The organism is Streptomyces sp. NPDC111802, from assembly GCF_055634335.1.
Genome location: NZ_JBVKCZ010000014.1, coordinates 1 through 54,801 on the forward strand (window position 1 = coordinate 1; position 54,801 = coordinate 54,801).

Here is a 54,801-nt window from a genome sequence, read left to right on the forward strand (position 1 = left end):
TCATCGATCTGAACGCAGGCCGCTGACCAGGCACTATCCCACCGCCTAGTGACACGCCATCTCGGCGTGCTCACAGGCATTTCCGCAGGTCAACCAGCATTTTCGTGCCCTAGTCGGCACTGCTAACTGTGGAACTCAGGGGAACGGGCCTGCATCTAGACGGAGAGCCGAACCCCGCGGCGGAAGTGGGCCTGGAATTCCGGTATGGCGAGTGGCAGCCTTTTACGCGACGTCGGCCCTCCTCTGTGTCACGGCGGGCACCAGCAACTGACTGCGTCGCAGCAAGGGGCGGGGGGTGGTGGCGCAGGCATCTCGTAGGGCGCGTAAGGGTTGGGAGGAGGAGAATCGGGAGCCGTGCATGTCGACACCAACGTCAACAGAAAGACGATCGCTGCTAGAAATTCGACGAAGAGGATGAAATTGCGCATCTGTTCGCGGTCCCTCCCCTGGACGGCGCGTTACTCGGATATGCCCGCTGGTCTTGGGCAATCGGACTGGAACGATTTCGGCGCGGCAGCCGAGGGGCACGTAGCGCTGTGCACGCTACGGAGCAACAGCACGGGCCACACCAGGGATCTCCCTAGGGCTGTCCCTGGCGCCAGCAGGGGTTCGCGTCAACTTCATTCGTTGGGTCTGACCAACGCCCCTGCGTGTTGCGCCCGTTGGGCTGGGCGGGCACCGGCCCTAGTGGTGTGACTCATGCAGAGAGGTGCGTGTCGACGGCCAGACGACTGGCGAGTTCGACTCGGGATCGAATGGAGAGTTTGGCGTATATGTGGTTGAGGTGATACTCGACTGTCTTGTCCGACAGGAACAGTGCCGCGGCCACTTCGCGGTTGGTGTAACCCTTGACGACCAGCACCGCAACCTGCGTCTCTCGCGCCGTCAGTGCGACGGGTTCATGGCTGCGGCGCGTGGGCGTCTCGAATCCGGCCGCTCGCAGTTCCCGCTCGGCGAGCGCGGTCCACGGATCGGCGCGGAGGCGCTCGAAGGTTTGTCGGGCAGCGGTGAGAGGACTACGGGCGGCACCGCGTTTCCTTCTCCTGCGCAGAAATTGGCCGTAAGCGAGCTCCGTGCGCGCCTTGGCGAAGGGATCCAGCAGTCGCTCGTGGTGCCGCAGAGCCTCCGCGAAAGCAGCCTCGTCGGTGTCGACGAGCCCTCTGCACCGTGCACCTACCGCTTGTCCCCACGCGGAAGGCGCCTGCTGAACCTGACCCATGAGTTCGCCCAATGCCGCCTGGGCGCCGGCGGGATCGTTCGCGGCCAGGCACGCTTCGATCAGGTCGGGCTGATGCTGCAACACGGTTGGATCCTTCAGCCCCGCAGCGGCCACCTGCTGCTGAAGGTCATTCAGGCGGGCTGCGGCTTCGGAGTTCTTGCCGGTGCCCAGATCGAGGAGACCGAGTGCGGCTTCGATATAGGGGCTGACCAGCTCCGCGCCGCGGCCCTCGATGAGTTCGCGAAACCGTCGGGCGTGCTCGATGCACTCCACGGCGCGTCCTTGGGCCGCCTCTATCCGGGCCAACGTTGAGAGCGCGTAGGCCCCCAGGACCGGTTGTCCGATCTCAGCAGCCAACGCGGCTGCTTCACTGGCCAGGGCATAGGCCTCGTCCCAACAGCCGGTGCGCAGTTGTGTGTCTGCCAGGACGGTCAGATACGGAACGAGCCGCTCCGAGGCGCCGATCCTGCGTGCACACCGGATAGCCCGTTCCAGCAGCGTCCGCGCTGTGGTGAACCGCTCGAGCCACATGAGATCCATTGCGGAGAAGCTCGTCACCTCGACACCGATGGAGAGCGGGTCGGTCGCGGTGAGGAACTTCTGGCAGGATTGGAACACAGCGGCAGCCTCGAGGCGTTCGCCGGCGAGCATCATCGTGTGTGCCCGCATCAGAGCCGCAGGATGATCAATGAATGCAGCCTCCCCGTTGCAGGCCAGCGCGGAGGCCCGATCCGCTGTCGTCCGCGCCTGGGCGATCGCGCCCCCCATACATGCCGCGCCCGCAGCGGCAACCAGCAAGGGGAAGGCTTGCTCTGCCTCAAGCCGGACCGCCATGTCGACCAACTGGTCGTGGACACGGCGTGGGGGCTGGCGCACAAGCAACATCTGACTGCGTAACCCAGTTGCCCCGGCGCGTATCGACGCATCGTCGGTGGCGTTCGTCGCAGCGTCGGCCAAAGTCAGCGCCTGGTCTTCTTGACCGGCAAGCTGTGCCGCCTCGGCCGCCGCCAGTAGATAGCGGCCCCGGTCGACCGGGAAAGGCGAAAGATCAGCGGCACGCTCGTAGGCGCGGACGGCGGCGGGCAGGGCGCCCCGGTCGCGGGCACGCGCGGCGGTATCAGCCAGTGCTGATGCCGTTGTCAGATCCGGCTCGGCCGCCGCGGCGGCAAGATGCCAACTGCGTTGGTCACGGTCCACCGGGCCGTTTCGCTCAGCGAGTGCCTTCGCCAGGGCTCGGTGGGCTTCTCGTCGCTGCTCGGCTCCCGCCATGTGGTAGGCGGCGGCGCGCAGCAGCGGGTGCACGAACCTCACCTTGCCGCCGGACCGGTCGATGACGTTCGCAGTCTCGAGTGCCAGGAGGACCTCGCCGTCCAAAGACAGATGACGAAGCGCTGCAACCAGGACTGCGGCCTCCTCGGTATATCCGGCCGCCGCAACCGTCAGCGCGCGGCAACTGGCCGCCGGCAGGGCTGCCAACCGGGCGGAATAGGCGGTGGTCAACCGCGGCCCCACCGGCAGGGGCCCATTGAGTGGCTGTACGGCCCATTCGGAATTGCGCAGAGCAGGCGCTGCTTCCAGCAGGGCAAGCGGGTTTCCCCCGGTCTCCCGGTAGAGCCGTTTGAACGGCTCGCTGTCGGCGGGTACGTCAGCAACCCTTTGCACCAGGGTGGCGGCTGCCGCCGGCTCGAGACCGGTGAGAGCCAGCGTCGGCAGGCCGGCCTCGGTGAACCGGCAGCCCTCGCCGTCGCGTGTCGTGACCAGCACCGCCACTGCCTCGGCTTGCAAGCGCCGGAAAGCGAAGAGCAACGCATGGGTGCTGGCCTCGTCCATCCACTGCGCGTCATCCACGGCGACCAGCACAGGTGTCGTGGCTGCGGCATCCGTCAGGAGGGTCAGCGTGGCTGCCCCTAAGGTCAACCTGTCCGGAGGGCGCCCTTCCGCCAAGGACAGGGCGGTACGCAAAGCGCGTGCCTGCGCCGACGGCAGTCGGCTGATCAGTTGCTCCACGGGACGCAACAGTTCACCGAGCCCGGCGAAGGCGAGTTCGGCTTCCATTTCTATGGCCGTAGCCCGCAGCACCTTCATCCCTGCGGCTTCCGCCACCGCCTCTTCCAGGAGGGCGCTCTTCCCGATACCTGGCTCGCCGTGCAGCAGGAGAACTCCGCTTCGCCCCTGTCGAGCATCCGCAAGAAGTTGCCGTAGCCGAGCCTGCTCCTGCGCACGCGACAGCAGCCCACCCTGTCCCCCTCCAAGCGTCACCACAGCATCCCCCGAGACATGGCACCAGTCAGTGGCGATGTATCCACACCGTGTGACGAGTGTGGCTGACACCTGGTCGCCTCCGCAGGAACTAGGGAACATCCCGATTTGTGCTGCGCTCAGACCCGGCACGGTGGTATCACGCCCGCTCGTTGGTGCGGGATGTGAAGAAGGAAGGGTCTCAGGATGAGCAACCAGTACACCGGCCAAATGCCCCCTCCGCCCCCGCCGACGGTCACCGGCCAGATGGTCAACGACGTTCGTCCCTGCGGGGAAGCCAGCGGCACGACTGCGGCAGCCATCGTGCAGGGCCTGTTGATCCTGGGGGCAAGCGCCTGGCAGCGGTACGGCAGGTGAGGATGACCGCGTAACTGCCGAGCGGATCAGTCACCAGGTAGGGGGAGACCGGCCGAGGCTTGTCACAGCCTCGGCCGATCAGGCCGCGTGACCCCCTGTGTGAAGCGCGCCGCGCTACGGGCGGAGCGTGCGCTGGCACACCGCGCGCTCCGGCGGCTCCCGGTGACGGTTCCCCTCAGGGCCTGGCGGTCATACGGTGGTCGCCCAGATCAGCCAGAAGTACCGAACATCCCGGCGTACCAGAGGACTTGGCAGGCACATGTGACGTCCGGGCAGTCTGCGGCAAGCGGAAATCGGAGACACCAGGGGAGCACGGGGGCATGTGGTGGAACTCCACAACCTGACCACGCACTTCTTCGAGCTGCGGGCGCAGTATTGGCAGGCGGCTGACGCAGGCCAGCCCACGGGACGGACTTTCGGGCAGCTGACTATCCTCGGACGACGGATCCTGGCGGCGTTGGACCGGGCCGTCGGCACCGCACCGGGTTCGGTGAAGGCATCCGACATCGCGGGCATCCTGCTGGACACCTACGGCCGCGAGCTGACCGCCCACCAGAGCGGCGTCCGTACATACCGGCAGGTCAAGGAGCACTGGTCGGAGGCCGAGGAGTTCACGCCTCACGCGACCCCGGACCAACTCCGCAATTTCCTGGCGGTCAAGGCCCAGTACGAGCTTCAAGAGGGTCGGCCCAGCGAGGCCCTGGCTCTAGTGGATCAGGCCACGCGCCTGCCGCACGGTCCCTCCCGGCCGGCGCACGGCACACCGCCCGCCCTGTACGGCGACCTGCGGGTGCTGCGGGCCGAGGCCCTGTACCGGCTGTACGACGCCGAAACCGCCCTGGAGGTGCTGGCACCGCTGGAGAGGGAACTCGCGGCCGTCCTTCCGGACGGGCCGATCGACGAGAGCAACCCCGATGCTATGCGCCATGTCGCGGCCCACCTCGCGCGCGGCGCTGCCGGACGGGCGACGGCCGCCCGGCTGCTTCAGGCATCCACCGTCTATTTCCGGCTGCTGGATGTGCAAGCAGGCGCGCTGCGGGACACAGGTCGGCCGGAGGCGGCCGAGCGGGCGTATCAGATGGGCATGCCGCTGTACGCGGCGTCCGGCCTGCCAGAGGCAGGTCTGCTGCAGCTGGCCCGCTGCGCTCTCGACCGTGGCGCGGTGGCCGAGGCATGCCGACAACTGGATCTGGCCGCTCCGCTGTTCGAGGACGCCTACGCCGAAGACCGGAGCTCGATGCGGGCACATCTGCGGTTGGTGCGCGGCGCAGCGTACTGCCGCATGCGTGCCGAGGCGGCCCGGCTGTCGAAGGCGGACGGGTGGTGGGAGCAGGCGCTGCACTGGTGCGACCACGGGGCGCGCTGCACGGCCGGCCATCCCGACGACTCCCTCGCGGCCGACCTGCACGCCGAGCGCGCCCGGACCCACCACGCCCGCAGGGACCGAGCAGGTGCGGCGCGCGCCTATCACGAGATGGCCGTCGCCCTCGACCGCATGCTGCGCGTGCCCCTCGGCCACCGCTTCGACACCCTGCATCTGCGCTTTCGCCGGCCGCTGATCGAGGAGGCACTGGCCTTTGCCGAGGAGACCGGCCACGCACGGCTGTGCGCCGTCGTGACCGATCTGCTCAAGGCCCGCGCCTTCTCGGCACGACTGTCCCTGGCCCGCTCGGACGCGGGGAGGACAGCGGGCGCCTTGACCGACACCACCGCACAGGACGCACGGACCGGATCGGACCACTGTGCGTTCGCCGAACTGACCGAGCGGATCGCGGACGCCGAGCGTCACGGCCTTCCGGAGGAAGCCGACCGGATGCGCGTCGAGCGAGACGAACTGCTCACCAGAATCCGTGCGACCGATCCTCGCTGGCACCTCCTCAGGGATGACCCGCCCTTCGACCCGGATCGGCTCACCAGCTTCCTGGCCGCCTACGTCACCGCCGTCCCAGGCAGCAATCCCGGCCGCTGCGTGGCCCTGAGCCTGTACGAACGCCCCGGCGGCATCCTGGCCCTGCTGGCCAGACCGGACGGAAGCCTTGGCACGGACACCCGCCGGCTGGACAAGAACGCACTGGGCGCGCTGGAGGCACATCAGCGTGAACTCCGGGAAGACGGCGGACGTCTGGATTTCTGGGGTCATCATGGCATCGGTCTCGCCGACCTGATCCCGCCGGCCTTCGCCGACGAGATCGCGGACAGCGGCACATGCCTGCTGTCCCCGCACGGGCGCCTGCACACCCTGCCCTGGACGGTCGTCCGCCACCATGACCGCCATGTGATCCGCGAAACGGCCATCGGCATCGTCCCCAACTTGGCCTGTGTGCCGCTCCTGGACCACCGACCCGACGGACCGGTCCGTGCCACCCTGCTGGGCGTCACCCAACAGCCCGACGGCGAACTCCTGCCAGAGGTACAGCGGGCGGTGCGCCAACTGTCCGAGTTCCTGGGAGCACACCGGCTGCGCGGAGAACCGATCACCGGCCGCCATGCCACAGTCGCGACGCTGCGAGGCCTGCTGAACTCAGGGCCGCCCGTCCGCGGCCGTACGGACGTGTTCCAGATCATCACCCACGGCCTGCGCGCCCCCGAGGCACCCTTCGGCGCCGGCGTACAGATGACCGACGACTTGCTCGAAACCGGCGAAGTGCTCATGAGCCGGATGTGCTTCCAGGAGGTGCTGCTCACCGCGTGCAGCGCCGGCCTGCGCGCCACGGCCGACCGCAGCGGAGGGCACGGGGCACTCGCCGGGGCGACGCCCTGCACGCCGCGCCCCCTCGAACTGGCCGGTGACGTCGCCAACGCCCTGGTCCACGCCTTCCACGAGGCGGGAGCGGGCTTCGTCCTGGCCAGCCCCTTCCCGATGTGGTCGAGGCTGGCGATCCACCACAGCGTCGAGTGGATCGTCCACCGTTGTCGCGGCAGCGCCCCGCTGGAAGCCGCCCGACGGGCCGCGGTAGCACTACTGGACGAGGACGAGTCACCTGAGCAGACCGACAAGTGGGCCGGCATCACTGCCTATGGAGCAAGGTGACCACAGCCTATGGAGGACTACGATGACGCTCGGCAATGAGCGGGAAGGACGACGATGACGGACGAGACGGGGCCACAGCCGACACCATCGGCGCTTTCCGCCGAAGAGGAGGCCAAGGCGCTGCGTGACTTGTTGGACGAGGAGGCGGAACCGGAGGAGGACCGCCGACTGGGGATCCTCATGAGCCGGTACAAGCCCACCGACCGCCGGCGCCCCAACCCACCTCCGCCACCAACCCCGCCCACCCCTCCACCCGCCGAGTGACTGTCCATGCCCTCCAACCTCGCCGGACTCGCGGCCTTGCTGTACGCAGCTGTCCCGGGCTATCTCTACCTCGTCCGCTACGAACGCCACGGCCTGCGCGAACGCCCAGGCGCTGCACGGGAGATCGCCGAACTGTTCGCCGTCGGCGCCTTCGCCACGCTGGCGGTCGCAGCGGGCGCCTTGGCGCTCGCCGAGCACGTGCAGGGCCTCGCCACGCTCGACGGCACCCTGTCCGGGGCGGCCTACGCCCGCTCGCACGCCTGGCACCTCGTGCGGTCCGGCGCCCTCATCCTCACGCTCAGCACGCTCGCCTGCATCGTGCTGGGGGAACTGCGCGGCCGTCGCAGCGGCGCAAGCAGCTGGTCCACCGCGCCCGGTACCGTGTGGGCCGAACTCCTCAAGCCCGGGCGCGGCGAGGCCGATCCCGATGTGCAGGTGCTGATGGACGACGGCACGCTGGTACGCGGCAGCGGACACATCGTCTCCGACGAGCGGGACACCTACTACCGCGACGTCGCCCTGCACCACCCCATATCGATCCGCAGCCCCGGCGACGACCACCCGCAGCCCTCGGACGCGGACTACGTCATCATCCCCGGTGGGCACATCCGGCTCATCGAGATCACAGCGGTCCCCCTGAATCGCCTCCCAGGAGACTGAGTGGCATGCATGCGCGGCGTCTTGCCTGCGGGGCCCCCAGGGCACCCACGAGAAAGTCGGTGTCGAATGGTCGAGTGCGACGACGGGCCACCGACGCTGCGAACGGCGCATCAAGGCCCGGCACGGCCTTCGTGCGCGTCGGGACTACAGGAGGTGCGGGTCAGAGAGCCGTCGCCGCGCTGTGCAGGCTCTTCGCGCCCAAGGGCGAGGCCCTCCGTTTGGGAGTACGCGGCGTCCTCGTGCTCAATGTTCACCGCCATGTCCGGGCCGATCTCGGCGAGGGCGCGCAGGCAGTCGGTCCAGAAGGGGACCTTGTGGCCGAGGCCCACGGCGACGAAGTTCCACGCCGGGTTCTCGGGCCAGGCGTGGCACCAGAAGCCGTAGCCCGCGGGCACCTTGCCGGGCGCGTCGGCCGGGAGGCGGGTAGACGACGTGTCCAGTACGCCACGGATGTCGGCGCCGGGGCACAGCCTCGCGTTCTTCGCGGCGGCGTGGAACACCAGCGGAAGACGACGTTGTGCGGGGCGAAAGAGCTGGCTTGGCGCCGGAATCGGGGGACTTGGGAGAGGACGCGGTTCGGGGAGGTGAAGGGGTATGACGGTGCCCCGCTGCCCGCTCCGGAACTGCCGCCCGTGCCGTTGAAGGCGCGGGGCAGAGTGCGCTGAACTGTGGGAATGCGCCGCCAGGAGGCCCTTTTATGTGGGGTCCAGGTCGGTGTGCAGCAGGTGGTGGTCCGAGTGCGGGGTCGGATGCACGCCGTGTTCGAGCGGGGCGATGCCTCGTAGGAAGATGTAGTCGAACCTGGTGTGCCAGTCGGTGGTGGGCTCGCACATGCTGGTGGGCGAGGGGCGGCACCGGGGGTTCGTGTCCGCGGCCAGTGCCCATATCCCGGTGAGTTCGGGGGCGTCCGGCACGGCGTTGAAGTCGCCGAGGACGATCGCGCGGTCGTGCCGGGCGACTTCTTCGGCGAGTACGCCGATCTGGTGTGCCCGGACCGCTTCTTGCCGTCGGTGGGCGAGGTGTGTGTTGAAGACCCGGACGGGCCGGCCGGCCACAGTGGTGGTGACTGCCATGTACCCACGGTCCTCGGATCCGCCGTCGGGATACTCCACGTTGACGAGGTCAGTCATCGGTGCCGCCGAGAGGACCGCCTGACCGTATCCTCCGGGGCTCCACGGCGCTCCTCCGCAGCGGCCCCAACTCCGAAGTACCGAGCCGTACTCGACGTGGTAGCGGAGCCCGTAAAGGTTCTCCAGATGTTCCCGGATCCTCTCGACGTCACGTACGCACGCCTCTTGCAGGCCGATGACCTGGGGCGCGTACGTGGCGATCTCCGCTGCCCGGTCGACGTCGCTTTCCGCGCAGGGGTTGCAGATGTTCCACGTCATGACCCGGTTCGGTACGACGTCCCTGACGGCTTCGACGGGCAGCGACCCGGCGACACCGTTCGGTGCACTGGGGCCGACGAGCATGATGCAGGCCACGGTCATGGCGACCGCGAGCAACCGCGTGCCCCTTCCGAGCACATCGCCTCCTCAGCGTGGATACACCTGGCATCTGACGTCTCCACGCACGAGGTTATGAGACGTGGCTGTGAGCGACGCACGCGTGTGCCGGATCTCGGGCGGCAGGGCAGCGAGCACACCTGCCGTCATTGACGGCGCGCCGCCACGTCAGGTGGTGAGGCCGTAGACACCCTTTCCGGTCAGCCACAGGCCGATCGCGATGCTGCCGTACACGATCGCCTGTTGCGCGTGGTCACGCATCCAGGTGCGCATTCCCAGCAGCCGGCGCTGGGCCGATGTCGGATCCAGTGCCACGTACAGCTCGGCGGCGAGCAGGGCGGCGGTCGCGAGGACGCAGAACGCGACCAGGACCAGCCAGGTCGTGAGCTCGGAGGTGTTGGCGTCCACTACGGTCACGGTGCCCGCGGCGACGAGGCCCCACGGCTGGAGCAGGACGGCAAGTACCGCCGCCGGCCAGATCGAGCCACGGTCCAGCCGGGTGGCGAGGAAGGAGGACGACTTGGCGGTGGTGTCCGGGCTCGTCGTACGGTCGTGCCGGGACCGTCGGTGCCGGTGGACGCCGTACACGATCAGCGACATTCCGATGAGCGTCTTGACCGCGAGCTTCGCCGTGGACGGAGGGGACCTCGGCTCCGGGGGCTGCCCGCCGGTCAGTGTCAGGACCAGGGTGATCACCACGAGGAAGCACGCCACCCATCCCGCGATGAAGGCGAGCCCGACCCGTACGCCTCTGGCGGATGCCACCAGTACGACGAACGCCATGAGCGGAAGGGGGTCGAGCGTGATGGCGAGGGCGACGAGCATCAGGTCCAAGACCATGGGCGATCCCCTCAGGCACCGTACGGAGCGAGCCTACGCACCGTCCTGACCTGCCGCATCTCGTGACGGATGCCCCCGGCGCCCACTCGGACGGCCCGGTGCGGCGGGGTGCCGTGGTCCGCTTCGTCGCGCACCCTGGAGGTGGGAAGGAGCGGCCCGATGGAGACTTCCGCAGGGGCGCCGACGGCAGCAGGGATCCGGCCCATGCGCTCGGCCGCCATCCGCGTCGGCGGCTGATGCGGCGCCGGGATTCCGGCAAGGGCCCCGGCAAGCCCGAGCCGCCGAGTCGGCCCGACGAAACGGGAGGTGAAGCCGCCTCCCGTCGACGGACCCGTTCCCCGCTGCGTGTGTCATGGTGGCGTGGCCGTACCCGAGCGGTGATGGCCTGGCTGAGAGTCGTCCACGCGCGCCTGGAGACCCGCTTTCCGGTGATCACAGGACTCGTGGACCGCATGGTGTCCGTGAACATCTTCGACTCCGCCACCCGCATCGCCGCGCAGTGCTTTCTGACCGCTGTTCCGCTGCTTTTCGTCCTGAGTGCGTACGCGCCGACGGCGGTGCAGGAGCAGGTCACCGAATCGGTCAGTGCCGTGTTCGGTCTGACCGGACAGGCAAAGGCAGAGGTGAAGCAGGCGTTCCAGCCCCCGACCGGCGATCTGCGCCAGGCGACCGGGCTGGTGGGCGGGTTCATGGTGCTGCTGTCGGCCACCGCGGTGAGTCGCGCGGTGCAGCGGCTGTGCAGACGGGCCTGGCTGCTGCCACGGGCAGGGACGAAAGTCGCTCCGTGGCGGTGGCTCGCGTGGATCGTCCTGTGGCTCGGCGCGCTGGTCGTCCAAGGCCTGATGCACAACGGGTTCGGCCTCGGGGCGTGGCTGGGCGCTCCGATCGTCCTGGTCATGCAGGCGCTCATGTGGTGGTGGACCCAGCATCTCCTGCTGGGCGGCGTCGTCCGCTGGGCGCCCCTACTGCCAGGGGCTCTCATCACGGCGATCGCGGTCAGTGCCCTCTCCGTGTCCGCGCACTTCTACATGCCCCGCGCCCTCAACCGGGCACTGGCGAACTACGGCTCCGCCGGTTCGGTCTTCGTCCTGCTGTCCTGGCTGATCGTCGTGTGCGTCGCCATAGCCATCGGCCTCAGCATGGGCGCCGTGCTGTCCCAGGAACCCTTCCTCAGACGCCGCCTCGGAACACCGACGTCACCACCGGACGAGAACGAGAACACGTGACTTGGGCCCCGATTTGGGACCATGACCATGTGGACGGGTATCCGGACTTCGGCGCCGCCGAGCCCGTGGACGCGCTCGATGTGGCTCCGACGGCCCTGACGGCGGTGGCGTGGCTGCCGCCGCGTGAGCTGTGGCCGGGTATCCAGGACATCCGCTGGGAGCACGACCCGCAGGTACGGCGGTGGCCGCCGCATGTGAACCTGCTGTTCGGTTTCGTGCCGGAGGAGGCGTTCGCGCGGGCCCTGCCGCTGCTCTCCGCCGGGGCTGCGGCAAGCGCCGCGTTCACGGCGCGCCTGGCCGGTGTGCGGTACTTCCGGCACCGGCGCTACTCAACCGTCTGGCTCGATCCGGCCGGGGCAGACCTGGCACCCTGGGTCCGCCTCCAGCGGGAGCTGCGATTGCGGTTCCCTCAGTGCCTCGGGCGCGGCGGCCGCTTCACCCCGCATCTGTCCCTCGGTCGCACCCAGGACCCGAAGCGCCTGGCAGCCGAGTGTGCCGCCCGGCTCGGCACGCTGTCGGCGGCGGTCGAGGAGGTGGTCCTGCTGGCCCGCCGAGGCGACGAGCCCATGCGGCCCCGGGCAGTGATCGGACTGGGCACGGGCGATGTCCGGCACTGCCCTCCCCTCCCCACGACGTCGCCACGGCAGGAACGCCGTGAAGCCGGGCCATGAGGGTCGGCTGGGCTCTTTGGCGTGGCCTGACGCGTGGCCCGAGGCCGACCGCGTGCGCGGCGCGGGTACGCGCCGCAGAGCCCCGTGATCGGTTCCTGGCAGGGGTGAGGACTTCGACGGTGTCCCTCCGCGTACGGCGATGTCACACAGCGTGCGCCGCGACGCCAGGGCGTGTGTAAGCCTGCCGCGGGTCGAGCGGGCCGTGATCGCCCGTGCAGACGACGACCGTCTCCAGTCGCTCGCCGCAGTCACGGTGACGCACCTCCAAGGGCGGCCCCTCCGGATCGGCCGTGTACCGGTCGCCCCACTGCTTGAGGGCGAGCATCACCGGCCACAGGTCCCAGCCCTTGCGCGTGAGCCGGTACTCCTGACGAGTGCGGCGGCCCGGCTCGCGGTACGGGACGGTGTCCAGGACCCCGGCGGCGACCAGTTTGCGCAGCCGGTCCGCCAGTACCGCCTCCGACAGTCCCACATGCCGGCGGAAGTCGTCGAAGCGGCGCACGCCGTTCATGGCGTCACGCAACACCAGCAGCGACCACTTCTCGCCGATCAGGTCGAGGGTGCGCTGCACCGTGCAGTTCTCGGTGCTCGTCTCCAGCCAGGTCATGTCGCCATCGTAGGCTGGCTTCGCCATTGACAGCCAGCTTCTCGCACGGCTAGCTTCGAATCGTGAAGCCAGCCGGGGAGGAAGAGCGCATGACGAGGTCACGCACGGTCGAGTGGCAGGATCCGAGCATCTCCGCGGCCGACGTAGGCCAGGACAGCGGCCTCGCCTTCCTGCGCAGCGTGCTGAGCGGACGTCTGCCTGCCCCGCCCATCGCCGCGACCCTCGGATTCACCCTGGAGGAAGTCGAGTTCGGTCGCGCTGTCTTCGTCCTGGAGCCGGGGGAGGAGCACTACAACCCCATCGGCAGCGTCCATGGCGGCGTGTACGCCACCCTCCTCGACTCGGCCGCGGGCTGTGCTGTGCAGTCCGTGCTTGCGGCCGGCATGGGGTACACCTCGCTCGACCTGAACGTGAAGTTCCTGCGACAGATCACCGTCGACACCGGCAAGGTCCGTGCCATCGGCACCGTTCTCAACCAGGGCCGCCGCACGGCCCTGGCGCAAGCCGAGTTGCTCGATTCCCAGGACCGCCTGCTCGCCCACGCCACCAGCAGCTGCATGCTCTTCCCCATCCCGCCGAGCTGACAACGGCAGGCACGACCGAGCGAGGCTCTGCCGGTCAAGGCGCTTCGGCCGCCGGATCGGCCTGGGTGAGGCGTCGGGCCAAGTCCTCGGCCCAGGGCGTCCCCCCCGTTCGGTCAGGATGGGATGGCGGGAGTCCGGAAGTAGTGGCCCTTGTCGAGGTCCTCGATCAGGCCGGGGTGGTTGGGCTGCCAGTCGAGGAGTTCGCGGGTCCGGGCGCTCGATGCCGCGGCGTCCAGGGCGAGGAAGCCGGCTAGCCAGGTGAAGTGGGCGGTCGCGGCCTTCGGGGTCACCGAGGTGACCGGTATGCCGAGGTGGCCGCCAATCACCTCGGCGATGTCGCGGATGGCGATGCCTTCCTCGGTCACGCCGTGCAGCACCGTTCCCGCAGGGGCCTTCTCGACCGCGAGGCGGAACAGCTTTGCGGCGTCGACACGGTGGACGGCCGGCCAGCGGTTGGTGCCCTCGCCGATGTAGCCGGAGACCCCCTTGGCGCGGGCGACGGCGACCAGCGTCGCCATGAAGCCGTTGTCCCCTTCGCCGTGGCAGGTTGGGGCGAGCCGTACCACCGAAGAACGTACGCCGCGTGAGGTCAGTGCGAGAGTCGCCGCGGCTGTGGCCGAGCGGATAGACGTCGCAGAGGCGTCGATCGCGGGCATGTCCTGCTCGGTCGCCACCTGCCCCGGCTTGAGGCCGGCCAGCCCGGAGGCGAGGACGAAGGGGCGGCCGGTGCCCGCAAGGGCGTCGCCGAAGGTGTCGACGGCGCGGCGGTCGGCCTCGGCGGCGCCCTGGAAGTCGCCGCTGAAGGCGACATCGTGCTTGAAGGCGAGGTGGATCACCGCGTCGGATGCGGCGGCGGTGCCGCCGAGGACGTCGAGGTCGTCGACGGTGCCGCGAACCACCTCGGCTCCGGCCGCGGAGAGTGCGGCGGCGGAGGCGTCGGAGCGGGCGAGCCCCACGACCTGGTGTCCCGCGTCGATGAGTTCGGGAACGAGGGCGGAGCCGATCCAGCCGGACGCGCCGGTGACGAAGATGCGCATGGGAGAGTCCCCCAACGGGTCGATGTCAGTGACTGTCATCGACGCTAGCATGTGATGTCAGTGGCTGTCATCGCGTAGGATCTGCGCATGGGCAGATGGGAGCCGAACGCGCGTGAACGCCTGGCGAAAGCCGCGTTGGACCTCTACAGCGAGCGCGGCTACGAGCAGACCACCGTGGCGGAGATCGCCGGGCGGGCCGGACTCACCGAGCGGACCTACTTCCGGCACTACGCCGACAAGCGGGAGGTGCTGTTCGACGGCTCCGGCGCGTTGCAGGAACTGTTCGTCAGCGCCGTGGCCGAGGCTCCGGAGTCCGCGGCGCCGATCGACGCGGTGGCGGTGGGGCTGGAGGCGGTCTCCGCGGTGTTCGTCGATCGCCGCGAGCACTCCCGTCGGCGCCAGGCCGTCATCGTGGCGAACGCCGAACTCCAGGAGCGCGAGCTGATCAAGCTCGCCTCGATGTCGGCCGCGCTCGCCGACGCCCTGCGCGGCCGCGGTGTGGGGGAGCCGGCCGCGAGCCTGACCGCCGAAGCCGGGGTCGCCGTGTTCAAGGTCGGCTTCGAGCGGTGGGTCGCGGCGGCCGAGGAACGGACCCTGTCGGAGTCGATGCGGGAAGCGCTGGGGGAGCTCAGGGCTGCCGTGACCGCGGGCGGTTAGGCAGGCCAAGTGCGGTCGGGCGGGCGGCGCATTGCATTCAGCCAATCGGTCGCCCAGGGGCGATCGTGCTGTCTCGGTCAACACGACCGACGCCCACCGGCTCAGCCACGCACAGCGCAGGGGGCCGGTGTCCGTCAGGAAAGTGGTGGCTCCTCGCGGGTCCGGAACTCCCGGGCCGCGACCGTGAGCGTTCCGACCAGGGCGATCAGCACCGCTGTGGCGAGCAGTTGATAGCTGATCACGGGTTCGAAGAGCTTGCGCAGTACCTCCTGTGGGCTCGGGCCGAGGCGCATGGCCGAGGCCAGCCAGCCGGCTTCCGGCGGGGGGACCGTGAAGCCGGATCCGTCCGCGACGTGCGGGTTTCCGGTGAGGTCGCGGAGCCGGTACGGCAGCAGCAGGAACGGGATGTAGGCGAACAGCGAGGCGAACTGGGTCAGGACCGGCGCGAACCAGAGTGTGCGGGGTAGCCAGAACGCGGCGATGACGGTCAGTACATCAGCGAGGTAGAAGTAGCGCTCGTGCATGTTCGGCAACAGGAACGGCACCATCAGCGCCGACACCGCGGCCGCCAGGATCACGTGGAGATCCGTCAGGTGGGAGCGTTGCAGCAGCACCGCGCCGATCAGCCCGAGCACCAGAACCGCCGTGAGGACGATCCCCAGCGTCTGCACCCCTTCAGGGGTCGACGAGCCGAGATACTGGAACGCGTTGGGCGCCGTCACGATGAACTTGCCGTGCAGCAACGACGCCTGGTCGAGGTAGACGGAGAGCAGCGCCCTCGGCTCGGCACCCAGCAGCAGCGCCGGGACATCGAGCAGCAGATACATGCCCGGTACGGCCAGCAGGCAGGGCCAGGGGAGCCGGCGGCGCAGCACCATCAGCAGCAGGACCGGGAAGAGGAAGACGGCCTGGAGTTTGAAGGCCAACGCGGCGCCGAAGAGGGCGCACGCCGTCCAGGGCCTGCGCCGCATCAGGTGGTACAGGCCGCCGATCGCGAGAGCGGCGTAACCGGAGTCGCACTGCCCCCACATGGCGCTGTTCAGCACGACCGTCGGCAGCAGTACGACCACGACAGCCGCGGCGAGCGGCTGCCACCCCGTGGGGTACCGGAGCCTGACGATCCGGTGCACGTACCAGCCGAGCAGGACATCGAAGGCGATCGGGATCAGCTTCACCGCGGCCAGCGACGGGATCTTCAACACCACGGCCGTAGCGAGCAGGTAGAGGTAGGGGACGTTGTAGTTCGAGAACTCATGGCGAAGCGCGCCGTAACCGCCGTTCTGCTCCATGAACAGATACCAGCGGCGGTAGAAGTCCACGTAGTCCTCGGACCTGTGGTCCAGGAAGGCGAACCGGGCGATCAGGGCGACGACGGTGATCGTGGCGACCACCAGGAGCGACGACCGGTGCCGGGCCCACCAGCCCGTGACGGAACCCGGTGCCTTCACTCCTTCCTCCGCCTGTGTGGTCATCTCTTGACTGGACGTCATGTCTTGACTCGATTCGAGTGGGGACGGCAGGGGCCGGTGAGCGGGAGCCGTTCAGCAGGCGCGGCACAGCGCGATGAGCGAGACACCGAACGGCGGATCGACGCGGGGCAGGAGACGCGCCTCGGACGAGAAGAGCCCGAGCAGGAGTCGGTTGACCAGCGGCGACGGCAGCGCCAGATGTGGATCGACCCGCTCGGCCGCCGGCGGTGCCACCCGGCGTCGCCAGCGGCCCGCCGTCCTGGCGGCGAGCGCCGGCAGAAACAGCAGCGAGTTGAAGTAGGCGATGCGTTCGACCTGGAATCCGCCGGCCCGGCGCAACAGGTCGTGCAGCTCCTTGCGGCGGTAGCGCCTGAAGTGCCCGGCGTAGACGTCGTGGTGGCTCCAAAGCATCGGGTAGGCAGGGACGGTCAGCGCCAACCAGCCACCGGGTGGCAGCACTTGGCGGAACGCGCGCAGTGCTGCCAGGTCGTCGGCGAGGTGCTCGACCACGTCGAACGCTGTCACCAGGTCGAACGTCTCGTCGCGGGGGAGATCCTCGGGGATGCTGCCGCAGTGCGCCGTGACGCCGGTGGGCAGCCTTTGCCTCAGGTAGTCGATGGCTTGCGGGGAGCTGTCGAGCGCCGTGACGGTCCCGAACTCACGCAGCATCTCGACCATTTCGCCCGTCCCCGACCCGACGTCGAGGACGTTCAGTCCGCCGGGCGTCGCCCGGCCCGGGCCCCGTAGGTGCTCGCGCAGCATCGTTGCGACGATCCGCCGCCGCCCCTGGAACCACCAGTGCCGGCTCTCCACAGCCGCGAACGCGTGGTACATGGAGGTGTCCACAGCCGTCACCCCAGACGTTCCATGACGATGTACAGGGGGCGTTTCTTGACCTCGTGGTAGATCCGTGCGATATACGCGCCGACTATGCCGAGAGTGGTCAGCTGGGCACCGCCGACCAGCAGGACCACGGAGACGGTGGAGGCCCAGCCGACCGGCAGCGACAGCGCGCTGAGCCGGGCCAGCAGCACCAGGCACACCATCACCGCTCCGGCGGCGGCGGTGACCAGGCCCAGCGTCGAGACCAGCCGCAGCGGGACACTGGAGAACCCGAGCAGGCCGTCCGCGGCGAGCTTCGTCAGCCGGCGCAGGGTGTACTGGGACCGTCCGGAGGGCCGCGGGGCGCGGTCGTACTCGATGGCGGTCTGCCGGAACCCCGACCAGCTGCGCAGCCCGCGCAGGAACCTGCTGCGCTCCGGCATCGCCCGCAGTACGGCCGCGACCCTGCGGTCGAGGAGGGCGAAGTCCCCGCTGGACAGGGGCACTTCGATGTCGGCGAGATACCGGAAAGCACGGTAGAACAGCGCGTAGGACAGGCGCTTGAGAGGCCCTTCCTTGCGGTTCCTGCGGACCATGTAGACGACCTCGTGGCCCGCTCGCCAGCTCTTGACGAGATCAGCGATCAGCTCCGGGGGGTCCTGGAGGTCGGCGTCCAGCATGACGACCGCCGAACCACGGGCGACGTCCAGCCCGGCGCTCAGCGCGGCCTGCTGGCCGAAGTTCCGCGACAGCCTGAGCAGCCGGACCCTTCGATCCTCTCGGTGCAGTTCGCCGATGACGCCGGCCGACCCGTCGGCGCTGCCGTCGTCGACGAACAGGATCTCGAAGGTGCCGATCGGGGTGAGTGCCCTGGTCAGCCGAAGGTGCAACTCACGCAGAGTGGTGGCGTTGTTGAAGACCGGGACGACCACCGACAGCAGCGGCGCCCCGGTTCCGGAGCCGTCGGATGCCACCTCCGAGGGGCCGTCGGCGCGTGCCCGCACCAGGCGCAGAATGTCGTCGGCCGAGAGCCCGGTGGTGCGGGCGGCGATGTGCAGAGGGGCCCGTCCCAGCACATAGTCGCCCAGGGCGAGGGCGCGATACAGGTCGGGGGTGTCGTGTGCTTGCTGCGTTTCGGCGTCGGTCCGCATGCCGCTCCTCTCCTGCGCCGTCGTCGAGTACTCGGAGCGGCTCAATCGAGGACCGCGACGGCGCGTGCCCAACCCGCCCCGGCGCGGGCGACGCGCACCGGGAAGCAGACGACCGTGAATCCGTGGGAGGGCAGCTCGCCGAGGTGCGCCAGACGCTCGATCTGGCAGTACTCCCGCTGTCGGCCCGCGAAATGCGCCGGCCACAGCAGACCGCGGTCGCGGGTCTCGGCGTAGCGCTCCATGATGTGGGTGAAGGGGGCGTCGAGGCTGAACGCGTCCGTGCCGATGACCCTGACACCGCGATCGAGCAGGTAGTGCACGGCCGACCCGTCCAGCCCCGTGAAATGGGTGAAGTAGCGCTGCGTTCCGCTCCATTCCTCGGCCCCGGTACGCAGCAGCACGATGTCGTACGGCCGCACCTCGTGGCCGACGCGGTCGAGTTCACCGGCGATGAAGTCGGCGTCCACGCTGCCCACGCCGGCCGCCGTGAGGTCCAGTACGACACCCGGGCGGTAGAACCACTCCAGCGGCACCTGGTCGATGGTCTTCGGCTCCCCGTACGCCGCCGTGGAGCCGTAGTGGGTCGGGGCGTCGACATGCGTTCCGACGTGGGTGGTCAGCGTCAGGGTGTCGTTGTTGAGGAACTCTCCGTCCGGCAGGTCGGCGGGGTCGAGGGACAGCCCGAAGTGCTCCTGCATCTCCGCGACCAGATGTGCCGCCCCCTGCGCCGGAGTCATGATCGAGTGCTCGATCGGGTCCGGCTCCCACGAATCGGCGTCGACCGGGGAGGAGAGGTCGATCAGACGCATGAGCCCTCCTTGCCGGCCGCCGCACCGGTCTCGGCCGACTCCGCGTACGCCTTGGCGTGCTCCAGCGTGACCGTGCTGTTGCGGCCCAGCGCCCGGCGAACGAAGTCGCGTGCGGTGGCGACGGTGGCTTCCGGTCCGAGCACATCGGTCACGCGGTCCGGGTCGAGCAGCACCGTGTGCCGGGACGTGGCCAGCGTGCCCTCCGGCCGCGCCGTGAGGTGCCAGGAACCGGTGTGGGCGGTCATCAGGGCCGGGGTGACGACCTGCTTGTAGACGATGCGGTCGGGAGGCAGGCAGATCCGCACCGAGGACGTCGTGTGCACCGAGCCGTCGGCGGTGCGGGTGTCCATGTCCATGTGCTGCACCCCCGCCTGCTCGGTCAGCTCCAGGCGGTCCACGTGCGGGATGCGCCGGGGCCAGTCGGCCGCGCTCCGGAGGAAGTCGTAGACGGCGTCCGGCGGTGCCGCGATCTCCACCGAGTCCTCGAAGGAGAGCAGGAGTTCGTCGGTGCGGCCGGCCAGTTCGGCGGCGTTCCTGAGCCGGGCGAGCTCCTCGGTGCTGTTGCTGTCGACGGCCTCGTCGATCCACCGCAGTGACCGCGGCTCGTCGTCGACGGCGCTGTACTCGTGCAGCAGCGTCACCCGGGTCGTGTTCGCGTCGAGGGGGGTCATACGCCACTCGCCGCTCATGAAGGCCACCGGGGGAGCCGGGACTTCCTGCCGGAAGCGCACGCTCAACGCGCCGGCGTCGAGGACGCGGTGGGACGTCCAGCACTTCACGTCGCCGTTGGCGGTGGCCCAGATCCGGATGCGTTCCTCGCCGCCCCCGCTCTCCAGGATCTCGACGTGCAGGGTCGGCGTGAAGTAGTGCGGCCAGTCGGTGGCGGAGGCCACGATGTCGTAGACGGTCCGGGCCGGAGCAGCCACGGTGATCGAGTGGTCGGTGGAACGAAGGGTCGGTGCCGTCATGGTGTCGTTCCTTTCCGGATCAGTAGTTGCCGAGCCCGCCGCACACGTTGATCGCCTGCGCCGTGATGGGCGCGGCGGATTCGGTCACCAGGTATCCGACGATTCCGGCGACCTCGTCCGGCGTTGTGTAGCGGCCCAGGGGGATACGACTGCGGAATCGTTCGAGGACTTCCGCCTCGGTGGTCTCCCATGCGGCTGCGTATCCCTGGCGCACGCGCTCGGCCATAGGTGTCTCTACATATCCGGGGCACACCGCGTTCACCGTGACACCGCTCTTGGCGAGTTCCAGACCCAGCGCCTTCGTGAATCCCACGACGCCGTGTTTCGAGGCCGAATAGGGGGCGCCCAGCACCACGCCCTGCTTTCCGCCGGTCGAGGCGATGTTGATGACGCGCCCCCAGCCCCGCTCCAGCATTCCGCCGTTCACCAGTGTTTCGCGGGTCATCCGGAACACGCTGGTGAGGTTCGTCTCGATCACGTCCGACCACAGCTCGTCGGTGATCCCGGTCGTGACCCCGCCGCCACTGCGGCCGGCGTTGTTCACCAGCACGTCGACCCCGCCGAAAGCCGCCACCGCTGTGCGCACCAGGGTTTCGATGTCCCGGCGATTACGGACGTCGGCCCGCGTTCCGTCGGCTTCCGCTCCGAGGTTTCGCAGTTCCTTGACCGTTCGGCCGACGTCGTCGGCATTCCGGGCGCAGACGAAGACACGCATCCCGTCCTTCGCCAGAGCGCGTGCGACCGACAGCCCGATTCCGCTGGTGGCGCCGGTTATCAGAGCGGTTCGGGAGACGTCCTCGGTCATCTGTCATCCTCCTGTGCCCGCAGGCGGGTCGGTTTCGCGTCCGTCGCACTGTTTCAACGGCACCTAGAAGAAGGGTCGAAATGCGGCGGAGGAGCCTTCCACCCGTCGTCGAGGAGTGTTCAAGGCGCGTTGGGAAGGCTGCCAAGGGCAAGCAAGACGTCGGGAGTTGAGGAGATGTCCGGATGACCGAGATCGTGGTGACGGAAAGCATCGGCGAACTGCGGGCCCGAGTGGAGCAGTTCTATGCCACCCAGATGCGGCTCCTCGATTCCGGGGACGCCGCGGCCTGGGCGGACACGTTCACCGAGGACGCCGTCTTCTCGGCCAACGCCCTGCGCGAGCCCACCCGTGGCCGTACGGCCATCGCCGCCGCCGCGCGCCGGACCTCCGACGAGCTGAGGGCGGCCGGACGAATCCGGCGGCACTGGATCGGCATGTCCGCGGTGGAGCCCGCGGCGGACGGCACGGTGCGGGTGGCCAGCTATGCGTTGATCATCCAGACGGAGATCGGCGGCTCGCCGACGCTGCTGATGTCGACCACCTGTGACGACATCCTGGTGGACGACGGCGGCCTGCGTGTGCGGCAGCGGTCGGTCGCGCGCGATGACATCGCCTCCTGACAGCGCGATGACATCGTCTCCTGACAGCGGTGCCGCACAGGGGCCGCCGCGGTCGGGCCGATGGCAGGTGCCGCTCGTCGGGGAGCTGGCGCGGTTCGGGGTGATGGGGGTCGTCAACTCCGCGGTGGCCATCGTCGGCACCAGCGTCCTCCATCTCGGTCTCCGCGTGGGGCCGCTCGCCTCGAACGTGATCGCCACCCTGCTCGCCACGACCGTCTCGTTCGCCGGCAACCGCTGGTGGACCTTTCGGCACCGCAGACGGAGCAACCTGGTCCACGAGTACGCCGTGTTCTTCGTCCTGAACGGAGTCGGCCTGCTGGTCCAGCTGCTGGCCATCGGCTTCGCCGTCCATGTGCTGGCCCGGCGCGACCCGGTGTCGTACCACGTGTCCCTGCTCATCGGGGTGGCCCTGGCCTCGCTGGTCCGCTTCCTCAGCTACCGGAAGTGGGTGTTCCGCCCACGGGAGCGGCCCGCGGCAGGTGCCCGGCGGCCCGGCTGACGACGGACCTCAGGCCCGGCTGGTTGCGGGGGAAGTCCCTCAACCACCCGGGCCTGAGACGGCGTTCAGGCCGCGTTGTCGAGCCTCGGGTCCGAGGCGAGCACGGACTGGTGCAGCCGCTGGAGCCGGGGCGACGGGTCGATGCCGAGCTCGTCCACGAGCGACGAGCGCAACCGCTGGTAGACATCGAGGGCCTGGTGCCGTCTGCCGGACCGGTGCAAGGCCAGCATGAACTTCTCGTGCAGCCCCTCGTGGAAGGGATGCTGGGCGACCAGCGAGGTGAGCTCGCCCAGCAACTGGTGGTGCCGGCCCAGCCGCAGGTCGGCGGCGATCCGGCCCTCGAGTATGCCGAGCCGGTCCTCCTCCAGGCGCATCACCTCGGCCTCCAGCAGCCGGCCGATGGGTACGTCGGCCAGCGGGGGACCGCTCCACAGGGCGAGTGCCTTGCCGAAGCAGGCGGCCCCGCGTTCGATCTGTCCCTCTTCCATGGCTCGCCGTCCGTCGGCCACCAGCTCGTTGTACACGTGCAGGTCGACCGTCCCCGGTGGAACGCTCAGCATGTAGCCGTTGGTGTGAGTGGTCAGCACGTTCTTGGCTATATCCGCCAGATCAATTTCCCACAGCGCGCCAAGTGCCTTGCGCAGGTGCAGGACGTAGGTCTGCAACGTGGTCGTCGCGCTCTTGGGCGGGGTTTCGCCCCACAGCTCCGTCATGAGTGAAGCAGTGGACACGATCTTGTTTGCGTTGAGCAGCAGAAGAGCCAGAATCTTCCGTGGTTTGGGGGCCAGGCGTGTGCTCACCGTCCCGATCGGTTCAATGGTTATGGGTCCGAGTATTCGTATCTCCAAGCTGACTCCAGGGCCATGACACGGAAATGTTTTCGCCGACGATAGTCTTGCGCCGCCCGGGGCGTTTTTAAATACGGGAACCCGGTAAGGATGGTCAACTTCGTCAGGAAGGTGATCGGCGCAGGTCAGCTGTGCCGTTGATCGGTGCACTCTGCAAGTTTCACAGTTCGACGCCCGGTCCACCTCGATTCGAAGCGCAGGTCAAGGTCCCTTCGAGCCCATTTCGAGCAGCTGCTGTGCATGCTCGGTCCGCATGATTCGAATGATCGGGATAGGATTTCTATGGACTACTGTGTGGCGATAACCGGGATCGGAGTCCGGGCGCCAGGGGGAATCGGCACCAATGCGTTCTGGGAACTCCTGACGTCCGGTCGTACCGCAACGCGGACGATATCCTTTTTCGACCCGTCCCCGTTTCGGTCCCGCGTCGCGGCCGAGTGTGATTTCGATCCGCGCGCCGAGGGCTTCACGCCCAAGGAGATCAGGAGGATGGACCGGGCCGCGCTGCTGGCGGTCGCGGCCGCCCGCGAGGCGCTCGCCGACAGCGGGCTGGTCGGCGGCGCGCTCGAACCCACGGAGCTCGCGGTCGCGGTGGGCAGCGCCGTCGGGTGCACCATGGGCCTGGAGCAGGAGTACTCGACCGTCAGCGACGGCGGCCGGGAGTGGCTGGTCGACCACACCTATGCGGTCCCGCAGCTGTACGGCTACTTCACCCCGAGCTCACTGGCCGCCGAAGTGGCCTGGGCGGTGGAGGCGGAGGGGCCCGTGTCGGTCGTCTCCACGGGATGCACCTCCGGGCTGGACGCGGTCGGCCACGCGTGCGGGCTGCTCCGGGAGGGGTCGGCCCGGATCGCCGTGGCCGGCGCCACCGACGCCCCGATCTCCCCCATCACCGTCGCCTGCTTCGATGCCATCAAGGCCACCACGGCGCGCAACGACGACCCGGAGCATGCCTCCAGGCCGTTCGACCGCAGCCGCGACGGCTTCGTGCTCGGGGAGGGGAGCGCGTTCTTCGTCCTGGAACCGCTCGAGGACGCGCTGCGACGCGGGGCGCACGTCTACGCCACGATCCGTGGGTTCGCCTCGCGCTCGAACGCGTACCACATGACCGGCCTCAGGCCGGACGGCAGGGAGATGGCCGAGGCGATCACGGCGGCGCTCGGACAGGCGCGGCTGCGCCCCGACGACATCGACTACGTCAACGCGCACGGCTCCGGCACCCGGCAGAACGACCGGCACGAGACGGCGGCGGTGAAGCGAAGCCTCGGAGCGCACGCCTTCCGCGTCCCGGTCAGCTCGATCAAGTCGATGATCGGCCATTCGCTGGGCGCCATCGGGTCCCTCGAGATCGCGGCGTGCGCGCTGGCCATCGAACACAACGTCATACCCCCCACGGCCAACCTCGAGGAACCCGATCCGGAGTGCGACCTGGACTACGTCCCGAAGACCGCGCGTGAGCAGACGACCGACGCGGTGCTGACCGTGGGCAGCGGGTTCGGCGGATTCCAGAGCGCGATGGTGCTCGCCCGTGCCGAAGCGGCCACCCGATGAGGGACGCGGTCGTGGTCACCGGACTCGGCATCACCGCACCCAACGGGCTGGGAAATCACGCCTATTGGGAGGCGACGCTGCGCGGCCGCAGCGGCATCGCCCCGCTGAGCCGGTTCGACGCGAACGGCTACCCCGCCCGACTCGCCGGAGAGGTCCCCGGCTTCGAGCCGGCCGAGCATCTGCCGAGCCGGCTGCTGCCGCAGACGGACCACATGACCCGGATGGCGCTGGTGGCGGCCGACTGGGCGCTGGAGGACGCGCGGGCCGAACCGGACCGGCTGCCGGAGTTCTCGATGGGCGTCGTGACGGCGAGTTCCTCCGGAGGCTTCGAGTTCGGGCAGCGGGAGCTGGAGAAGCTGTGGAGCAAGGGCAGCCGGTATGTCAGCTCGTACCAGTCCTTCGCCTGGTTCTACGCGGTCAACACCGGCCAGATCTCCATCCGCAACGGTATGCGCGGCCCGAGCGGGGTCCTCGTGAGCGATCAGGCCGGCGGGCTGGACGCCGTCGCCCAGGCGCGTCGGCTGGTGCGCGGCGGGGTCGAACTGGTCGTCTCCGGCGGAGTGGACGGCAGCCTGTGCCCCTGGGGCTGGGTCGCACAGCTCAGTACCGGCCGACTGAGCACCAGTGACGACCCCGGGTCGGCCTACCTGCCGTTCAGCTCCGCTGCTCACGGCTACGTCCCCGGGGAGGGCGGCGCGATCCTCGTACTGGAGTCGGCGGCCACGGCGGCGCGGCGCGGCTCGGGCACACCGTACGGCGAGATCGCGGGGTACGGCGCGACATTCGACCCGCGCCCGGACAGCGGACGGCCGCCACGGCTCCGGGACGCGATCGAGCTCGCGCTCGCCGATGCCGGGCTCGGCCCGTCCGACGTCGACGTCGTCTTCGCGGACGCCGCCGGCCTGCCCGACCTGGACCGGACGGAGGCCGAGGCGATCAACGATGTCTTCGGGCCGGGCCGGGTACCGGTCACCGCCCCCAAGACGATGACCGGACGGCTCTACTCGGGCGGTGCCGCCCTGGACCTGGCCGCCGCCCTGCTGGCGCTGCGCGACGGCGTCGTGCCGCCGACCGTGAACGTCGAAAGCCCGGCCCCCGAGTACGCGATCGACCTGGTCGTCGAGCCACGGCAGGCAGCACTGCGCGTCGCGCTGGTGCTCGCGCGCGGACACGGCGGCTTCAACGCGGCGATGGTCCTGCGGGCCGTGCGCACCGCCGGCTGACTCCCCGGGACCGGCACCGGCGCATCTTCCGGGACACCCCACAACCGAACGGCAAGGTGATGACGGATGAGCCAACTGACCCTGGAACAACTCTGGACGATCATGAGGGAGTGCGCGGGCGCGGTGGACGGCGTCGAAGCGGACAAGGACATCCGCGACGTCGAGTTCGGGCTCCTGGGATACGACTCACTCGCGCTGCTGGAGACCGCCGCCCGCCTGGAGCGCGACTACGGCATCAGCTTCGAGGACGAGGTCGTCGGACAGGCCCGGACCCCGCAGGCCCTGCTGGACCTGGTCAACAACGCCCTCGCCGACGCCGCTTGAGGAAGCAGGACCGGCTCCGGAGGCCATGCCGGGGCCGGTCGACAGCACCCGACCATCCATGGAGAGTCGCATGCGCATACTGGTCACGACCGCCCCGAGCGCGGGGCACTTCTTCCCTCTCGTTCCCTTCGCCTGGGCGCTGCGGGCCCGCGGGCACCAGGTTCTGGTGACCACGCCCGAGCAGTTGGTGGCCGAGGCCGGCCGAGCCGGTCTCCCCGCGGTGCCCTCGGCCCCGACCATCGACCTGCGCGCGGCGATGGCCCCGGGGGACGGACCTCACCCGTCCCAGCGCAAGGGGGCACGGGACGCCTCGGTGGAGCATCTCGGGCGCGGCTTCGGCCGGCTGGCGGAGCAGACGGTCGAGGGCACGGTCGCCGTCGCCGAACGCTGGGCGCCCGACCTCGTCGTATCGGAGCCGACCGAGCACTCCGGCGCGGTCGTCGCGGCGCGGCGCGGCATCCCGCTCGTCCGGCACAACTGGGGGCTCGAACTTCCCCCGGAGGCGGAGGAGGTCGCTGCGGAGCAACTCGCGCCGACCCTGGACCGGCTCGGTCTGCCCGCACCGGCGCGGGCCGAACTGCGGGTCGACATCTGCCCGGAGAGCCTTCAGCTGCCGCGCGCCCGGCCCGCGCAGCGCATGAGGTTCGTCCCGTACAACGGGGCCGGTGTCACGCCGCCCTGGCTTCTGGAGGGATCCGAACGCCCCCGGATCTGTGTGACGCTCGGCAGCGTCGTGCCGCAGATCCACGGGGTGAAGCTCCTCAAGGAGCTGGGGGAGGAGCTCTCCGGCGACAACGCGGAGATCGTCATCGCCGTCCCGGACCGCTTCGCCGACGAACTCGGCCCACTTCCTTCGGGGGTCCGTGCCGCGGCCTGGCTGCCGCTCAACCTCCTGTTCACCCACTGCGAGGCGGTCGTGCACCACGGCGGCATCGGGTCCGCGCTGACCGCCCTGGCCTTCGGGCTGCCCCAGGTGGCGCTGCCCCACATGGGCGACCAGCACGCGACCGCGGACCGGCTGGCGGACGCCGGCGCGGCGGTCGTCGTGCCCCGCGAGGAGATCAGTCCCCTCGCCGTGGCCGAGGCCCTCCGCAAGATCCGCACCGAGGCGGGCTACGCCGAGCGGGCCCGGGCGATCCGCACGGAGAACGCGGCCGCGCCCCGGCTCGACGAAGTGGCCGCCGTGGTCGAGCAGTTGTCGGCGGAAAGCCGCCGGAACTGAGTGAGCGCGCTCGGCACGCCCGGGGAAACGGGAGTGCCGAGCGCGCCCGTCGATTCACTCCGTACTCATGAATCGCTGTTCATGAAAGTTCTTCGACTCGTGTCCGAGACGATTTCAAGTGGCCTCGAAGACCATGAGGTGCGTGATTCGAAAAACGCGGAAATCGCAAATCACGCTACCCGACAGTCGATAAAGGGGCATGGTGTGAAGGCATTGGTTCTCGCCGGGGGAAAGGGCATCCGGCTGCGCCCGTTGAGCCACACCACGGCGAAACAACTGATACCGGTGGCCGGTGAACCCGTGGTCCGCTTCAGTCTCGACGTCATTCGAGAGGCCGGGATCACCGAGGTCGGCGTCGTCGTGGGGGAGCGCGGAGACCAGTTCAGGGAAATTCTCGGCGACGGCCGCGAATTGGGCCTACGGATCACCTACATCGAACAGGAGCGGCCGGACGGGCTGGCGCACTGTGTGCTGATCGCCAGGGAATTCCTGGGGTCCGACGACTTTCTGATGTGCCTGGGCGACAACGTCGTACTCGAAGGCGTCGGCCAACTCGTCACGGAGTTCAGGACCAACAGGGCCGATGCGATGCTGCTGCTGGGAAAGGTCGACGACCCGTCGGAGTACGGCGTGGCCGTGGTCGACGACGCGGGACGCGTCCAGCGACTGGTGGAGAAGCCGGAGACATACGTCGGGGACCTCGCCGTTGTCGGCGCATATGTGTTCTCGCCGGCGATCCACCGCGCGGTGCGGGCCATCGGGCCGAGCGCGCGCGGCGAACTGGAGATCACCGAAGCCATCCAGTGGCTCGTCGACACCGGCCATCGCGTCGTGGGACAGGAGTGCCCCGGCTACTGGAAGGACGCCGGGCGCCTCGCCGACCTGCTCGCCTGCAACCGAGTCCTGCTGGAACGCCTGACCACCGACATCACCGGCCACGTGGACGGAAGGTCCACCATCAGCGGGCCGGTGGTCGTCGCGGAGAGCGCCACGGTCAGCGGATCCGAGCTGGTCGGACCGGTGTTCGTGGCGGCCGGTGCGGTCGTGCGGGACAGCAAGCTCGGCCCGCACACGGCCGTCGGCCCCGGCTGCCGGATCACCCAGGCGGAGATAGCCGACTCGATCCTGCTGGAGGACGCCACCGTCCACGGGGTGAGCGGACTGTCGGGCTCGGTGGTCGGCCGCGCGGCCAGCGTGCGCGGCGGAGCGTCGGGGGCCGAGGTCTTCCTCGGCGACGACAGCAGCGTCGTGTTCGGCTCATGACCGGGCTGCGGAACGCGGCGGACCGGCCCGCCGCCGGGCGACGGCACGCCCTAGTGGTCGGCGCCGGTGGACTCATGGGCCGGGCGCTCTGCGAGCGGCTGCGGGCCGCCGGGACGCGGATCGTCGCCGCCACCCGGGAATCGCCCCGGCTGGTCCACCCCGACGGCTCGCCCGCCCCGGCGCTGAGCGCGGCCGGCATCGTGTATTACCTCGCGACGAGCGTGACTCCGGGAACGGCCGAGACGCGCCCCGAACTCGTGGCGGCCGACCACGAGACGTTCGTACGGATCCTGGACGCGCTGGCGACGGTCGGGGACCCGCCGCTGACGGTGCTCACCAGCACGGGCCTGACGGTCAGTGAGTCCGGGGCCGGTGGACCGTGCACCGAGGACGCGGTCGCCCTGCCGAAGTCGGCCTACGCGAGGGCCAAGCTCGCCCTGGAGCAGGAGCTGTTGTCCCGTTCCCCGCTGGTGCCCGGGCTGGTGGTGCGGATGACCAACGTCTACGGGCCGGGTCACCCGCTGCGTCGCGGGTACGGCGTCGTGGCGCACTGGCTGGCCGCGGTCGCGGACGGCCGTCCGCTCGACCTGTACGGCGATCCGGACACCACCCGGGACTACGTCCACGTCGACGACGTGGTGGACGCGCTGGCCGGGCTCGGCCCCGAGGCGGCCGATCTGCCGTTCGACGTGGTCAACATCGGGTCCGGTGAGGCGACCACGCTCGGCCGGCTGCTGGGTGTCATCCGCGAGGTGACCGACCGGGAGCTGACCGTGCGGCTGCGTCCCAGCCGGGGCTTCGACCAGCCCGCCAACCTCCTCGACGTGGACCGGGCGCACAGGTTCCTCGGCTGGCGGGCGCGTACACCGCTCGCCGTGGGCATCGAACGCACCTGGCGCGCCCTGGTCGGAACGGGGGTGGCGCGATGAACGGCGACCGCGGCGTGGCGACGCCCCCGGCGAGGATGTGGCCGCTCCTGCCGCATCCGCTCGGGGACGACCACGACACCCGACTCGCGCAGGAACCCGTCCACTTCCCGCCCACCGCCGTGCCCGGCGACGGCATGACCACCCTGGCCGGCCTCCTGCGCGAGATCCTCACGCGTCCGCTGTGCCGGACGCCCGCACAGGGCTCGCCGGCCGACGAGAAAACCTCGACCTGACCGCAGGCCCTCGACCAAGGGAGAGAAGCCGATGCTCGTCTTCATCAACCGTTTCACCGTCACCGGCGATCCGCTCGAGTTCGAGCGCGTCTTCGCCGACACCGCGGCCCACCTCGCGAAGCAGCAGGGCTTCATCCGCTTCCGTCTGGTGCGTTCTTCGGACGATGGCCGCTCCTACGCCAATGTGGCCGAATGGGAGTCGGCGGACGACCTGCGTGCCGCCGTTCGCCGTTCGGAGTTCGACGAGCACGCGCGGAAGCTGCGCGAACTGGCGTGCAGCGAGCCACAGTTCTACGAGGTGGTGGCCGAATGCGCCGCGAGCTGATTGCCGAACCGAAATGACACGGATGCTCGTGACCGGCGGTGCGGGTTTCATCGGTGCGAACTTCGTGCACCACACGCTGACCAGACGATCCGAGTACGAGGTCTGCGTCCTGGACGCGCTGACCTATGCCGGTAATCGCGACAACCTCAAGGCCGTGGCCGGCGACATACGCTTCGTCGAGGGGAACGTCTGCGACGCGGAACTCGTCGACCGCCTCGTGGCCGACGTCGACGTGGTCGTCCATCTGGCCGCCGAATCCCATGTGGACAATTCACTGCGCGACCCCGAACCCTTCGTCCGCAGCAACATCATGGGGACGTACGTCCTTCTGGAGGCCGTGCGCCGCCACGGGCGCAGGTTCCATCACGTATCCACCGACGAGGTGTTCGGCGAGCTGGACCTCGACTCGGACGACAGGTTCACCGAAGCGAGCGCCTTTGATCCGTCGAGCCCTTACTCGGCGACCAAGGCGAGCTCCGACCTGCTCGTACGGGCGTGGGTCCGATCCTTCGGGGTAGCGGCGACCCTGTCGAACTGCGCCAACAATTACGGGCCTTACCAGTATGCGGAGAAATTCATCCCGCGGCAGGTGACCAATGTGCTCGTGGGACGGCCGCCGAAGCTCTACGGGACCGGCAGCAACATCCGGGAGTGGACGCACGTCGAAGACCACAACGAAGCGGTCCATCTCATTCTGGAAAAGGGCGGGATCGGTGAGACCTATCTGATCGGATCGGGATGCGAAGTCAGCAACAAGGAAATGCTGGAAACGATCCTGGAATTGATGGGAAAACCGGTGGACCGGTATGAACGAGTCCCGGACCGACCGGGGCACGACCTGCGCTATGCCAACGACTCGACCAAACTGCGATCCCGGCTCGGCTGGGAGCCCCGCCATCGGAGTCTGCGCTCCGGGCTCATCGCGACCATCGACTGGTACCGGGAGAACACCTGGTGGTGGGGGCCCCGTAAGGACGGCATCGAGCGCGGTTACGACGCACTGGGCAGGTAAGGGTCGCTCTCCCTCCCCGGGAGGGCTGTGGTTTCGACCCGAACTATTCAAGTCAGTGTTCCCGATCACGGGTTGATGCGGAGCGCGGCTGGAAACACTGGCCAGTGATCATTTGCACTGACTATGGGGGAAACGATGACCGTCCATGAGACGTCCTCATTACTCGCCTCGTGCCTGACCAGACTTCGTTGGTCGCCGGAACAGCTGGCTCTGGAGATCAACAAAAAGTGCGGAGCGGGAACAATCAGCAAAAAGGCTCCCTATAATTGGTTGAAAGGGGCCCGGCCGCGTCGGCAATTGCCTTACGTGGTCGCCGAGATCCTCGCCGACCGGCTGGGCGAGCCGATCACGGCCGAGGCACTGTGGCCGGGGTCCCCACCGTCCGCCCTCGCCCTGGGGCGGGCCGCCCGTATCCAGAGCGTGTCCTCCGTGCCGAGCCTGCCGGTGGTGATGAGCGACCTGGTCAACGTGTCGGTCGCCTGGCTGGTGGAGGACGAGCCGGCGCCGCCCGTCCGGCTGTACGGGGACGAGGTGCCGGACGTGGCCATGCAGATGCTGTCCGCGCGCCTGAGCCAACTGCGCAAGGTGGACGAGATCTCCAGCACCAGACTCGCGATGGACTGGGCTCTCCTCGATCTTCAGTCGGCGCGCAAACTGGCCGCGGACCACGCCTACGACGACTCGACCGGTGTGCAACTGCACCGCCTCATCGCCGAACTGGCCCATCTGGCCGGATGGCTCGCCGCCGAACTGGGACTGCTCCGCATCGCCCGGTCCTGTCTGCTGACCGGGCTCGCCGCCGCCCGCACCGCCCGGGACCGCTCGCTCGCCGCCTACATCATCTCCAGCATGAGCTACCGGTCGATCTGGGAAGGGGAGCCGGAGGCCGGCCTGCGACTGATCCGCATCGCACGCAAGGGAACGGAACGGGAGGATCGCGACCTCCACCTGGCGCTGCTGGCGGCTCGCGAGGCACGGGTGCGCGCGGCCCTCGGTGACAGGCGGGGCTGCGAACACGCCATCGCCGAGGCGGCGGAGCTGAGCCTCGACCGTCGGCCGGCCTCCGCCAAGCCCTGGGTCCAGTGGGTGAACCGGGCCGTGATCCTCGCGGACGCCGGCCGGTCCTGGCTGGAACTGGGCTGCTTCCGGCGGGCCGAGAACTATCTGGCGCACGGACTCGCGCTGTTCGGCGACTGCCAGCCACGCAACCGGATGCTGCACGCCACCTCCCTGGCCGAGGCCCGGCTGGGCCGCGGCGAGGTCGACGGAGGTGCCGAGGCCGCCGAGGAGGCGCTGTCACTGGCCGGGGCGATGGCCTCCCAGCGGGCCCGTGTGCGCCTGTCGGGACTGCGTCGGCAGTTCCTCCAGAACGACCACGCGGTCGCGCGTGACATCTCCCGGCGGATAGCCGAGTTCCTGGCGAGGGACCGATCACTGCCGGACAGTTGACCATCACCAAGAGGCCGTCACCCGAAGTCCGTCCTCGGGTGACGGCCTTTCACTGCGACACGCGCGTCGCGCAGGCCGGAGGCGAGGGGCGGCTACTGCGCGCCGCTGCCGTAGGGCCGAGTCATGATCTCCATGTTGTGGCCGCTGGGGTCCTCGAAGTAGACACCCCGCCCGCCGTCCCGATCATTGATCTTCCCGGGTTCCCGGTGGTACTGGTCCGCCCAGTAATCGATGCCGCTCTCGCGGATCCGACCGAAGATCTGGTCGAACTCGTCGTCGCTGATGAGAAACGCGCAATGCCCCGGAACTATGTCACCTCCGCCCCGCACGTCCATGAAGTCGAGCGACACGTCGTTGGCGAGTTGCAGAACCGCGAACGGGCCCATCTCCTTCGGCTTCGGAAGGCCGAGCAGATCGGCCATGAACTGCGCCGAGGCGTCCTTGTCCTTCACCAGGACGATGGTGTGGTTCAACTCCACGGCCATGAACTTCTTCCCCTCTGTTCGGTCCTACTGCGAGATCTTCTGTTCGGCCGTCCCCCACCCGCGGACTTCCGGTCCGACCATGTTCAGCTCCCGTAACATGGGCATGTAGTTGATCACGTCCCAGTGTTCGACGACCTTTCCGTCGACGAAGCGGAACTCCTCCGCGGTGTGCCACGTCACCTCGCGGTGGGTCGGGGCGATATCCATGAAAGGGCCCTTGTGCGTGGCGGTGACGCTGATGCGCACGCTGACCCGGTCGCCCTCGGCTATCACGCTCTTGACGTCCAGCCGCACATCGGGAAACGCCGTGAGGCCGGATTCCATGCGTTGGACCATTTCCTCGTTCGGAATGATCCGCTCCTCGGAGTGATGGACGATGTCCGACGCCCAGTGCGCGGTCACTCCGGCGAGCTCCCCGCGGTTCCATGCGTCGACCATCTGCAGACAGCGCTTCTTGTTTTCGGCCGATGTCAACTTGCCTCCTCCTTTGACTGCTTGACGGGCTCCACAGTCTTCCGACCGCTCCTTGAGAACACATCAAGGAGCGGTCGCAATACTCACGGGCGAGGAAACTTCCCCATGGCGAAAGGAGGTCGGGAACCATGACGTATCTGGTGACCGGCGCGTCCGGACACGTCGGCAGACATGTGACCGAGCGGCTGGTGGCGGCGGGCCACGAAGTGCGGGCGATGACCCGGACACCGGGACGGACCCCCGTCCCCGGCGGCGTGCGCGTGGTCGCCGGCGACCTGAACACCCCGGACAGCCTGGACGGTGCCCTGCGGGGAGTCGAGCGGATGTTCCTGTTCCCGGTGCCGGAGACCGCGTCCGAAGTAGTCGAGCGTGCGGTACGCGCCGGCGTGCGACGCATCGTGGTGCTGTCGTCCAGCTCGGTCCACGACGAGACCACGCACAGCGGAGCCCACCACCGTGCCGTGGAACGCGCGGTGGAACGCAGCGGAGTCGAGTGGACCTTCGTACGCCCCGACGAGTTCGCGAACAACCTGCTGTGGAAGTGGGGGCACTCGATCCGCACCGAACGCGTCGTCCGCGCCCCCTACCCCGAGGCCCGGCGCGCGTTGATCCATGAGCGCGACGTCGCCGCCGTGGCCGGCGTGGCCCTGATGGCGGACGGTCACGACGGCGCCTGCTACGAGCTGACCGGCCCCGAACTGCTGGACCAGCCGCAGCAGGCAGCACGGATCGCGGCGGTCACCGGCCTCGACATCCGCTTCGAGGAGGTGAGCCCGCAGACCGCGCGGGAGGAGATGGGCCGGTTCATGCCCGAGCCGGTGGTGGACATGGTCCTCGACTACCTGGTCGAGTCGGTGGCCAACCCACCCGCGCCCCTGCCCACGGTGGAGAAGGTCACCGGACGCCCGGGCACGCCGTTCGACCAATGGGTGCGCGACCACACGGCGGAACTCGTCGGCTGAGCACACCAAGCCGCGGCCCCGGGGCGATGGGCCCCGGGGCCGCGAACGCTTCGGTGCCGTCAGTCCCGCCATCCCGCCGCGGTCGGCCACGGCTCGTCGAGCTGGCGGTAGGTGCCGAGATAGTCGGGCCAGTCGCGGTGATCGCGAATCCTGCCGTCGACCACCTTGATGAGATGGATCTGTTCACCCGAGAAGCGGCGGCCGGTCGGCGCCATCCCCACCAGATCTCCGACATGGCGTCCGTACAGGGCCAGGTAGGCGCGCACCCAGTCGCCGCGTTCCTCGTACCGGATCTCCTCCAGGCGCACTTCCTCCGAGAAGGTCATGCGAAGCCACTTCACCGCCATGGCGAAGACGGCCGGCCCGCGCCAGCTCTTGTCCTCCATGTGTTCGAGGGAGGCCGGGTTCAGATAGTCGGGGTGAATGTAGTCGTCCACATCGCTGGTGTCGCCGGTGTTGTAGGCGCGCACCATCCTCCTGACGACATCGACATTGCCGCTCACAGCCGTTCCTTTCAGAAGAGCGCCTCGGCACCGACAGCCTCGGGCACCGACACGGAGACAGGGGATGGCCTCACGCGACCGACAGCGCGCCGTCCACCGGCACCACCGCGCCGTTGAGGTAACCCCCGTCGGCCGAGGACAGCGTGACGATCCACCAGGCGATGTCCTCGGGAGCCCCGACCCGGCCGAGCGGAATCTCCTCCCGCATCCGGGCCATGAACCCCTCGTACTGGGCCTGGGACACACCGGCCCGCAGGGCCACGCCGGTGTCGGTGACGCCGGGCGCGACCCCGATGACCCGGATGCCACGCGGGGCCAGTTCGACGGACCAGGTGCGGGTGAGCACATCGAGACCGGCCTTCGTCGCGCAGTAGACCGCGTTGTCCGGGATGGTGCGCAGACCTATCGACCCGGCCGAGCTGATGTTGATGACCAGGCCGCCGGTCTCCTCCAGCGCGTCGAGAGCCTGCTGGGTGAGCATGATCGGCGCGATGAGGTTCGTCCTGATCTGGGCCTCGACCGACTCCTGGGCGAGTGAGCCGAGGCGCGCGAAGCTCGCGATCCCGGCGTTGTTGACGAGCACGTCGAGCCGCCCGAGTTGGCGTCGCGCGGTGTCGACGACGGTGGCGGCCGCGTCCGGCTCGGTCAGGTCGAGCGGGAGGGTGTGGATACCGTCCCGCCCCTTCGCGGTCTCGGCGAGCGTGTCGGCGGACCGCCCGACGATCAGGACCGCGTCGCCGGCGTCGGCGAACGCGTGCGCGGCGGCACGGCCGATGCCCGTACCGCCGCCCGTGATGACGATTCCTCGCATGCTGCTCTGTCTCCCTTTTCTCGCGGACCGGGCATCTCAAGGTGCCGGGAGCGCCTAGAAAACGACTCGAAGCGGCCTCACGGGATTCCCCGCCGCCCGTCGCATTTCCACTCCGATTCGAGGGCGTCGCTAGGCGCGGCTGCGAGCTTGAGCCCATGACGGACAGCATGGAACGGACGGCCGTTGTCACCGGCGCGAGCAATGGAATCGGTCGGGCGATCGCCGCCACATTGGCGGCGGAAGGCGTACGGGTCTACATCTGCGGCCGGGACCCGGCGACCATCGAGAAAACGGTTGCCGAACTACGTGACGAGGGAGGGGAGGTGAGCGGACAGGCCTGCGACGTCACCAAGCCCGACCAGGTCACCGCGCTGATGACCGCATGCGTCGAACGGTACGGGCCGGTGGACATCCTGGTGAACAACGCCGGCCGGCCCGGTGGGGGAATCACCGCGAACATCGACAACGAATTGTGGTACGCCACCATCGACACCAATCTCAACGGCGTTTTCCTGATGACCAAGGCCGTGCTGAACGAAGGGCGTATGCCGGAGCGTGCGAATGCCCGGATCATCAACATCGCCTCGGTCTGGGGCAAGCAGGGCACCATCGGAGGCGCGCCCTACGCGGCGGCCAAGCACGGCGTCGTGGGATTCAGCCGGTGTCTGGCGCTGGAACTGGCGAAGACCGGGATCACCGTCAACGCGGTGTGCCCCGGATATGTCGAGACCCCGATGTCGGTCAACGTACGCGCCTGCCAGGCAGGCATCTGGCAGGTGGACGAGGAGGAGGCGCTGCGCCGGCTGGCGTCCGACATCCCCGTCGGGCGGTACAGCGAGCCCGAAGAGGTCGCCTGGATGGTCTCCTACCTCGCCTCACCGAAGTCCGCGTCGGTCACCGGACAGGCGCTGAACGTGTGCGGCGGCTTCGGTGTCCACTGATCGTCCGCCCACCGACTCACGGGCAGGAGGTGGGCGATGGGAGGCGTCGCGATAATCGGCGCGGGCACTGGCGGACTGTGCCTGGCCCAGGCGCTGCACGCCGCCGGGATCGAGGTGACCGTCCACGAACGGCACCACACCCCGACCGACCCGCTGCACGGCTACCGGGTCCGTATCAACCCGATCGGGGCTCGCGCGCTGCGCCGCTGTCTGCCGGGCCCGGTGTGGGAGGCGTTCCTGTCCCGTGCCGGACGGATCGGGCAGGACTTCGGATTCCTCACCGAGCGACTGCGGGAACTGACCGTCGTGGACGGCGGTCCGGACGCCGAACCGCACTACTCCGCCGAGCGCGGCATGCTGCGGGAGGTCCTGCTGAGCGGGCTGGAGGACGTGGTGCGGTTCGGCGCCTGCTTCGAACGCTACGAACGCAGGCCGGACGGCAGGTTCGAGTGCCGCTTCACCGACGGCACGCGTACCACGGCCGACCTCGTCGTCGGGGCGGACGGGGCCAACTCCCGGGTTCGTGCGCAGTATCTGCCGCATGCGCGGCGCGTTGACATCGGGATGGTCTCCGTCGTCGGCCGCCTCGCTCTGCCCGCCGCCGACCGGCTGCTTCCCGAGTGCCTGCGCAGCCGTCCCAACTCGGTGGTCGCGCCACGCGGAACGGGCATGTTCGTCGCACGGCACGAGCCCGGCACGGACGAGGGCTACCTCATGTGGGCGTACGGCGCCGGCGCGCATCGCTATCCCGCGGACGTCGAGGCCATGTCCGGCACCCAACTGGCCGAACTGATCGGCGGGTTGACCCGGTCCTGGCATCCCGCGCTGCGGGCGATGGTCCGCGAGACCGACCCGGAGACGGTCAACGCGGTCACCATCCGCACATCGGTCCCTCCCGATCCCTGGCCGGCGACTGGGGTGACCCTGCTCGGTGACGCCATCCACAGCATGACGCCGCTGCGGGGCGTGGGCGCCAACATGGCGCTCAACGATGCCGCGCTCCTCGCCAGTGAACTCATCGGCTGCGCGGATCAGCGCATGGCCGTGCGCCGCTACGAGGTCGCGATGCGGCAGGAGGGTTTCCGCGCGGTCGCCGAGTCGTTGCGGGCCGCCCGGATGTTCGTGTCCGAAAGCGCGGTGCAGCGCTTGGCGTTCAAGACGGTGCTGCGCACCGCCGCCGCGATCCCCCCGCTCCGGAAGGTGCTGTTCGCCAAGCTCGGATGATCGGCGCCGGTTCCCACTCGACAGCGGGCGCGATGATCGCGCCCGCTGTCGAGTGTGCGCGAGCGCGCCGCCGGCGCGCCCGCTCTGTCCGTCGCCGTGGGGTCAGGAGCCGACGCGGGCGGTGACGAAGCGCACCGGCGTCTCGATCACCAGCGAGCCGTCGGGGGCGCTCAGCTCGGACAGCCCGGCGATCAGCGAACGGCGCAGATCCTCGGCGACCGGCTCCGGCAGCCGCTCCCACAGCAGCCGCATGCCCTGTGTGTGCGACCAGTCGACCCAGGCGGCCGGCGACTCCGCGGTCATCGGAACGGGCTGGTCCTCGACGATCACCTCGCTGAACCCGGCCTCGCGCAGGGTGACTTCGAGCAACTCCAGGTCGGAGAGCCAGCCGTTGTAGCGCCGACGCAGCTCGCTCGGCTGCCAGTCGGCCGGCAGCGCGGCGAGCACCGACGCCGGGATCATCGGGGTGAACACCGGCGGCAGGAACGGAAAGCTGTCCGCTTCGAAGACGGGGCAGGTGAAGGCGAGCCGGCCCGTGGACGCCATGATGCGCGGATAGCGGGCCAGTGCGGCGGGGGCGTCGGGCAGGAACAGGATGCTGTAGCTGCCGAGCACCAGATCGAACGAGCGACGCGCGAACCGCGGTCGCTCGGCGTCCATGACCATCAGCTCGACGTTGTCGGCGCCGGCCCTGGCCGCCTCGGCCCGCGCGGCCTCGACCATGGTGTCGGCGATGTCGATGCCGACGGCCCGCCCGGTCGGGCCCACGGCCCGTGCGGCGGGGAAGAGCGCGGCGCCGCGACCGCAGCCGACGTCGAGCACCCGCTCACCCGGCTGCGGCGCGGCGAGCTCGACCAGGAGCCGGCCCATGGGGGTGAAGAAGCCGACTCCGCCCCGGTCGTAGGAGTCGGCGGCGTTCTTGAAGGCGTTCGTCACGCCGGATTTGTAGGCAGTCGAATCCATTCTCTCCTCCAGATCATTGGCTCCTCCAGAGAAATAGCCGATGCCGGTGGAGTGCCGCATGAAATACGGTCGAGAGATTCTCGAGCGATGGTCTGAATTTCTCCGCGTCGGGCGGGGAGGTCTTGTGGCGCGTGTTCGGCAGGGCTCAGGATGGCTGGGACAAAAATGTTGCCGGACGAGGCAGGCAGGCAGGAAGGAAGCCATGACGAGCGAGGCGATCGATGTCGTACGCAGGATGGTCCAGGCATTTGCCACGGGTAAAACAGACGACGCCGTGGAGTACATCCATTCGGAATACCTCAACCCGGCCACGCTGGAGCGCTCGGACAAGCGCGGTCCGGAGGGTTTCACCGATTCCGTCGAATGGTTGCGAAACGCGTTCTCTGAATTGAATTTCGAGGAGATCGAGTACCGGGCGGGCGGCGAGTTCGTCACGGCGTATCTGGTGATGAGCGGCCGGCACACCGGTGATCTCGTCGGGCTGCCGCCCACCGGCCGCAGGTTCGCCGCCGAACAACTGCACCTGTGTCACGTCGTGGACGGGCGGATCCGGCACCACCGCGAGTGGCGCGACGACCTGGGGTGCCTCCGGCAACTCGGACTCCCCGCGCTGCCCGACTGAGCGCCCGCACGGCCCGATCGGGCTCGTTGCGAGGCGCTCGCTGCCCTTGCTAGAGTCCGATTCGGCTTCTCACCGTTGGGCTCATGCCTCGCCAACCAGCTTCTCTGGGTCCCGATGACCCTGGGGAAGGTGGGAGTCACACCGCAAAGGGATTTCTCTGTAATGGCGGTGGCAGTTCGGCCAACGGGTCGGTCTTCCGCCGGGACAATGGTGAATTGTCGGTGCCGGTATCGGGTGCTTCCCGCGTCCGGCGCTGTTCCGCTGTGTTGACGCGTCACCGCCGTCCAGAGTTCCCTCCGGCCGTGGCGTCCCCAAAACCATGGCCGGTGCTCCGAGTTCATGGAGGTCATCGGAGTGACGGAAGTCAAAACGGCGGAAGCGCCGGTCACGCAACGGCCGTGGCTGGTCCTCGGCATCATGTGCATCGGCTTCTTCATGGCGCTGCTGGACGGAAGCATCGTCAATATCGCCATCCCGACCTTGATCAACGGCCTGGACGCCTCCTACGACCAGGTGCTGTGGATCATCGACGGATACATGCTGGTGTTCTCCGTGCTGCTGATCACCACCGGGCGGCTGGGAGACATCTTCGGATACCGGCGCCTTTTCCTGATCGGCATCACCCTCTTCACCCTGGCCTCCGCCGCGTGCGGGCTGGCCGACTCACCCGGCGCACTGCTCGTAGCACGTGTGCTGCAAGGGCTCGGCGGTGCGCTGCTGTTTCCCCAGGTGATCTCGTCGATCCTGACGATCTTCCCGCCTCGGCTGCGCGGCCGCGCGTTCGGCCTCTTCGGGGCGATCGTCGGCTTCGCCCCGATCGTCGGCCCGGTCGTCGGCGGTTTCATCCTCGCCCACCTCAGCTGGCGCTGGATCTTCTTCATCAATGTGCCGATCGGTGTGATCACGGCTCTGCTGGCCCTGCGCTACGTCCCGGTCATGCGGCCCGGCCGCAGCCAAGGCCTCGATCTGATCGGCGTGGTGCTGGCCACCGCCGGCCTCACCGGCATCGTCTTCGGCCTGATCGAGGGCGAGCGCTACGACTGGGGGACCATCAGCGGGCCGATCAGTATCGCTTCCGTCATCATCGCCGGTTTCGCGCTGGTGGTCGCCTTCGTCCTGTGGCAGCACCACCGGAAGAACGACTCCCTCATGCCGCTCGCCCTGTTCAACGCCCGTAACTTCTCCGTCGGCAACGGGGTCGGGTTCATCTTCCAGCTCGGCATGATCGGCATCGCTTTCGTCCTCGTGCTCTATCTCCAGACGGCACGCGGCTACAGCGCGCTGGAGACCGCCGCGGTCATGCTGCCCAACGCCATCCTGACCGCGGTCGGCTCCACCTACGCCGGCCGGCTGTCCGACAAGTTCGGCGGCAAGTACGTCCTGATGACCGGGCTCGGGCTGCTCACCGTCGGCCTGCTCGTCCTGGTCGCCACCACCGACCCGGCCGGCAGCGCCTGGAGCCTGCTCCCCGGCCTGGTCATCATCGGCATCGCCAGTGGCGCCACCTTCGCCCCGTTGCAGCAGGCCACCATGGACGGGGTGAACCCGCAGTTGGCCGGCGCCGCCTCCGGTGTCTCCAACACGACCCGCCAGGTCGGTGGCGTCCTCGGTACGGCGGTTCTGGGCGCCCTGCTCTCCGCCCGGCTCAGCGCCAACCTCTCGACCGAGGCCGAGCAACAGGCCGCCCAACTGCCCTCGGACCTGCGCGAGCAGTTCACGGCCGCTGCCGACAGTGCCGCGAATTTCAGCCCGCCCAACGCTCCCGTGGGCCTCAGCAGCGGTGAGACGGCCCTCTTCGAACGCCTGGGCGACGAAGCGTTCGCGACGAGTTTCACGAACGCCATGCACACCACCTTCCTGGCCTGTGCCGGCGTTCTCGTCGCGGCCACGATTCTCTGCGGCCTCTTCACGACACCGCCCAAACCCGACCCCGCCGAGGAGGCCACCCCCGAGGAGGACGCCCGAACCGCAGCCCAGGACTGACCAACACCATCAAGGGAGCGGGCGCACTGTGCGCCCGCTCCGGCTGACCGCACGGTGAGCCCCAGGCGCCGGGCGCGCGCGACGTCGGCGTTCGGTGTCTCGGGCTCGTCAGGACCGACGCCCCGCACCGTGGCACAGTGGCGGTATGTGCGGCCGCTATGCCTCCACCCGTAGCCCCGAGGACCTCGCCCAGCTGTTCCAGGTCTCGGAGTGGCACCCGGAGGAAACCCTCGCGCCGAGTTGGAACGTGGCCCCGACCGACGAGGTGTGGGCGGTCCTGGAGCGCAGGCCGCGCGGCGCCGACGAAGACGCACCGGCCCGGCGCCGGCTGCGGCCGCTGCGGTGGGGGCTGGTGCCCTCGTGGGCGAAGGACGTGAAGATCGGCGCGAGGCTGATCAACGCGCGCGTGGAGACCGTGCACGAGAAGCCCGCCTTCCGGCGCGCGTTCGTCAAGCGCCGCTGTCTGCTGCCGGCCGACGGCTTCTACGAGTGGGACGAGGTCAAGGACGGGAAGTCGGGCAAGGTCCGCAAGCAGCCCTACTTCATCCACCCGGAGGACGGACAGGTCCTGGCCCTCGCCGGGCTGTACGAGTTCTGGCGCGATCCGGCCGTCAAGGACGACGAAGACCCCGCCGCCTGGCTGCTGACCTGCACCATCATCACCACCGAGGCCACCGACGCCGCCGGCCGTATCCACCCCCGTATGCCGCTCGCCCTCACCCCCGACCACTACGACGCCTGGCTCGACCCTCACCACCAGTCGACCGACGATCTGCGTGCCCTGCTCGCCCCGCCGGCGGACGGCCACCTGGACGCGCGCCCCGTCTCACCCGCCGTCAACAGCGTCAGCAACAACGGCCCCCAGCTCCTGGACGAGGTCCCCGCCCCCTGACCACGGCAAAGGTGAGTTCCGCGTGACATGAGCCGGAGCTCACATGAAGACGCTGACAGGGAGACCTGACAGGGAGACCCTGACATGAAGACATGAATGAGTCTTCATCTGTTCCTCTATTGTGGTGGCATGACTGCCACGCTCACCCCACCCTCGGCCGGCCATGCCTCGTCCCCGCACACGGCAGCCGTACCCCGGCGGCGTACCCGGCTGCTCGCGCTGCCGGAGGTCCGCTGGGCCGGCGCGGCCACCGTGCTGTTCCTGCTCGCGCTGCCCCTCCAGCTGGCCGGAGCGCCGGCCTGGACGTGGGGCCCGCTCTACGCGCTGTCGTACGTCACGGGTGGCTGGGAGCCGGGCTGGGAGGGGCTCAAGGCGTTCAGGGACAGGACGCTCGACGTCGATCTGCTGATGGTCGTCGCCGCGCTCGGCGCCGCCTCGATCGGGCAGGTCATGGACGGCGCCCTGCTGATCGTCATCTTCGCGACCTCGGGTGCCCTGGAGGCGCTCGCCACCGCCCGTACCGCCGACTCGGTGCGCGGCCTGCTCGACCTGGCCCCCGCCACGGCCACCCGGATCGCCGCCGACGGCAGCGAACAGGACGTCGGCGTCGAGGAGTTGACGGTCGGCGACACCATCCTCGTACGGCCAGGCGAGCGCGTCGGAGCCGATGGGCGGGTGCTGCACGGAACCGGTGAGGTGGACCAGGCGAGCATCACCGGCGAACCCCTCCCCGCGGTCAAGGAGCCCGGTGACGAGGTCTTCGCGGGCACCCTCAACGGCACCGGCGCGCTGCGCGTCCGGGTCGAACGCGACGCCTCCGACTCCGTGATCGCCCGGATCGTGAGAATGGTGGAGGAGGCTTCCGAGACCAAGGCGCCCACCCAGCTCTTCATCGAGAAGGTCGAACAGCGCTACTCGCTTGGCATGGTCGCCGCGACCCTCGCCGTGTTCGGCGTGCCGCTCGCGTTCGGTGAGGAGTTCTCCGAGGCGCTGCTGCGCGCCATGACCTTCATGATCGTGGCCTCGCCGTGTGCGGTGGTCCTGGCCACCATGCCGCCCCTGCTGTCGGCCATCGCCAACGCCGGCCGGCACGGTGTGCTGGTGAAGTCGGCCGTGGTGATGGAGCGCCTGAGCCAGGTGGACGCCGTGGCACTGGACAAGACCGGCACCCTCACCGAGGGCACACCGCGCGTCGTCGACGTACGGCCGGTGCCCGAATGCGCCCTGGACGAGGACGAGTTGCTGACGCTCGCCGCCGCGGCCGAGCACCCCAGTGAACATCCGCTGGCGCGGGCAGTGGTGGAGGCCGCGCGTGAGCGATGCCTCGACCTGCCCCCGGCGCAGGACTTCACGTCCGCGCCCGGCATCGGCGTCAAGGCCGTCGTCGACGGCCGTACGGTCGAGGTCGGCGCCCCGGCCCGGCTGCTGGCCGACCTCGACGGCGTGGTCGGGGCACTGGCCGAGGAACTGGAGGAGTGCGGCCGTACCGCCGTCCTCGTGATCGTCGACGGCAGCCCCGCCGCGGTGCTCGGTATCGCGGACCGGCTCCGCCCCGACGCGGCCGCCACCGTCGCGGCCCTCACCGCACTCACCGGCACGGTCCCTGCCCTGCTCACCGGCGACAACTCCCGGGCCGCCGCCCACCTGGCCGCCGAGGCCGGCATCGAGGACGTACGCTCCGGGCTGCTGCCGCAGGACAAGCTGGGCGCCGTCAAGGAGTGGGAGGGCGCGGGCCGCAAGGTCATGGTCGTCGGGGACGGCGTCAATGACGCGCCCGCGCTGGCCGCCGCCCATATCGGAGTCGCCATGGGCCGGGCGGGCTCCGACCTGGCCCTGGAGACCGCCGACGCGGTGGTCGTCCGCGACGAACTCGCCGCCGTCCCGACCACCGTGGCCCTGTCCCGACGCGCCCGGAAGCTCGTGGTGCAGAACCTCGTCATCGCCGGGGTGTTCATCGCCGGCCTCGTCGTCTGGGACCTGGCCGGCACGCTGCCGTTGCCGCTCGGCGTCGCGGGCCACGAGGGCTCCACGGTCCTGGTCGGACTGAACGGACTACGGCTGCTGCGGGACACGGCCTGGGAGCGGGCGGCGACCGACGGGGCCGGCTGAGGGAGGGCGGCGCTGAGGTCGACCCGTCGGACCGAGACCGGTGCCGTCCGTCGCCAGGATGACTTCCGGCCGTAGCGGGAACGGGAGGTCAGCGGCGGGGTGCCGGGCCGCTGCTGCGGCGGACCACCAGGTCGACCGGGACCAGCGAGTCGGCCCGGGACGCGACGTCGGAGCCGTCGAGCCGGTCCAGCAGCAGACGCAGCGAACGCGTGCCGATCTCGGCGAAGTCCGTACGCACGGTGGTCAGCGGCGGCAGGAAGTGCGCGGCCTCGGGGATGTCGTCGTAGCCCACGACGCTGATGTCACCCGGCACGGACCGGCCGGCCTCGTGCAGGGCGTGCAGCAGACCGAGGGCCATCTGGTCGTTGGAGGCGAACACGGCCGTGACGTCCGGGCGCCGCGCCAGGTGCCGCCCCAGCTCATAGCCGGAGTCGGCGCTCCAGTCGCCGGTCAACGGGGCCGGCACCTCGGCGCCCGCCGCCTCCAGACAGGCCTGCCAGCTGCCCAGCCGGTGATCGGCCGAGGTCCAGCCGGTCGGGCCCGCGATGTGCCACACCGCGCGATGGCCCAGGCCCAGCAGATGCTCGACGGCCTTGCGGGCCCCGGTCCTGGAGTCGCCCGTGACCTGCTGGGTGTCGGCGTCCAGGCCGTTCTCCAGCACCACCAGCGGGGTGTCGAGGCGGGTGTCCGCCAGGGCCTTGCCCACCCAGAGCTGCGGGGCGATGGCGATCACCCCGTCCGCGCCCTCGGCCGACAGCCGGTTCACCGCCTCGACGACCGTGTCGGGCTCCGCCGTGTCCAGCGCGATCGAGCTCAGCAGGTAACCGGCCTCCTGGGCCGCGGTGTTGATCGCGGTCAGGATGCTGGCGGGACCGTAACGGGCGGCGTCGAAGGAGATCACGCCGACCATCCGGGTCCGCCCGCTGGCCAGCGACCGGGCACTGCGGCTCGGCCGGTAGCCCAGCGTCCGCATGGCGTCCAGAACCGTCTCGCGGGTCTCGGCCCGCACCGACGGATGGTCGTTGAGGACGCGGGAGACGGTCTGCTTGGACACGCCGGCCAGCCGGGCCACGTCGTCCATCACGGGACGCGAGCCCGCGAAGTTCCGTCTGCTGCGCCCTCGCGGAGCCGAGCCGTCGGGGGAGCCTCGGGTCATGGTCGCTGTTTCCTCGACATGGTCACGGGGGCGGCGTTCCGCCCCGGCAGGCCCCCAGCATAGGCAGGGAGGTGCCGGTCGGCGGGGGAGTGGTGGCCGTCGGGACGGGCGGGCGGTGGGGGCGGGGCATCAGTCGGTCTCCGGGCCGAGGTCGGGGGTGTCGGTGAGCTGGGCGCGGGTGCCGGTCGTGGCGTGCAGTTCCAGCAGGATCAGGTCGTTGGTGCCGGGGCGCAGGATCGGCGCGGGGACGTAGAGAGTGCGCTGCGGGCCGCGGTTCCAGTAGCGGCCCAGGTGGAAGCCGTTGATCCAGGCCTGGCCCTTGGTCCAGCCGGGCAGCGCGAGGAAGGTGTCGGCGGGGGTTTCGATCTCGAACGCGCCGTGGTGGAAGGCGGGTTCGGTGGCCGTGGGCGCGTCCGACGGTGCGAACGGCACCGTGCTCAGGTCGTCCAGGGGGAGGGGGTGACAGGCCCAGTCGTGCAAGGGACTGCCATTGAGGGTGACAGGGCCGAGGAGGCCCTTGGGGGCGCCGATGCGCGGGCCGTAGTTGACGCCGCCCATGTTCTCGACGAGGACCTCCAGCGTGGCGCCGGGGTGCGGGACGCGCACGGGCAGGGTCTCGTCATGGCGTTCGCGTTCCAGTACGCCGACGGGGGCGCCGTCCACGAAGACCTGGGCGCGGTCGCCGACCCCGCCCGCGAAGTGCAGCAGCCCGTCGCCCGCCGTGTCGAAGGCCGTGCGGTAAAGGGCGTAACCGGTGTGCAGGCCCAGGTCGTTCATGGTCGCCGGGTGCTCGGTGCGGACGGGCTCGGCGAGCGCCTTCGCATGTGTCAGCAGCGGTGCCCGGCGGTTCAACTCCACCGTGACGGGCGGGAGTTTGGCAGCCGGCGCCGGGGCGGGCTCCTCGGGCACGGGCACGTGACGGGCGATGACCTCGCGGAAGGCGTGGTACTTGGGGCCGGGGTCGCCGCACTCGGTGAGGGCGGCGTCGTAGTCGTACGACGTGACGGTGGGCTCGTAGGCGTGCTTGTGGTTGGCGCCGTTGGTGAAGCCGAAGTTGGTGCCGCCGTGGAACATGTAGATGTTCACCGAGGCGCCCGCGGACAGCAGCCGGTCCAGGTCGGCGGCGGCGTCGGCCGCGTCCCGCACATGATGCGGACCGCCCCAGTGGTCGAACCAGCCGATCCAGAACTCCGCGCACATCAGGGGACCTTCGGGCTGGTGCCCGCGCAGCTCCGCCAGGTTCTGCTCGACCCGGCTGCCGAAGGTGGCGGTCGCCAGGACACCGGGAAGGGCGCCGGCGGCCAGATGCTCGGGGTCGGCCTGGTCGCAGGTGAAGAGCAGCTCCTCCACGCCCCTTGTCCGGAAGGCCTGTTCGAGGTGCCTCATGTACGCCGTGTCGTCGCCGTAGGCCCCGTACTCGTTCTCCACCTGTACGGCGATCACCGGTCCGCCGGCCGCTGCCGTCAGCGGCAGCAGCGGAGGCAGCAGCACATCGAGATAGCGGTCGAACGCCCCGGTGAAGCGGGGGTCGCTGGAGCGCAGCCGGATGTCGGGGTCCGCGATGAGCCACGCGGGCAGACCCCCGTCGTCCCACTCGGCGCAGATGAACGGCCCGGGACGCAACAGCACACGCAGGCCCTCGGCGTGCGCGAGCGCGAGATACCGGGGCAGGTCCAGCAGGCCGTCGAGGACGAGGGGGCCGTCGGGGTCGGGCTGGTGCAGGTTCCACGGCACGTACGTCTCGATGGTGTTGAGACCCATCAGCCGTGCCTTGCGGAGCCGGTCGGCCCACTGGTCGGGGTGGATGCGGAAGTAGTGCATGGCGCCGGAGACGATCCGGAACGGTTCACCGTGCAGCAGGAAACCGTCGGATGACGTGGTCAGAGCGGACATGCGGGGGCTTCCCTTCACTTTGGGCGGTTGGGCGGTTGGGCGGTTGGGCGGTTGGGTGGTGGGTGGTGTGGATGGTGGTGCGGCGGCTGGTTCGGATCAGCGGGTCAGCGGTCTGGGGGTGCGGGCCAGCGGGGCGGGTGGTGCGGGTCGGTGGTGACGGATGACGTGGATCAGCGGGCCGGGCGGGGTGGATACGCGGCGGCGGACAGCGCGGATCAGCGGCGCCGCGTCGCGCGGATCAGCCACACGGTCGCCGCCAGACACAGGGCCGAGACGGCGCTCAGGATGAGGGGGACACTGCGGATGCCGGACCACTCGATGGCCTTGCCGAGGGCCGGGCCCGCCACCACGCCGCCGACCAGTGACGCGGCGATGACGAGCGCGCCCGCCCGGCGTGCGCGCGGAGCGGCCCGATGCAGCCAGGGCAGGCCGGTCGGGAAGATCGGCGCGATGAAGAGCCCGACACCGGCGTAGGCGTACGGAGCCAGGCCCGGAACCGAGGCGAGCAGCAGACATACCGTCATGCCCGCGCACGAGACCGTGATGATGGCCTGCGCGGAGAAGCGCAGCGCGATCGGGGCGACCAGAAAGCGGCCGACGGTCATCATCAGCCAGTACACGGACGTCGCGGTGGCGGCGACCCCGGCCGAGTAGCCGACGGTCTCCAGATGCGTCGGCTCCCAGCCGCCGACGCCGGCCTCGATGCCGACGTGCAGCACGTACAGGGCCACGAACACGGCGAGTACGGAGCCGAGGCTGCGGGCGAGGACCTGACCTCCGGGTGACTCGGTGGCCGCCGCCTCGGACGGCTGCGGCGCCCGGTCGAGTACGCCGCGCAGGCACAGCAGCAGCGGCAGGTTGGCGAGCGCGAAGCCGAGGAAGACCGCCGGGTAGTGCGCGGAGCCGACCGCGCCGATCAATGCGGGGCCGAGGATCGCGCCGATGCCGAAATGGGCGTGGAGGATGTTGAGCATGGCCGTCGAGCGGTGGCCGAACCCGACGGCGAACAACTGGTTGAGGCCGTAGTCGATACCGCCGAAGCCGAACCCGGCCAGCAGGGACATCGCCAGGGCGGCCGGCCAGTTCGGGGCGAGGGCGAAGCCGGCCGCGCCGACGGCCATCAGCAGATACGAGGCGCCGAGTATCCGCCGGTTGTCGATACGGCCGTAGAGCCGGTCGAAGAGCAGTACACCCGCCACCCCGCCCACGAAATGCGCGCTCAGCCCGAGGCCGGCGGCCGACGGTGACAGGCCGAACTCCTGGCGGAAGGCGGGAATCGCCGGGCCGTACAGAGCCTGAAGGGCACCGATGAGCACGAAGCCCAGGCAGGAGGCGACCACGGCGGCGGGGCTGAAGACCCGCGGGTGCGGAGGTGCCGACGTCAGCGTCATGAGGATGGATGTTACCGGTAACATCACACGGCTCGTCAAGGTGTACGCCGTGGCCCTTGGGAGTGCGTCAGCGCTCGTTTGGGCACCAGGCGATTTGGACTGTCAGTACAGAGCCTAGACAGGTAGTCTAGATATCGACTCGGTGGACCTGTCGCCGGGATGGGACCGACAGAGGAGTGCGCGATGGCGGCCGAACAGGCCCTGGAATCGGAGCGGGACGCGATCGTCGCCGCGCTGAGGCCGGTTGTCGACGGGCTAGCGGTGACGTTCGGGCCGATGTGCGAGGTGGTCCTGCATGACTACCGGCGGCCCGAGAAGTCCGTGGTCGCCGTGGCCGGTTCGGTGACCGGGCGGGCCGTGGGTGGGGCGATGAGTGAGATCGGCATGCGGATCGTCGCGCGTGGCGACGGTGCGGGCGACGAGCTGAACTACGTCACCCGGACCCGCGGTGGCAAGCTGGTCAAGGCCTCCACGATGGTGCTGCGGGACTCCACGGGCACCGTGTTCGGCGCCCTCTGCGTCAACCTCGACGTCACCGCGGTGAGCGACGCCCACGCCCTGCTCGGTGCCCTGGCCGGCATGGGCTCCGCCCCGGCCGACGTACCGGTCACCACCTTCGGCAACGACATCGACTCCGTCGTCGACGCCATCCTCGACACCCACCAGCTCCGGCAGCACGGGAGTTGGGCCGATCTCGACCGCGCCGAGCGCCTGGAGCTGTTCCGGGGCCTGGACGAGCGGGGCGTGTTCGCCGTGCGGCGCGCGATCGAACAGGTCGCGGCACGGCTCGGCATCTCGCGCGCGTCCGCCTACAGCTATCTGTCGCAGGCGCGCGCCGAGGCCGGGACGACGGCGAGCACGGCGACGGACCGGGCCGCGACCGACAAGACAACATCTGGAGGACACGCGTGACGACCACCACCCCACCGGTCACCCTCGACGACGTCCGGGACGCCGCCGCGCGGCTCAAGGGCGTCGCGCACCGCACCCCGGTGCTGCGTTCGCGTACCCTCGACGAACTCGTGGGCGCCGAGGTCTTCCTCAAGTGCGAGAACTTCCAGCGCGTCGGAGCCTTCAAGTTCCGCGGCGCCTACAACGCGGCGTCCCGTCTGACACCGGAGCAGCTCGGCCGTGGCATCGCCGCCTACTCGTCCGGGAACCACGCCCAGGCCGTCGCCCTGGCCGCCCGTGAACTCGGCACCACCGCCGTGATCGTCATGCCCGAGGACGCCCCGCCGTCGAAGCGGGCGGCGACGGAGGGCTACGGCGCCGAGATCGTCACCTACGACCGCTACACCGGCGACCGTGTCGCCATCGCCGAGGCCCTCGCCGCCGAGCGCGGACTCGCAGTCATCCCGCCGTACGAGCATCCGCACATCATGGCCGGACAGGGTACTGCCGCCCTCGAACTCCTCGAAGAGGTGGGGGAGTTGGGCGCGTTGCTGACACCGGTCGGCGGTGGCGGGCTCATGGCCGGCAGCGCCACCGTGGCCAAGGGCCTGTACCCGGACATCCGGATGGTCGGCGTCGAACCGGAGGCCGGGGACGACACCAAGCGCTCCCTGGAGGCGGGGCGGCGCATCAGCATCCCCGTGCCGCACACCATCGCGGACGGGCAGGCCCTGCACACACCCGGGGAGCTGACCTTCTCCGTGAACCGGCGGCTCGTCGACGAAATCGCGCTCGTCAGCGACGACGAGATCAGGGACGCGATGCGATTCGCCTTCGAACGCCTGAAGATCGTGGTCGAGCCGAGCGGTGCCACCCCGCTCGCCGCCCTGCTCACCGGCCGGGTGGGTGCGCTGCCGCGCCGGGTGGGAGTGATCATCTCCGGCGGCAACATCGACGCCGGGCGATTCGCCGTGCTCTGCGGCGACCAGGGTTGAGGGGACGTCCCTCGGTCGGGTCGGGTCCTCCGGTTGGCGTCCCCGGTTGGCCGGGCGGACGATTGAGTGATAGAGGCCGGTCGCCGACGGCGACGTCCAGGGTCGCCGGGGAGACCGGCTCCGGCCGCGGTGAAGCGCGGTCGGAAGGGAGTGCGTCATGTTGGAAGTGAAGACGCTCGACAAGCCTGATGAGCGACGTGATTTCCCCCGCGGACACCTCGAAGCCATCCACATGACGGACCTCGACTTCGCCGTGGCGACCTTCGAGCCCGGCTGGCGCTGGACCGAGTCCGTGGCACCGATCGCGGGAACCGAGACCTGCCAGATGCAGCACAACTGCTATATGGCCCAGGGCCGTATGCACATCCGCATGGACGACGGCGGTGAGAGCGAGGTCGGCCCCGGCGACGTCTTTGTCTGTTCCCCCGGGCACGACGCCTGGGTGGTGGGCGACGAGCAGGTCGTCGTCTACGACTTCCAGGGGCAGACGGCGAGGGAGTACGCGAAGAAGTAGCGCACCGGCCCGACCCGGCACGTCACACGGTGACGACGACCTTCGCACGCGCGTGCTCCACCTCCAGGTACCGGATGGCCTCGGCCGCCTCGCTCAGCGGATACGTCCGCTCGACGACCGGGGCGATCCTTCCGGACTCGGCCAGCTCCCGCAGCGCCGCGAGGTTCGCCCGGCTCTGGCGCGCCGATATTTCGAGCAGCCGCTGGTGGCGCGAGAAGGGCGCCGCCAGCCGCCGCTTGATGAAGAGCCCCATCGGCCCGACGATGCTGCCGCCCTCGTACACGCCGCCGCCGGACAGCAGGAGTGTCCCCGTCGGCGTCAGCACGCGCCGGAACTCGCTCAGCGAGTGGTTGCCCACGAGGTCCAGCACCACGTCGTACCGCTTGTCGCCCCAGGTGAAGTCCTCCTGCTTGTAGTCGATGATCCGGTCCGCGCCGAGTGAGCGGACCATGTCGACGTTCCTCGTGCTGCACACCGCCGTGACCTCGGCGCCGAACGCCTTGCCGAGCTGCACGGCGAAGGTGCCCACGCCACCGGACGCGCCGTTCACCAGGACCGTCTGGCCCGGCTGCACGCGGGCCACGTCACGCAGGCCGATGAGGGCGGTGTTCCCCGCCAGCGGTATCGCCGCCGCCTGCTCGAAGGTGAGGTTGTCCGGCTTCGGGCCGACCTCGCTGTCCCGCGCGCACACGTACTCCGCGAACGCGCCGTCGGCCTCGCCGTACACCTCGTCGCCGGGCTTGAGCCCCGTGACGCCGGAGCCCACCGCCTCCACCAGGCCCGCGAAGTCCCGGCCCCGCACGGGCGACCTGGGCCTGCGGAACCCCATCATGGCGCGACCGATCACCGGGTCGCCGTGCATGAGGTGCCAGTCGTACGCGTTGACCGAGGCCGCGTGCACCCGCACCAGCACCTCGTCGGCCGCCGGCACCGGCCTGTCGATGTCCCTGAACTCCAGGACGTCCGCCGAGCCGTACCGATCCTGAATCACTGCCTTCATGGGATCCCCCCTCCGCTCTCGCCGAGCGTAGGGAATCCGCAGGATGCCCACCATCGGGGACGAACCCTGATTTTCCCCAGGGTCAGGCCCTCCCCTTGCCCTGAGGAAACCGATCGGTTTACGCTTCGAGTGTCGGAAACCGATCGGTTTCCGGCGTAGCGAATTGCGAGGGAGACTCCCATGACCGCCATCGAAGGTTCCGTGGCCCTGGTCACCGGCGGCAGCCGCGGTATCGGCCGTGCCCTGGTCGCGGCCCTGTACGAGCGGGGTGCGAAGAAGGTGTACGCCACCGCTCGCGACCCGCACACCGTCACGCACCCCGACGCCGTGCCGCTCGCGCTGGAGGTCACCGACCCCGCGTCCGTCGAGGCGGCCGTCGAGCAGGCGCAGGACGTCACCCTGCTGATCAACAACGCGGGTGCCTCGGTGAACGCGAACTTCCTCGACTCGCCCGTCGAGGACGTCCGCCGCGAATTCGAGACCAACTTCTACGGACCGCTGCTGGTCACCCGGGCCTTCGTCCCCGTCATCGAGCGCAACGGCGGCGGCCACATCCTCAACGTCCACTCGGTGCTGTCGTGGATCGGCCTCGCCGGCTCCTACAGCGCGTCCAAGGCCGCCTTCTGGTCCCAGACCAACTCGCTGCGGCTCGACCTGAAGCCGCGCGGCATCGAGGTCACCGGCCTGCACGTCGGCTACGTCGACACCGACCTGACCTCCCATGTCGACGCGCCCAAGTCCACGGCTGAGAGCGTCGCGGCCCAGGCCCTCGACGGGATCGCCTCGGATGCCTTCGAGGTCCTGGCCGACGACATCTCGCGGCAGGTCAAGGCCGGCCTGTCGGCCGACGTCGGCTCCCTCTACCCGCAGCTCAACGCCGCCTGATCACACCGGCAGCAGCCGCGTCACCAGTGCGCTGAGCTGCCGGGCGGTGCGGCACTCGTGCATCTCGACCAGCTCGGCGTAGGCGGGCGCGGCCGAGTCGCCCGTGCCCCAGTTGGAGCGCTGTTCCGGGTTCAACCAGTAGACACGGCGGGCCCGTTCGGCGATCTGCCGTACGGCGGCCAGGTTCGGGTCGCTCATGTTCGTACGGGCGTCACCGAGGACGAACACGGTCGTGCGCGGACCGACCGCCTCGCCGTACCGCTCGGCGAACTCGCCCAGCGCCATGCCGTAGTCGCTGCTGCCGTGATAGCCGGTGAGCGTGGCCTCCGCCTCGATGCGGGCACTGAGCCCTTCGGGGTCCGCGGTGCCGCGTTCGAGCAGCCCGGTCACCTCGTCGATCCGGTTGACGAAGGCGAACACGCGTACCTTGCTGAACTGGTCGTGCAGCGCCTGCACCAGCAACATCGTGAAGTCCGAGAAGCCGGACACCGAGCCCGACACATCGCACAGCAGCACCAGTTCGGGACGGACGGGACGCCGTCTGCGCAGCACGGGCTTCATCGGCACCCCGCCCGTCGACAGCGACCCGCGCAGGGTCCGTCGCAGGTCGATCGTGCCGCGGGCGGCGCGACGGCGACGGGCGGCGAGCCGGGTGGCCAGCTTGCGGGCCAGCGGCTGAACAGCCCTGCGCAGCTCGGCGAGTTGGGCCTTCCCGGCGAACAGGAAGTCGACCCGGTCGGCGGTCGGGGTCACGGCTCGCCGGGCGATCTCGTCCCGGCCCCTGCGCTCGGCGACCCGGCGCCGCGCCTCGGCGGCCACCAGCGCGCGGAAGGCCTCGATCCGCCGCCGGATCTCGTCCTCCAGCAGCCGGTCCGCGAACCCCGAACTCCCGCCCTGGCCACGGATGTCGTTGCGGACGCGGGCGAGCAGCGTCTGCGGGCGGAGCCGCTCCAGCGCCTGGTACGACGACCAGCCGTCCGACTCCGGCGAGGAACCGTATCCGCCGAACCCGTCGACCGCCTCGATCGCCAGCCGGCCCATCAACGCCCGGTCGTCGGCGGCCAGGGCGGCCGCCAGCCGGTCGCGCAGGTCGTCGCGCCCCGCGGCCTTCTCCTCCGGGCCGCCCACACCGCTCGGGAAGTAGAGGTCGAAGACCGGGTCGAACACCTGGCGTTGCCCGGTGCCGTGCAACAGCGTCGCCGCGAGTCCCTCGCGCAGCAGCTCGCGGTCCGCGAGCCCGAGCGCCTCGACCGCGTGCGCCGCGTCCACGGTCTCGCCGGTGCCGATCCGGACGCCGTGCGCGCGCAGCGCTCCGACGAGGGAGGTCAGCCGCTCGGCGACGCCCGCGGGTGCGGTCACAGGGCGTCCAGGTCGAGCTTGGCGGTGGCCTTGAGGACGTCGTCCTGATGCTTGAGAAGGACACCGAGCGTGTCCCGTACGACGGTCTCGTCCAGCGTGTCGGCGCCGAGCGCGAGCAGGGTGCGCGCCCAGTCGATGGTCTCGGCGACCGACGGCACCTTGCGCAGGTCCATCGCCCGCAGCGCGCCCACCACCCGGACGACCGAGCGGGCCAGCGCCTCGTCCAGGCCCGGCACCTTCAGCCGTACGATCCGGCGCTCCAGCTCCTCGTCCGGGAAGCCGATGTGGAGGAACAGACAGCGGCGGCGC

Annotated in this window: 55 protein-coding genes (1 of these 55 only partly in view); 31 read left to right on the plus strand and 24 right to left on the minus strand. The window is 69.7% G+C overall.

Translation table 11 applies throughout. The features are described from left to right. Positions 1-697: 697 nt before the first annotated feature. Complete coding sequence (locus ACZ7NC_RS17320; RefSeq protein WP_471489397.1) at positions 698-3,580, minus strand: ATP-binding protein; 2,883 nt, start codon at positions 3,578-3,580, stop codon at positions 698-700. Between the two features lie 84 nt (positions 3,581-3,664). Here ACZ7NC_RS17320 and ACZ7NC_RS17325 point away from each other — a divergent pair, with 84 nt between their 5' ends. The 4 genes from ACZ7NC_RS17325 (at position 3,665) to ACZ7NC_RS17340 (ending at position 7,790) form a co-directional block, all read left to right on the plus strand. Beyond that, positions 3,665-3,835, plus strand: a complete 171-nt coding sequence (locus tag ACZ7NC_RS17325) for a hypothetical protein (protein ID WP_471489090.1) — start codon at positions 3,665-3,667, stop codon at positions 3,833-3,835. Positions 3,836-4,160: 325 nt separating this feature from the next. After that, positions 4,161-6,866 (plus strand): CHAT domain-containing protein, encoded by a 2,706-nt coding sequence (locus ACZ7NC_RS17330; RefSeq protein WP_471489091.1) that lies wholly within the window; start codon positions 4,161-4,163, stop codon positions 6,864-6,866. 54 nt (positions 6,867-6,920) lie between these two features. Then, a complete protein-coding gene (locus ACZ7NC_RS17335) occupies positions 6,921-7,130 on the plus strand; it encodes a hypothetical protein (protein WP_471489092.1) in 210 nt (69 codons plus the stop codon). Positions 7,131-7,136: 6 nt separating this feature from the next. After that, the gene (locus tag ACZ7NC_RS17340) at positions 7,137-7,790 is read left to right on the plus strand and encodes a DUF6338 family protein (RefSeq protein ID WP_471489094.1); all 654 of its coding nucleotides are present in this window, start codon (positions 7,137-7,139) and stop codon (positions 7,788-7,790) included. Positions 7,791-7,900: 110 nt separating this feature from the next. Here ACZ7NC_RS17340 and ACZ7NC_RS17345 read toward each other — a convergent pair whose 3' ends face one another. The 3 genes from ACZ7NC_RS17345 to ACZ7NC_RS17355 form a co-directional block, all read right to left on the minus strand. Next, positions 7,901-8,290, minus strand: coding sequence for a hypothetical protein (locus ACZ7NC_RS17345; protein ID WP_471489095.1), 390 nt, complete (start codon positions 8,288-8,290; stop codon positions 7,901-7,903). 195 nt (positions 8,291-8,485) lie between these two features. After that, positions 8,486-9,280: an endonuclease/exonuclease/phosphatase family protein gene (locus ACZ7NC_RS17350; protein WP_471489398.1), complete on the minus strand. Its 795-nt coding sequence runs from the start codon at positions 9,278-9,280 to the stop codon at positions 8,486-8,488. Between the two features lie 183 nt (positions 9,281-9,463). Next, complete coding sequence (locus tag ACZ7NC_RS17355; protein ID WP_471489097.1) at positions 9,464-10,135, minus strand: GAP family protein; 672 nt, start codon at positions 10,133-10,135, stop codon at positions 9,464-9,466. A 62-nt stretch (positions 10,136-10,197) separates the two neighbouring features. Here ACZ7NC_RS17355 and ACZ7NC_RS17360 point away from each other — a divergent pair, with 62 nt between their 5' ends. Further along, positions 10,198-11,361 (plus strand): YhjD/YihY/BrkB family envelope integrity protein, encoded by a 1,164-nt coding sequence (locus ACZ7NC_RS17360; protein WP_471489099.1) that lies wholly within the window; start codon positions 10,198-10,200, stop codon positions 11,359-11,361. 29 nt (positions 11,362-11,390) lie between these two features. Continuing rightward, positions 11,391-12,032: a 2'-5' RNA ligase family protein gene (locus tag ACZ7NC_RS17365; RefSeq protein ID WP_471489101.1), complete on the plus strand. Its 642-nt coding sequence runs from the start codon at positions 11,391-11,393 to the stop codon at positions 12,030-12,032. 142 nt (positions 12,033-12,174) lie between these two features. Here the strand turns inward: ACZ7NC_RS17365 and ACZ7NC_RS17370 are convergent, their stop codons facing one another. Beyond that, a complete protein-coding gene (locus ACZ7NC_RS17370) occupies positions 12,175-12,639 on the minus strand; it encodes a winged helix-turn-helix transcriptional regulator (RefSeq protein ID WP_471489102.1) in 465 nt (154 codons plus the stop codon). An 89-nt stretch (positions 12,640-12,728) separates the two neighbouring features. On the opposite strand from ACZ7NC_RS17370, the gene ACZ7NC_RS17375 reads away from it, so the two are divergent. After that, complete coding sequence (locus ACZ7NC_RS17375) at positions 12,729-13,223, plus strand: PaaI family thioesterase (RefSeq protein WP_471489103.1); 495 nt, start codon at positions 12,729-12,731, stop codon at positions 13,221-13,223. A 113-nt stretch (positions 13,224-13,336) separates the two neighbouring features. On the opposite strand, the gene ACZ7NC_RS17380 is transcribed toward ACZ7NC_RS17375, so the two are convergent. Further along, on the minus strand, positions 13,337-14,260 hold the full coding sequence (locus ACZ7NC_RS17380; protein ID WP_471489400.1) for an SDR family oxidoreductase: 924 nt from the start codon (positions 14,258-14,260) through the stop codon (positions 13,337-13,339). 87 nt (positions 14,261-14,347) lie between these two features. Here ACZ7NC_RS17380 and ACZ7NC_RS17385 point away from each other — a divergent pair, with 87 nt between their 5' ends. Beyond that, entirely contained in the window at positions 14,348-14,917 is a 570-nt protein-coding gene (locus ACZ7NC_RS17385; protein ID WP_471489105.1) for a TetR/AcrR family transcriptional regulator, read from the plus strand. A 134-nt stretch (positions 14,918-15,051) separates the two neighbouring features. Here the strand turns inward: ACZ7NC_RS17385 and ACZ7NC_RS17390 are convergent, their stop codons facing one another. From ACZ7NC_RS17390 to ACZ7NC_RS17415, 6 genes are read right to left on the minus strand one after another with little or no spacing between them, the layout of a single operon-like run. Continuing rightward, positions 15,052-16,407 (minus strand): hypothetical protein, encoded by a 1,356-nt coding sequence (locus ACZ7NC_RS17390; protein WP_471489107.1) that lies wholly within the window; start codon positions 16,405-16,407, stop codon positions 15,052-15,054. Between the two features lie 51 nt (positions 16,408-16,458). Then, positions 16,459-17,241, minus strand: a complete 783-nt coding sequence (locus ACZ7NC_RS17395) for a class I SAM-dependent methyltransferase (protein ID WP_471489108.1) — start codon at positions 17,239-17,241, stop codon at positions 16,459-16,461. Continuing rightward, complete coding sequence (locus ACZ7NC_RS17400; RefSeq protein ID WP_471489110.1) at positions 17,238-18,359, minus strand: glycosyltransferase family 2 protein; 1,122 nt, start codon at positions 18,357-18,359, stop codon at positions 17,238-17,240. Before ACZ7NC_RS17400 ends, ACZ7NC_RS17395 begins: the two co-directional genes overlap by 4 nt. Before the next feature lie 41 nt (positions 18,360-18,400). Beyond that, on the minus strand, positions 18,401-19,168 hold the full coding sequence (locus ACZ7NC_RS17405) for a cyclase family protein (RefSeq protein WP_471489112.1): 768 nt from the start codon (positions 19,166-19,168) through the stop codon (positions 18,401-18,403). After that, positions 19,159-20,136 carry an aromatase/cyclase gene (locus tag ACZ7NC_RS17410; RefSeq protein ID WP_471489114.1) on the minus strand — a complete coding sequence of 326 codons (978 nt, stop codon included), beginning with the start codon at positions 20,134-20,136 and terminating at the stop codon, positions 19,159-19,161. Before ACZ7NC_RS17410 ends, ACZ7NC_RS17405 begins: the two co-directional genes overlap by 10 nt. A gap of 19 nt (positions 20,137-20,155) precedes the next feature. Then, positions 20,156-20,941: an SDR family NAD(P)-dependent oxidoreductase gene (locus ACZ7NC_RS17415; protein ID WP_471489115.1), complete on the minus strand. Its 786-nt coding sequence runs from the start codon at positions 20,939-20,941 to the stop codon at positions 20,156-20,158. A 182-nt stretch (positions 20,942-21,123) separates the two neighbouring features. Here ACZ7NC_RS17415 and ACZ7NC_RS17420 point away from each other — a divergent pair, with 182 nt between their 5' ends. Continuing rightward, positions 21,124-21,561, plus strand: a complete 438-nt coding sequence (locus ACZ7NC_RS17420; RefSeq protein WP_471489116.1) for a nuclear transport factor 2 family protein — start codon at positions 21,124-21,126, stop codon at positions 21,559-21,561. A 7-nt stretch (positions 21,562-21,568) separates the two neighbouring features. Beyond that, positions 21,569-22,060: a GtrA family protein gene (locus ACZ7NC_RS17425; protein WP_471489118.1), complete on the plus strand. Its 492-nt coding sequence runs from the start codon at positions 21,569-21,571 to the stop codon at positions 22,058-22,060. 65 nt (positions 22,061-22,125) lie between these two features. Here the strand turns inward: ACZ7NC_RS17425 and ACZ7NC_RS17430 are convergent, their stop codons facing one another. Next, positions 22,126-22,860, minus strand: a complete 735-nt coding sequence (locus ACZ7NC_RS17430) for an AfsR/SARP family transcriptional regulator (RefSeq protein WP_471489120.1) — start codon at positions 22,858-22,860, stop codon at positions 22,126-22,128. A 330-nt stretch (positions 22,861-23,190) separates the two neighbouring features. On the opposite strand from ACZ7NC_RS17430, the gene ACZ7NC_RS17435 reads away from it, so the two are divergent. The 10 genes from ACZ7NC_RS17435 to ACZ7NC_RS17480 all read left to right on the plus strand — a co-directional run bounded on the left by ACZ7NC_RS17435 (position 23,191) and on the right by ACZ7NC_RS17480 (position 32,439). Further along, complete coding sequence (locus ACZ7NC_RS17435) at positions 23,191-24,459, plus strand: beta-ketoacyl-[acyl-carrier-protein] synthase family protein (RefSeq protein WP_471489121.1); 1,269 nt, start codon at positions 23,191-23,193, stop codon at positions 24,457-24,459. Next, positions 24,456-25,682 (plus strand): ketosynthase chain-length factor, encoded by a 1,227-nt coding sequence (locus ACZ7NC_RS17440; RefSeq protein WP_471489123.1) that lies wholly within the window; start codon positions 24,456-24,458, stop codon positions 25,680-25,682. Before ACZ7NC_RS17435 ends, ACZ7NC_RS17440 begins: the two co-directional genes overlap by 4 nt. A 66-nt stretch (positions 25,683-25,748) precedes the next feature. Continuing rightward, entirely contained in the window at positions 25,749-26,006 is a 258-nt protein-coding gene (locus ACZ7NC_RS17445) for an acyl carrier protein (RefSeq protein ID WP_471489124.1), read from the plus strand. Between the two features lie 70 nt (positions 26,007-26,076). Next, entirely contained in the window at positions 26,077-27,228 is a 1,152-nt protein-coding gene (locus tag ACZ7NC_RS17450) for a nucleotide disphospho-sugar-binding domain-containing protein (RefSeq protein ID WP_471489126.1), read from the plus strand. Positions 27,229-27,432: 204 nt separating this feature from the next. Next, the gene (locus tag ACZ7NC_RS17455; RefSeq protein WP_471489127.1) at positions 27,433-28,491 is read left to right on the plus strand and encodes a glucose-1-phosphate thymidylyltransferase; all 1,059 of its coding nucleotides are present in this window, start codon (positions 27,433-27,435) and stop codon (positions 28,489-28,491) included. Then, positions 28,488-29,420 carry an NAD-dependent epimerase/dehydratase family protein gene (locus ACZ7NC_RS17460; protein WP_471489129.1) on the plus strand — a complete coding sequence of 311 codons (933 nt, stop codon included), beginning with the start codon at positions 28,488-28,490 and terminating at the stop codon, positions 29,418-29,420. Before ACZ7NC_RS17455 ends, ACZ7NC_RS17460 begins: the two co-directional genes overlap by 4 nt. Then, a complete protein-coding gene (locus ACZ7NC_RS17465; RefSeq protein WP_471489131.1) occupies positions 29,417-29,653 on the plus strand; it encodes a hypothetical protein in 237 nt (78 codons plus the stop codon). Before ACZ7NC_RS17460 ends, ACZ7NC_RS17465 begins: the two co-directional genes overlap by 4 nt. A gap of 31 nt (positions 29,654-29,684) precedes the next feature. Further along, the gene (locus ACZ7NC_RS17470; RefSeq protein WP_471489132.1) at positions 29,685-29,978 is read left to right on the plus strand and encodes an antibiotic biosynthesis monooxygenase family protein; all 294 of its coding nucleotides are present in this window, start codon (positions 29,685-29,687) and stop codon (positions 29,976-29,978) included. A 22-nt stretch (positions 29,979-30,000) separates the two neighbouring features. Then, positions 30,001-30,990, plus strand: a complete 990-nt coding sequence (rfbB, locus tag ACZ7NC_RS17475) for a dTDP-glucose 4,6-dehydratase (protein ID WP_471489134.1) — start codon at positions 30,001-30,003, stop codon at positions 30,988-30,990. A gap of 306 nt (positions 30,991-31,296) precedes the next feature. Continuing rightward, complete coding sequence (locus ACZ7NC_RS17480; RefSeq protein WP_471489135.1) at positions 31,297-32,439, plus strand: hypothetical protein; 1,143 nt, start codon at positions 31,297-31,299, stop codon at positions 32,437-32,439. Positions 32,440-32,531: 92 nt separating this feature from the next. On the opposite strand, the gene ACZ7NC_RS17485 is transcribed toward ACZ7NC_RS17480, so the two are convergent. Both ACZ7NC_RS17485 and ACZ7NC_RS17490 read right to left on the minus strand, forming a co-directional pair. Further along, positions 32,532-32,924, minus strand: coding sequence for a VOC family protein (locus ACZ7NC_RS17485; RefSeq protein ID WP_471489136.1), 393 nt, complete (start codon positions 32,922-32,924; stop codon positions 32,532-32,534). A gap of 24 nt (positions 32,925-32,948) precedes the next feature. Continuing rightward, a complete protein-coding gene (locus ACZ7NC_RS17490) occupies positions 32,949-33,398 on the minus strand; it encodes an ester cyclase (protein ID WP_471489137.1) in 450 nt (149 codons plus the stop codon). 128 nt (positions 33,399-33,526) lie between these two features. On the opposite strand from ACZ7NC_RS17490, the gene ACZ7NC_RS17495 reads away from it, so the two are divergent. After that, on the plus strand, positions 33,527-34,360 hold the full coding sequence (locus ACZ7NC_RS17495; RefSeq protein ID WP_471489138.1) for an NAD(P)H-binding protein: 834 nt from the start codon (positions 33,527-33,529) through the stop codon (positions 34,358-34,360). 59 nt (positions 34,361-34,419) lie between these two features. Here the strand turns inward: ACZ7NC_RS17495 and ACZ7NC_RS17500 are convergent, their stop codons facing one another. Continuing rightward, on the minus strand, positions 34,420-34,863 hold the full coding sequence (locus tag ACZ7NC_RS17500) for a SnoaL/DnrD family polyketide biosynthesis methyl ester cyclase (RefSeq protein ID WP_471489140.1): 444 nt from the start codon (positions 34,861-34,863) through the stop codon (positions 34,420-34,422). A 70-nt stretch (positions 34,864-34,933) separates the two neighbouring features. Further along, on the minus strand, positions 34,934-35,674 hold the full coding sequence (locus tag ACZ7NC_RS17505) for an SDR family NAD(P)-dependent oxidoreductase (protein WP_471489142.1): 741 nt from the start codon (positions 35,672-35,674) through the stop codon (positions 34,934-34,936). Between the two features lie 155 nt (positions 35,675-35,829). Here ACZ7NC_RS17505 and ACZ7NC_RS17510 point away from each other — a divergent pair, with 155 nt between their 5' ends. Both ACZ7NC_RS17510 and ACZ7NC_RS17515 read left to right on the plus strand, forming a co-directional pair. After that, on the plus strand, positions 35,830-36,615 hold the full coding sequence (locus tag ACZ7NC_RS17510) for an SDR family NAD(P)-dependent oxidoreductase (protein ID WP_471489143.1): 786 nt from the start codon (positions 35,830-35,832) through the stop codon (positions 36,613-36,615). 36 nt (positions 36,616-36,651) lie between these two features. After that, positions 36,652-37,839 carry an FAD-dependent oxidoreductase gene (locus ACZ7NC_RS17515; protein ID WP_471489145.1) on the plus strand — a complete coding sequence of 396 codons (1,188 nt, stop codon included), beginning with the start codon at positions 36,652-36,654 and terminating at the stop codon, positions 37,837-37,839. A 102-nt stretch (positions 37,840-37,941) separates the two neighbouring features. Here ACZ7NC_RS17515 and ACZ7NC_RS17520 read toward each other — a convergent pair whose 3' ends face one another. Next, positions 37,942-38,775 (minus strand): class I SAM-dependent methyltransferase, encoded by an 834-nt coding sequence (locus tag ACZ7NC_RS17520; protein WP_471489147.1) that lies wholly within the window; start codon positions 38,773-38,775, stop codon positions 37,942-37,944. Positions 38,776-39,004: 229 nt separating this feature from the next. Between ACZ7NC_RS17520 and ACZ7NC_RS17525 the strand changes: the two genes are divergently transcribed. From ACZ7NC_RS17525 to ACZ7NC_RS17540, 4 genes are all read left to right on the plus strand, one after another. Beyond that, the gene (locus ACZ7NC_RS17525; RefSeq protein ID WP_471489149.1) at positions 39,005-39,424 is read left to right on the plus strand and encodes a SnoaL/DnrD family polyketide biosynthesis methyl ester cyclase; all 420 of its coding nucleotides are present in this window, start codon (positions 39,005-39,007) and stop codon (positions 39,422-39,424) included. Positions 39,425-39,778: 354 nt separating this feature from the next. After that, the gene (locus ACZ7NC_RS17530; protein ID WP_471489151.1) at positions 39,779-41,407 is read left to right on the plus strand and encodes a DHA2 family efflux MFS transporter permease subunit; all 1,629 of its coding nucleotides are present in this window, start codon (positions 39,779-39,781) and stop codon (positions 41,405-41,407) included. A 145-nt stretch (positions 41,408-41,552) separates the two neighbouring features. Continuing rightward, positions 41,553-42,299 (plus strand): SOS response-associated peptidase, encoded by a 747-nt coding sequence (locus ACZ7NC_RS17535; protein ID WP_471489152.1) that lies wholly within the window; start codon positions 41,553-41,555, stop codon positions 42,297-42,299. A gap of 129 nt (positions 42,300-42,428) precedes the next feature. Further along, positions 42,429-44,408, plus strand: a complete 1,980-nt coding sequence (locus ACZ7NC_RS17540; protein ID WP_471489154.1) for a heavy metal translocating P-type ATPase — start codon at positions 42,429-42,431, stop codon at positions 44,406-44,408. Between the two features lie 88 nt (positions 44,409-44,496). Here ACZ7NC_RS17540 and ACZ7NC_RS17545 read toward each other — a convergent pair whose 3' ends face one another. From ACZ7NC_RS17545 to ACZ7NC_RS17555, 3 genes are all read right to left on the minus strand, one after another. Next, a complete protein-coding gene (locus ACZ7NC_RS17545) occupies positions 44,497-45,564 on the minus strand; it encodes a LacI family DNA-binding transcriptional regulator (RefSeq protein ID WP_471489155.1) in 1,068 nt (355 codons plus the stop codon). A 129-nt stretch (positions 45,565-45,693) separates the two neighbouring features. Further along, positions 45,694-47,457, minus strand: coding sequence for a glycoside hydrolase family 35 protein (locus ACZ7NC_RS17550; RefSeq protein ID WP_471489156.1), 1,764 nt, complete (start codon positions 47,455-47,457; stop codon positions 45,694-45,696). Between the two features lie 215 nt (positions 47,458-47,672). Beyond that, on the minus strand, positions 47,673-48,848 hold the full coding sequence (locus ACZ7NC_RS17555; RefSeq protein WP_471489158.1) for an MFS transporter: 1,176 nt from the start codon (positions 48,846-48,848) through the stop codon (positions 47,673-47,675). A 183-nt stretch (positions 48,849-49,031) separates the two neighbouring features. Here ACZ7NC_RS17555 and ACZ7NC_RS17560 point away from each other — a divergent pair, with 183 nt between their 5' ends. From ACZ7NC_RS17560 to ACZ7NC_RS17570, 3 genes are all read left to right on the plus strand, one after another. Beyond that, positions 49,032-49,760, plus strand: a complete 729-nt coding sequence (locus ACZ7NC_RS17560; RefSeq protein WP_471489160.1) for a helix-turn-helix transcriptional regulator — start codon at positions 49,032-49,034, stop codon at positions 49,758-49,760. Further along, entirely contained in the window at positions 49,757-50,734 is a 978-nt protein-coding gene (locus ACZ7NC_RS17565; RefSeq protein WP_471489161.1) for a pyridoxal-phosphate dependent enzyme, read from the plus strand. The genes ACZ7NC_RS17560 and ACZ7NC_RS17565 overlap by 4 nt, the downstream gene beginning before the upstream one ends. Positions 50,735-50,891: 157 nt before the next feature. Further along, a complete protein-coding gene (locus ACZ7NC_RS17570) occupies positions 50,892-51,248 on the plus strand; it encodes a cupin domain-containing protein (RefSeq protein WP_471489163.1) in 357 nt (118 codons plus the stop codon). 22 nt (positions 51,249-51,270) lie between these two features. Here ACZ7NC_RS17570 and ACZ7NC_RS17575 read toward each other — a convergent pair whose 3' ends face one another. Then, positions 51,271-52,248: an NAD(P)-dependent alcohol dehydrogenase gene (locus tag ACZ7NC_RS17575; RefSeq protein WP_471489165.1), complete on the minus strand. Its 978-nt coding sequence runs from the start codon at positions 52,246-52,248 to the stop codon at positions 51,271-51,273. Between the two features lie 180 nt (positions 52,249-52,428). Here ACZ7NC_RS17575 and ACZ7NC_RS17580 point away from each other — a divergent pair, with 180 nt between their 5' ends. Next, on the plus strand, positions 52,429-53,133 hold the full coding sequence (locus tag ACZ7NC_RS17580; protein WP_471489167.1) for an SDR family oxidoreductase: 705 nt from the start codon (positions 52,429-52,431) through the stop codon (positions 53,131-53,133). Here ACZ7NC_RS17580 and ACZ7NC_RS17585 read toward each other — a convergent pair whose 3' ends face one another. Both ACZ7NC_RS17585 and ACZ7NC_RS17590 read right to left on the minus strand, forming a co-directional pair. Beyond that, positions 53,134-54,492, minus strand: a complete 1,359-nt coding sequence (locus tag ACZ7NC_RS17585; protein ID WP_471489169.1) for a vWA domain-containing protein — start codon at positions 54,490-54,492, stop codon at positions 53,134-53,136. It lies immediately after the preceding gene. Next, a protein-coding gene (locus ACZ7NC_RS17590) for an AAA family ATPase (RefSeq protein ID WP_471489401.1) crosses the window boundary here: on the minus strand, positions 54,489-54,801 show its end. The gene runs 545 nt beyond the window's last position; 313 of the gene's 858 nt are visible here — the last part of the coding sequence; its start codon lies beyond the right edge, outside the window; the stop codon is at positions 54,489-54,491. Before ACZ7NC_RS17590 ends, ACZ7NC_RS17585 begins: the two co-directional genes overlap by 4 nt.

Coding starts and splice junctions, on each gene's coding strand:
- rfbB (WP_471489134.1), top strand. CDS start 30,001: ATGCTCGTGACCGGCGGTGCGGGTTTCATCGGTGCGAACTTCGTGCAC.
- ACZ7NC_RS17370 (WP_471489102.1), bottom strand. CDS start 12,639: ATGACCTGGCTGGAGACGAGCACCGAGAACTGCACGGTGCAGCGCACC.
- ACZ7NC_RS17510 (WP_471489143.1), top strand. CDS start 35,830: ATGACGGACAGCATGGAACGGACGGCCGTTGTCACCGGCGCGAGCAAT.
- ACZ7NC_RS17535 (WP_471489152.1), top strand. CDS start 41,553: ATGTGCGGCCGCTATGCCTCCACCCGTAGCCCCGAGGACCTCGCCCAG.
- ACZ7NC_RS17460 (WP_471489129.1), top strand. CDS start 28,488: ATGACCGGGCTGCGGAACGCGGCGGACCGGCCCGCCGCCGGGCGACGG.
- ACZ7NC_RS17570 (WP_471489163.1), top strand. CDS start 50,892: ATGTTGGAAGTGAAGACGCTCGACAAGCCTGATGAGCGACGTGATTTC.
- ACZ7NC_RS17465 (WP_471489131.1), top strand. CDS start 29,417: ATGAACGGCGACCGCGGCGTGGCGACGCCCCCGGCGAGGATGTGGCCG.
- ACZ7NC_RS17390 (WP_471489107.1), bottom strand. CDS start 16,407: ATGACGTCCAGTCAAGAGATGACCACACAGGCGGAGGAAGGAGTGAAG.
- ACZ7NC_RS17420 (WP_471489116.1), top strand. CDS start 21,124: ATGACCGAGATCGTGGTGACGGAAAGCATCGGCGAACTGCGGGCCCGA.
- ACZ7NC_RS17545 (WP_471489155.1), bottom strand. CDS start 45,564: ATGACCCGAGGCTCCCCCGACGGCTCGGCTCCGCGAGGGCGCAGCAGA.
- ACZ7NC_RS17495 (WP_471489138.1), top strand. CDS start 33,527: ATGACGTATCTGGTGACCGGCGCGTCCGGACACGTCGGCAGACATGTG.
- ACZ7NC_RS17440 (WP_471489123.1), top strand. CDS start 24,456: ATGAGGGACGCGGTCGTGGTCACCGGACTCGGCATCACCGCACCCAAC.
- ACZ7NC_RS17340 (WP_471489094.1), top strand. CDS start 7,137: ATGCCCTCCAACCTCGCCGGACTCGCGGCCTTGCTGTACGCAGCTGTC.
- ACZ7NC_RS17380 (WP_471489400.1), bottom strand. CDS start 14,260: ATGCGCATCTTCGTCACCGGCGCGTCCGGCTGGATCGGCTCCGCCCTC.
- ACZ7NC_RS17470 (WP_471489132.1), top strand. CDS start 29,685: ATGCTCGTCTTCATCAACCGTTTCACCGTCACCGGCGATCCGCTCGAG.
- ACZ7NC_RS17320 (WP_471489397.1), bottom strand. CDS start 3,580: ATGTTCCCTAGTTCCTGCGGAGGCGACCAGGTGTCAGCCACACTCGTC.
- ACZ7NC_RS17375 (WP_471489103.1), top strand. CDS start 12,729: ATGACGAGGTCACGCACGGTCGAGTGGCAGGATCCGAGCATCTCCGCG.
- ACZ7NC_RS17550 (WP_471489156.1), bottom strand. CDS start 47,457: ATGTCCGCTCTGACCACGTCATCCGACGGTTTCCTGCTGCACGGTGAA.
- ACZ7NC_RS17435 (WP_471489121.1), top strand. CDS start 23,191: ATGGACTACTGTGTGGCGATAACCGGGATCGGAGTCCGGGCGCCAGGG.
- ACZ7NC_RS17450 (WP_471489126.1), top strand. CDS start 26,077: ATGCGCATACTGGTCACGACCGCCCCGAGCGCGGGGCACTTCTTCCCT.
- ACZ7NC_RS17350 (WP_471489398.1), bottom strand. CDS start 9,280: ATGACCGTGGCCTGCATCATGCTCGTCGGCCCCAGTGCACCGAACGGT.
- ACZ7NC_RS17410 (WP_471489114.1), bottom strand. CDS start 20,136: ATGACGGCACCGACCCTTCGTTCCACCGACCACTCGATCACCGTGGCT.
- ACZ7NC_RS17400 (WP_471489110.1), bottom strand. CDS start 18,359: ATGCGGACCGACGCCGAAACGCAGCAAGCACACGACACCCCCGACCTG.
- ACZ7NC_RS17505 (WP_471489142.1), bottom strand. CDS start 35,674: ATGCGAGGAATCGTCATCACGGGCGGCGGTACGGGCATCGGCCGTGCC.
- ACZ7NC_RS17385 (WP_471489105.1), top strand. CDS start 14,348: ATGGGCAGATGGGAGCCGAACGCGCGTGAACGCCTGGCGAAAGCCGCG.
- ACZ7NC_RS17415 (WP_471489115.1), bottom strand. CDS start 20,941: ATGACCGAGGACGTCTCCCGAACCGCTCTGATAACCGGCGCCACCAGC.
- ACZ7NC_RS17485 (WP_471489136.1), bottom strand. CDS start 32,924: ATGGCCGTGGAGTTGAACCACACCATCGTCCTGGTGAAGGACAAGGAC.
- ACZ7NC_RS17425 (WP_471489118.1), top strand. CDS start 21,569: ATGACATCGTCTCCTGACAGCGGTGCCGCACAGGGGCCGCCGCGGTCG.
- ACZ7NC_RS17515 (WP_471489145.1), top strand. CDS start 36,652: ATGGGAGGCGTCGCGATAATCGGCGCGGGCACTGGCGGACTGTGCCTG.
- ACZ7NC_RS17580 (WP_471489167.1), top strand. CDS start 52,429: ATGACCGCCATCGAAGGTTCCGTGGCCCTGGTCACCGGCGGCAGCCGC.
- ACZ7NC_RS17445 (WP_471489124.1), top strand. CDS start 25,749: ATGAGCCAACTGACCCTGGAACAACTCTGGACGATCATGAGGGAGTGC.
- ACZ7NC_RS17355 (WP_471489097.1), bottom strand. CDS start 10,135: ATGGTCTTGGACCTGATGCTCGTCGCCCTCGCCATCACGCTCGACCCC.
- ACZ7NC_RS17575 (WP_471489165.1), bottom strand. CDS start 52,248: ATGAAGGCAGTGATTCAGGATCGGTACGGCTCGGCGGACGTCCTGGAG.
- ACZ7NC_RS17405 (WP_471489112.1), bottom strand. CDS start 19,168: ATGCGTCTGATCGACCTCTCCTCCCCGGTCGACGCCGATTCGTGGGAG.
- ACZ7NC_RS17525 (WP_471489149.1), top strand. CDS start 39,005: ATGACGAGCGAGGCGATCGATGTCGTACGCAGGATGGTCCAGGCATTT.
- ACZ7NC_RS17560 (WP_471489160.1), top strand. CDS start 49,032: ATGGCGGCCGAACAGGCCCTGGAATCGGAGCGGGACGCGATCGTCGCC.
- ACZ7NC_RS17540 (WP_471489154.1), top strand. CDS start 42,429: ATGACTGCCACGCTCACCCCACCCTCGGCCGGCCATGCCTCGTCCCCG.
- ACZ7NC_RS17325 (WP_471489090.1), top strand. CDS start 3,665: ATGAGCAACCAGTACACCGGCCAAATGCCCCCTCCGCCCCCGCCGACG.
- ACZ7NC_RS17335 (WP_471489092.1), top strand. CDS start 6,921: ATGACGGACGAGACGGGGCCACAGCCGACACCATCGGCGCTTTCCGCC.
- ACZ7NC_RS17555 (WP_471489158.1), bottom strand. CDS start 48,848: ATGACGCTGACGTCGGCACCTCCGCACCCGCGGGTCTTCAGCCCCGCC.